Origin of the sequence: Paraburkholderia sp. SG-MS1 (assembly GCF_012275575.1) — a bacterium.
Classification (GTDB): domain Bacteria; phylum Pseudomonadota; class Gammaproteobacteria; order Burkholderiales; family Burkholderiaceae; genus Paraburkholderia.
On record NZ_NPIH01000029.1, the window covers coordinates 1 to 57671 of the forward strand.

Sequence of the window (57671 nt, forward strand, 5' to 3'; positions counted from 1 at the left end):
GTCCCGTCCCACGCGCCTGCTGCAAAACATACTCGATAAAAGTCGCGGCAGCGCGCGTGTGATGCCGGTTCGGCATATAGAGCATGTACATGTGCGTGCCGAAGATGCTCAGGCGCCACTCGTCCAGCGCGGTCACCACGTCGCCGCGTTTCAGATCGTCCTGCACCACATAGTCGGGCACGAGTCCCACGCCCAGACCCGCGAGCACCGCCTGACGCAGGAACAAAAAGTTCTCGGAGATGATAGCCGGCTCCAGCAGCACCTCATGCCGCTCGTCGCGCAGATAGGCGGCGACGCGCAATTGCCGGCCAACCACGGCCGCTGTGATGAGCGGCGCAGTGCGCAGATCGTCCAGCTTCGCGGGCATACCGTGCGTTTGCGCAAACGCCGGCGACGCGCACGCGACATAGCTCACCGGCCCCATGTCGCGCGCGACCAGATTTTGGGGCGGCTCGGACATGACCCGCACCGCGATATCGACTTCGTCGCGCATCAGGTCCTCGACGCGGTTCTCGAACATCACGTCGAGCACGATGCCCGGATAAAGCCGCTTGAACGCGATCAGCCAGTCGGACATCACGAGCTGACCGTAGCCGCTCGGCACGCTGAGCCGCACGCGCCCCTGCAGGCTCTGCCCGAGCGTTGCGACCGACTCGCGCGCGGCGAGCAGCGCGTTCTGAATCGTGCGGCCATGTTCGTACAGCTGTAGCCCGATTTCAGTCGGCTCGACCCGGCGCGTGGTGCGTCTGACGAGTTGCAGCCCGATCGAGCGCTCCAGTTGATTCAGGTGATAACTCACGTTCGCGCGGCTCATTTTGAGCCGGCGCGCGGCTTCGCTGAGGTTGCCGGCATCGAGAATGTCCACCAGCAAGGTCAGGGCGTTGACGTCCATGGCGGCGCCTTTGTCAAAGATATTTTGACAGTCTGTCAACCGGGCATGTGATTGTCAATGAACCTTGACCGCTCCACAATCGGGACAATGCGCTAGACCCGGCATGCCTCGAATGCCTCGCTCACAGTCAGGAGACGACATCATGACCCTCGACCCTTCAGCCGACGCCGCCCTCGTTACGCACGAATTGCGCGGCAAGGTGCTGCTCGTGACCATCGACCACGCGCCGGTCAACGCGCTGTCTGCCGACGTGCGGCGCGGCCTGCTCGCCGCGATCGAAGCCGCCGACGCCGACGCGTCCATTGAAGCCGTGTTGATTGTCGGCGCGGGGCGCAACTTCATCGCCGGAGCGGATATTCGCGAGTTCGGCAAGCCGCCGGTGCCGCCGGCACTGCCGGACGTGTGCAACCGCATCGAAGCGTGCACGAAGCCGGTCGTCGCCGCGATTCATGGCGCGGCGCTCGGCGGCGGACTCGAAGTGGCGCTCGCCGCGCACTACCGGATCGCGGTGGACGGCGCGAAGCTCGGCCTGCCCGAAGTCCAGCTCGGCCTGCTGCCGGGCGCGGGCGGCACGCAGCGCACACCGCGCCTGATCGGCGCAGCCGCCGCGCTCGATCTGATCCTCAGCGGCCGGCATACCGACGCGAAGGAAGCGCTCGCCATGGGGCTCGTCGACCGGGTTGGCCGCAGCGGCGACATCCTCGCCGAAGGGCTCGCGTACACGCACGAACTACTGGCCGCACGCGCCTCGGTGCGCCGCACGCGCGACGCCGCCGCACTCGCCGATCGCGCCGCGAGCCTCGCCACCGTCGCCACGGCGCGCGCGGAAACCGCGAAGAAGTCGCGCGGCCTGTTCTCGCCGCTGAAGATCGTCGAGGCAGTCGAGGCCGCGATCGAACAGCCTTTCGACGACGGACTGCGGCTCGAACGCAAACTGTTCCTGCAATGTATCGACAGCCCGCAGCGCGCCGGCCTGATTCACGCATTCTTTGCCGAGCGCGAAGTGCTGAAGGCGCCCGAGACGCGCGACGCGAAAGCGCGCGCGCTCGATGCGATCGGCGTGGTGGGCGGCGGCACGATGGGCGCGGGCATCGCGGTCGCGGTGCTCGACGCCGGTCTGCCGGTGACGATGATCGAACGCGATGATGCGTCGCTCGCACGCGGTCGTGCGCACATCGAAAAAGTCTACGACGGCCTGATCGCCAGGGGCCGTCTGAGCGCGGAGAAGAAAGCCGACATCATGACCCGCTGGAGCGGCAGCACGTCATACGACGCCCTCGCCGCGGCCGACCTCGTGATCGAAGCCGTGTTTGAAGACCCCGCCGTGAAGCAGGCCGTATTTGCTGAACTCGACCGCGTGTGCAAAGCGGGCGCGGTGCTCGCGACCAACACGTCGTATCTCGACATCGACGCGCTCGCGGCCAGCATCTCGCGTCCCGCGGACGTCATCGGCCTGCACTTCTTCTCGCCCGCCAACATCATGAAGCTGCTGGAAGTGGTGGTGCCGAAGCCGGTCAGCGCCGACGTGGTCGCCACGGCGTTCGAGCTCGCGAAGAAGCTGCGCAAGACGCCGGTGCGCGCGGGGGTGTGCGATGGCTTCATCGGCAACCGCTTGCTCGCCGTGTATCGCAGCGCCGCCGACGCGATGATGGAAGACGGCGCGTCGCCGTATCAGATCGACGCCGCGGTGCGCGCGTTCGGCTTTCCGATGGGCCCGTTTCAGGTGGTCGACCTCGCGGGCGGCGACATCGGCTGGGCCACGCGCAAGCGGCGCGCGGCCACTCGCAACCCCGCCGCGCGCTACGTGCAGATCGCCGACCGCCTGTGCGAGCGCGGCTGGTTCGGTCAGAAGACCGGGCGTGGCTTTTATCTGTATTCCGAAGGATCGCGCAGCGGCACGCCCGATCCGGAAGTCGAAGCGATCATCGACGCCGAGCGCGTGCGCGCCGGCATCACGCCGCGCACCTTCTCCGACGAGGAGATCGTGCGCCGCTACATGGCCGCGATGATCAACGAAGGCGCCAACGTCGTACACGAAGGCATCGCGCTGCGGCCTCTGGATGTCGACGTGACCTTGCTGTACGGCTACGGTTTTCCGCGCTATCGCGGTGGTCCGATGAAATACGCGGACATGGTCGGCCTGCCGACAATTCTCGCCGACATCCGCGAGTTTGCTAAAGAAGACCCGCTGTTCTGGCGAGCATCACCGCTTCTGATCGACCTCGTGCAACGCGGCGCCGATTTCGCGAGCCTGAATCAGCCGGCCTGAGCCGGCCTGTCATTCGATGCCGGCGGGCCGATGCCATACTCGTCGCGCCGGCCCGCTCACTCTCTACGGAACAACCCACCATGGACCTGAACTTCACCCCTGAAGAAGAAGCTTTCCGCGCCGAAGTGCAGGCCTTCCTGCGCGACCGTCTTCCGCAACGCCTCGCCGACAAGGTGCACGGCGGGCGCCGCCTCACGCGCGACGACATGGCCGAATGGCACGCGATCCTGCATGCACAAGGCTGGCTGGCCAATCACTGGCCGAAGGAATACGGCGGCCCCGGCTGGAACGCAGTGCAGAAGTTCATCTTCGAAAACGAATGCGCGCTGGCCGGCGCGCCGCGCGTGGTGCCGTTCGGCGTCAATATGCTCGGACCGGTGCTGATCAGATACGGCAGCCTAGCGCAGAAGCAACACTGGCTGCCGCGCATTCTCGATGGCTCCGACTGGTGGTGCCAAGGCTACTCGGAGCCGGGCGCGGGCTCGGATCTCGCGTCGGTGAAGACCACGGCGGTACGCGGCACGGACGCGCAAGGCGAGCACTACATCGTCAACGGCCAAAAGACGTGGACCACGCTCGGCCATTACGCGACCATGATTTTTTGCCTCGTGCGCACAGCAACCGACGTGCGCAAACAGGAGGGCATCAGCTTCCTGCTGATCGACATGAACACGCCGGGCGTCGAAGTGCGCCCGATCATCACGCTCGACGGCGAGCACGAAGTCAACGAAGTGTTTTTCACCGACGTGCGCGTGCCCGTTTCAAACCTCGTCGGTGAAGAGAACAAGGGCTGGACTTACGCGAAGTATCTGCTCACCTACGAGCGCACGAATATCGCGGGCGTCGGCTTCTCGGTGGCCGCATTCAACCGGCTGCGCACGATTGCCGCGAAGCAGCTGCGCAACGGCAAACCTCTGGCGCGAGATCCCGCGTTCGCGGCGCGCATGGCGCGCGTCGAGATCGATCTGGAGAACATGAAGACCACCAACCTGCGCGTAATCGCGGCGGTGGCGGGCGGCGGCGTGCCCGGCGCCGAAAGTTCGATGCTGAAGATTCGCGGCACCGAGATCCGTCAGGAAATCTCGTCGCTCACGCGTCGCGCGATGGGCGCGTACGCACAGCCGTTCGTCGAGGAAGCGCTGCATGACGGGTTCGACGGCGTGCCGGTCGGCCCCGACGAAGCTGCGAGCGCCGCTTCGCTTTACTTCAACAATCGCAAGCTGTCGATTTTCGGCGGTTCGAATGAAATCCAGAAGAACATCATTTCCAAAATGATCCTGGGACTGTAAGAGGCGCACGTCATGAACTTCCAGCACACCGAAGACCGCCGCATGCTGGCGGATACGTTGAACCGTTTCGTCAGCGAACAATACGGCTTTGAGACGCGCGATCGGATCGCGCGCTCGGCGCAAGGTTTCAGCACGGCGCTGTGGGGCCGCTTTGCGGAACTCGGCATGATCGGCGCGCTGTTCGATGAAGCGAACGGCGGTTACGGCGGCGGCGGCTTCGACATCGCCGTCGTGTTCGAGAGCCTCGGCCGGGGCCTCGTGGTCGAGCCGTTTCTCGATACGCTGATCGTCGGCCGGGCCGTCGCGAAGAGCGGCAACGATGCGCAGAAAGGCTTGCTCGGCGAGTTGATCGACGGCTCGCGGATCGTCGCGCTGGCGCACGGCGAACCGGATTCTCACTACGAGTTGGCCCGTGTGACGACGCGCGCGCAGCGCGGCGGCGATGGCCCCGGCGCCTGGCGATTGAGCGGCGCAAAAGCCGTAGTGCAGCATGGCGAGCACGCTTCCGTGTTTCTCGTATCGGCACGCACGAGCGCTGCCGACGATGCGGAAGACGGCATCACGCTCTTTCTGGTGCCGCGCGACGCGGCAGGCGTCAGCGTGCGCGGCTATCGCAAGATCGATGGCGGGCGCGCGGCGGAAGTCATGTTCGACGACGTCACGCTCGGCGACGATGCGGTCCTCGGCGTGGCCGGTGAAGGCTTCGCGACGCTCGAATACGCGATCGGCTGCGGCGTGCTCGCGTTGTGCTCGGAAGCGGTCGGCGCAATGGATGTCGCGAAGGACCACACGCTCGACTACCTGCGCACGCGCAAGCAGTTCGGCGTGCCGATCGGCAGCTTCCAGGCGTTGCAGCATCGGATGGCCGATCTGTTGCTCGAAATTGAACAGGCGCGCTCGGCGGTGATCAATGCGGCCGCCGCACTTGATGGCGAGCGCCGGGTGCGTGAGCGTGCGCTATCGGCGGCGAAGTACAGCATCGGCTGGATCGGCGCGCTAGTCGCCGAGGAATGCATTCAGCTTCATGGCGGCATCGGTATGACGTGGGAACTGCCGCTCGCTCACTATGCGAAACGCCTTGTGATGATCGATCATCAGCTTGGGGATGAGGATCATCATCTTGAACGGTTTGTCGCGCTGGGGGCGGGGTGAGGGTCGTGTTCGTGTGAGGGATGCGTCAGGGGCCGCGGCATCCGCGGCTTTTTTCTAACGACGCATACAAAAGGCCTCACAAGCAGTGCTTGAGAGGCCTTGATTTCTTTGGTCGGGGCGAGAGGATTTGAACCTCGTCAAAGCCCCGCCAAATAAGGCTCTGGCGCTGCTACACAGACCCATGTGGATGCGGGTTGTGGGGCAATGCGCTAGCCTAACAGAGGTTCACTAGTAAGGCGATTCGTTATGGGCGCGAATCGCGTCGTCCTCGCGAAAATCCTGCCTGAAGACGCCTTTACAGGAATAGCAACGCAGCCACGCGTTGCCGCGTTCGGTTCGGTCCACCAATCCGGCGTCCCGGCACCGACCGTTTTAGCGATCCGCGTCACCTTGCGCACGCAGTGAATGGGCGCGCTCCTCGCTTTATGCCTGCCAGGAATGACTGTTATCGACGGCGCCTGCCTTCTTCGAAGAGACGCCGACCTTCATCATTTGCTCACCGTCAACCAACAGGAGCAACACGATGAGCACCTTTCAAACCTACACGATCGATAACGCACCGGCCGCATCGAAAGCCAGCCTCGAAGACACGAAGCGCGCCTTTGGCTTCGTCCCCAACCTGCAGGCTCATATGGCGGAATCGCCCGCTTTGCTGGCCGGTTACTCGGCACTTTGGGACCTGTTTTCGAAGAGCACGCTGACGCCGCACGAACAGCAGGTCGTCTACCTGACTTCGAACTTCGAGAACAACTGCCACTACTGCATGGCTGGTCACAGCACGCTGGCCAAGATGATCAAGATGGACGCAGGCGTGATCGCTGCGCTGCGCGCTGGCACGCCGCTGCCGGATGCAAAGCTCGAAGCGCTGCATCGCTTTACGACGCTCGTCGTGCGTGAACGGGGCTTCGTTCCGGACGCCGACGTCGACGCGTTCCTTGCCGCTGGCTACACCCGTCAGAACGTCCTCGAAGTGATTCTCGGCGTGGCGACCAAGGTGATGAGCAACTACACCAACCATATCGTCCACACCGAACTCGACGGCTTCATGGCCGGTAACGAGTGGGCCAAGCCGGTCGCGGTCGCTGCATAAGCCATCTTTGGGCGCTCTCGTGGCTCCCGTCTATTCTCATACCGATACTCACCGAGGCACTGCAATGTCGACGTTCGACCGTTACAACGACGCCTACTCCAACGCCAGACTGACACGCACGCCGGACGGCGTGCTCGAAGTCCGGTTCCATACCGACGGCGCGAAGCTCGTCTTCAACGGCCATACTCATGAACAGTTCACCGATATGTTCCACCAGATTGGCGAAGACCCGGATAACCGGGTGGTCATCCTGACCGGCAGTGGCGACGCGTTCATGGACGCGATGTCGCCGGAAGGTTTTGATTTCTTCACGCCGCGTGGATACGACAAGATCTTTCGGGAGGGGCGCAAGATCCTGATGAACATCCTGGACATCGAAGTGCCGATGATTGCAGCACTGAACGGTCCGGTACTGCTGCATTCCGAATACGTTCTGCTGTGCGACATCGTGGTGGCCACGCCCGAGACGGTGTTCCAGGACATGCCGCACGCCGCATTCGGCATCGCTCCCAACGATGGCGTTCATTTGCTCTGGCCGGAAATGATCGGCAGCATCCGCGGCCGGTACTTCGTGCTCACACAGCAAAGGCTCGATGCCGCCGAGGCGAAGTCGCTGGGTGTCGTCAATGAGATCGTTCCGGCGGATCAGCTGCTGGGTCGTGCGCATGCCATCGCGGCGACCATTGCGAAACAGCCACCGCTCACCACCAAATACACCCGCATCGGCCTGACTCAGCGGCTGCGTCGCGTGATCGACGAAGGCATTGGTTACGGTCTGGCGCTCGAAGGTATTACCGCTGCCGAAGTGGCGCACGTGGCCGCAGCGCAAAACGCGGCCTGAATTAACTGACTCTTCTATTCCATATTCCCTTTCTCAACGGAGAACACTCATGTCACTGCAGGATAAACTCGACGCATTCCGGGCCGACTTCAAAGCTGGCAAGCCGCCATTCAACGCACCGCCGGAAATTCACCCGGTGATGGAGCGCGCGACTGCCGAACTGATTGCAAGCGGGCAGGCTGGCCGCGCGATCAAGGCCGGCGATCGCGCGCCGCACTTCAACCTGAAAGATCAGGATGGCAACGCGGTCTCTTCCGCGGCGCTGCTCGTTAAAGGCCCGCTGGTGGTGACCTTCTATCGCGGCGTTTGGTGCCCATACTGCAATATCGAATTGCAGGCGATCAACGAAGTGCTGCCGCAGATTCAGGCCTACGGCGCGAACGTCGTGGCGATCTCGCCGCAGACGCCGGTCAATAGCCGAAAATCTGTGCGCACCAACGAACTCGGCTTCCCGGTGCTGAGCGACGTGAACGGTCAGACAGGTGCCGACTTCGGACTGCGCTTCGCGTTGCCCGACTACCTGGTCGACCTGTACAAGAATCTGAAGAACGATCTGCCGGCGTTCAACAACGACCCTAGCTGGACCTTGCCGATGCCGGCGCGCTACGTCATCGGACAGGATGGGATCGTGCTGTATTCCGAGGTCAATCCCGATTACACGCGCCGCCCCGATCCGTCGGACATGTTGCCTGTTCTGGAAAAGGCTACGGCGAAAGCCTGAGCTTCGCCGGTCACCATGCCGCGCCCGACAACCCGGTGCGGCTTTCCAATTTTCAGAGAACTTTCGATGACACAGCGTACATTCCTCGTCACCGGCGCGACCAAAGGCATCGGCCTCGCGCTGACGGAACGGTTAATCGCCGACGGCCATCATGTCGTCGGCCTCGCGCGCGACGCAAGCGATTTCCCAGGTGAACTGGTCCGCGTCGATCTGGCCGACCGCGCCGCAACGGGCGCGGTACTTGAAGATCTGGTCCGCCGTCATTCGTTTGACGGCGTGGTCAACAATGTTGCACTGGTGCGGCCGCAAGCTCTCGGTGAAGTCGTGCTCGACGATCTCGACGATGTCCTCGCGCTGAATCTTCATCCGGCGGTGCAGATCGTGCAGGCGCTGCTTGCCGGTATGCGGGCACGCGGCTGGGGGCGGATCGTCAACATTTCCAGCCTGACGATTCTCGGCATGACACAGCGCACGGCCTATGCCGCAGCCAAGGCGGCGCTCGTGAGTTTCGCGCGCTCATGGGCGCTGGAGTTGGCCGGCACGGGCATTACGGTCAATGCTGTCGCGCCCGGTCCGACTGAGACCGTGCTGTTTCGGGCGAACAATCCGCCGGGAAGCGACGGTGAGAAGCGCTATCTGTCCGCAGTACCTATGGGTCGCTTCGGCCAGCCTCACGAAATTGCCGCGACGATTGAATTTCTGCTTTCTGACGCGGCCGGTTTCATGACCGGTCAGACGCTTTACGTCGACGGCGGAGCGTCAATCGGCAAGCTCGCTTTCTGAGAGCGTGCCGCCGATGCCGATGCCGGTGCCGGCGCCGCTGCCAGCGGCACCGAGTATCTCTTCCACGAAAGCGACGAAAGCGCGCGCCTTCGCGCTCACCAGGCGTCCAGCCGGGAAAACCGCCCATAGGTCGATCGAGGGTAACTCCCAGTCGGTCAGTACTGATTGAACCGAACCGTCAGCGAGTTCGGGAGAAAACATCCATTCCGACGCGATCGCAAGGCCCAGGCCACCGAGTACCGTCGTACGCATCCCCTCGGCGGCACTCACGCTAACGCGCCCGGACACCACCACGGCCACTTCCTTGCCGTGCTGGCTGAATGCCCACGACTCACCGCCGCCCCGCAACGAATACACGATCACCTGATGCTGGCTGAGGTCCGCAGGCGTCTTCGGCACGCCCGCTTCGGCGAGATACGCGGGCGTACCGACAACCAGCCGCCGGCTTTGCGCAATACGTCGTGCGGTCATGGTCGAATCGTCGAGCGAACCCATACGCAGCGCCACGTCGACACCCTTTTCGAGCAGATCGATGGTGCGATCGTCCAGCACGATATCGATCTGCAGGTTAGGGTGCCGATCAAGAAACGTCCTGAGCGCCGGCAGGATATGCAGACGCGCGAAGGTCACCGCGGCACTGATGCGCAACACGCCGGATAGCCCGGTAGACGCATCGCGCGCGACATGCTCTGCAAGATCCACTTCTTCGATGGCGCGTCTCGCGTGCTCGTAGAACCGCTGACCGGCATCGGTTGGTGTCAGGCCGCGTGTGGAGCGCAGCAGCAGCCGCACGCCGAGGCGCTCCTCGAGTTGTGCGATCGACTTCGATACCGCCGGTTGCCCGAGTTTGAGCCGCTTGGCCGCCGCCGAGAACGAGCCCGCTTCCACCACACTGACATAGGTTTCCATTGCTGCCATCCGGTCCATGCTGATGCTTCTCCTTGACGGACGGTGAAGTCCATATCGTCGATGGGATGTTTTCAGGCGGGAGTCTATCGCGACAGAATCCAAATGATGAAATGGCGGCTGTCGGATCGGTCTTTGCCGTTCGGGTCGCAAGCTTGATCGGCGGAAACAAAACCGCCCCGCCGCACGTGATCCTGCGGCGGGCCGGTGACGATGATCGCTTCCGTTTCAGGTAACCGCGGCCGTGCGGTGGAATGCGTAGTCGGTGTAGCCGCGTGAATCGCCCCCATAGAACGTCGACCGGTCGTAATGGGCTAGCGGTGCGCCGACGTGCAATCGTTCGGGCAGATCCGGATTGGAGATGAACAGGCGCCCGAATGCGACGAGATCGGCGTCGCCTGCTTCGATGATTCGATGCGCGCTCTCGGCGGTAAAGCCGCCCGCCGCGATGATCGTACCTTTGAACACGCGTCGCAGGTCTTTCGCCGAAATCGCCGAGGCCGCAGCGTCGATGTCATCGTTGCCGCGCACGCGCGGCTCGACAACATGCAGATACGCCAGGCCATAACCATTTAAGCGACGCGCGACGTAGCTGAACGTGGCATGCGGATCGCTATCGGACATCGTGCCGTACGAACTGCCAGGCGAAAGACGAACTGCGATCTGACTGGCAGGCCATACCGAACCGATTGCATCGAGCACCTCGAACAGGAAGCGCGCGCGGTTCTCGAGCGAACCGCCGTATGCATCCGTACGGTGATTCGATCCATCCTGCAGAAACTGATCGGGCAGATAGCCATTGGCGGCATGCAACTCGACACCATCGAAACCAGCTTGTTTCGCAAGCGCCGCAGCGTGACGGAATTCTTCGATCACACCGGGAATCTCTTCGATTGCAAGAGCACGCGGGAGCACCTGTTCGACTTCGATAACCTGGCCGTTCTGGCCATGAATTGCCGAGTGTTCATAGGCGCGCACGGCAGAAGGCGCGACCGGCATCTCTCCGCCGATGTTGGCGGGGTGCGCCTGTCGTCCCGCATGCCACAGTTGCAGGAAAATACGCCCGCCTTTTGCGTGGACCGCGTCGGTGACGCGTCGCCAGCCGAACGCCTGTGCCTCCGTGTATAGACCCGGTGCGCCCACATAGGCGAAGCCGAGTGGAGACACCGAGGTCGCGTCGGAAATCAGCAAACCGCCCGACGACGCGCGCTGCGCGTAATAGTCGACCATCAGATCGCCGGGAACGTTGTGTGCGTTGGTGCGCATCCTTGTCAGCGGCGCCATGACGACGCGGTGACTGATTGCATAAGGACCGACGTGGGTCTGGGTAAAGAGTGAGTTCATTGCGCGTTACCTGAGAAAGAGGAGAGACACCTCAGGATCTTCAGGGCAAGCGCGAATCTGTAGAAGACAGCGCTGGGCGATAGCTGTCATTCCCGGGTGGAATAGTCGGTGAGTGGAAGCGTCGAGTTTAATCAGGCCATTCCTCGCAGGAATAGCGCTTATCGCTCCGGCCGGACTTCACTGGAGATCGAACGTCGCGCAAAGTTACTCGCACGCCAAACCGACATCTCTCTCAAAGGATCACACGCCATGTATCACGTTTATGCATTCGCTACGCCCAATTCCGTCAAGGTGCCCATCGCACTCGAAGAACTCGGCATCGACTACACGCTGCATGCAGTCAACGTTCGAAAGGGTGAGCAGAAGAGCGATGTATTTCTCGCATTGAATGCTAACGGAAAGGTCCCGGTGCTGACTACAGACGACCGCGAATTCACGTTGACCGAGTCTGCGGCCATCCTGCTTTATCTCGCCGAAAAGCATGGTCAGCTACTTTCGCAGGACCCCGTGCATCGCGCTCGGACATTTGAACAGCTGTTTGTGCATGCTTCGGGGCTGAGTCCCGCGTTCGGACAAGCCGGTTATTTCCTTAAATTTGCACCGGAGGTCATGCCGCATGCGATCGAACGATTCTCTGGCGAAGCGAACCGTCAGCTGAAACTGCTCGACGCTATCCTGAGCGCGCAGCCGTTCGTCGCGGGCGATGAATACTCCGTCGCGGATATCGCGCACTTTGGGTGGATCTGGAGGCGTGCCTTTGCGAATCTGACGCTGGACGACACACCCAATGTTCAACGCTGGTACGACGCGGTACTTGCGCGGCCGGCAGTAGCGAGGGCAATCGGGAAGCTCGAACTGCTAGCAAGCGAGAACAGTTGAGTGGACAGGTCGCCGCCCCACCTCATGGCTACGAGAGTGCAATAAGGCAGGATGCGAGCAGTGCGACGCGCGATATCTAGCAAGCGTATTGGCCGGCCGGGAAATGTGTGCCGGTCAACTGTTCGCTCACCGTCCATAAGTGAAGGGCCAGTTCCGGGTCGACCGCCCAGGAGCGCACGCCGCCTTTGTCGCTTTCAGACATTGCCAGAGGCGCGATATCGCAGTCCTCGCAATAAACTCCGCCCATGCCGTCGAGCTGATGGCTGACGGCGCACCACACGAGCGTTGCGGCACCCTGCTCTACGGTCTTGAAGCCGGCCTGCTCGGTCGATAGGAGATTACCCTCGGCGTCGGCCGCACCGACACGGCGATAGTCTTCGATATCCAGATGACGTGAGAGCGGCGTGAAGATCGAGCCGGGGTGGAGACTGAATGCGCGAATGTTCTCCGCTTTACCCAACCGGTCCACGCCGACGGCAAACAGCGCATTGGCCGTTTTCGACTGGCCGTATGCGATCCACTTGTCGTAGGGGCGGCGTTCGAAGTTGGGATCGTCGAAATCGACGGCAGACAAACGATGCCCCAGCGACGATACCGAGACCACGCGGGCTCCGTTTGCACGAAGCAAAGCAGGCCACAAACGGGCTGTCAACTGGAAATGGCCCAGATGGTTCGTCGAGAACTGCGATTCATAACCACGGCTATCGCGCCGTAGTGGCGCAGCCATGATTCCCGCACTGTTCAACAGCATATGCAGAGGTCTCCCTGACGCGAGAAAGCCTTCTGCGAATGCGTCGATAGACGCGGCGTCCATCAGGTCAAGCTCGGCAAGCTCGATCCGTTTAATGCCGCGTACAGCCGCTGCCGCTCGCGCGACATCGCGCGCGGGCACGACCACTGACGCCCCTGCACCTGCGAGAACCCGGGCAGCCTCGAGACCGAGGCCCGAATAGCCGCCAGTAATGACGGCTGTCATGCCTGACAGATCGTGTGCGCCGAGCACTGCTGCAGCCGTTGTCGTTGCGTTGAAACCCGTGCGAAGCGGTATCTGGTTACTGGTCATCTTGTGATCCCTTGTCAATTGCTGTTCGCCTGCTGGCCTAACCAGACCGCAGCCCTTTGACGTATTCTCAGAGATCGAACCCAGACGTGGAATACACTGGCATCCGGTTTTCTATCGCGATCGTCCAATTCGACATATGGATCCTTTATCTGACGTCCTCGCGCTTTCGAGTATGCGCGGTGCCCATTTCGCTGGCCTGAAGACCGGTGGTCAGTGGGCGATATCCTTTCCTCCACCGGAAGGCATGAAGTTCAACGCGATCGTGGAGGGTGCCTGTTTCCTTTCGGTCGACGGCGTCGCCGACCCTCTGCATCTGCGGGCCGGTGATTGCTTCCTGTTGACTCAACCCCTCCGATTTGCACTTGCCAGCGATCTCACCCTCGAACGGGCCGACGCAGCCGATGTGTTCCGGACCGCCACAGCAGGCGTGGCACGATACGGCGCCGATGAGGACGTGTTCCTGATCGGCGGCGCCTTCTCATTCACGGATGAAGTGAAGCGGTTACTCGAAATACTGCCGCCTGTCGTCGTTATCAATGGCACATCTGACTCGGCTTCGGTATTGCAATGGGCATTGCAACGCCTCGCTCATGAACTCACGTGTCCGATGTCAGGGTCGTCCCTGATGGCTCGAAACCTCGGGCATATGATGCTGATTCAAGTGCTTCGACTTCATGCCGCCACCGCCCGGGACAGCGCAGTCGGATGGTTGTTCGCGCTAACTGATTCACGAATCAATGCTGTCATTGAAGCGATTCATGCTGAGCCTGCATGTCGATGGACCGTGGCCGAACTGGCCGCGCTCGCAGTTGTCTCGCGTTCGACTTTTGCCTACCATTTCCGCAAGAAAGTCGGTCACAGTCCGCTCGACTACGTGACGCGTTGGCGCATACACCTCGCCTGCAGAGAGTTGCGCATGCGTGACGGAACGATATCTTCGATTGCGCAGACGCTCGGTTACGACTCGGACAGTGCGTTCAGTAGCGCCTTCAAACGGGTGATGACGTTCTCGCCAAAGGAATATCGTGCGCGACAGCGCGGACTGGCGGATGCGAATCCCTTTGACTGACGACAGGGCTGCCGGATCAACCAAATTTTCGCTTGAGTCGACGACCGCTGTTGCCAGAAGAGGAGACGTACGATAAAGATTCGCAACATTGACAGGAATGTCGGGTCATGGCCGCAGGACGTCTCATTGACTTGGCATGCAACCCCTGAACGTCGTCGGGTTGCGATCGGCCACACGCGACTCTTGTCAGCCACTCGACTCGGTTGAGTCGAATGGCCGGTGTTCGCGAACGAACCGTTATTGCGCATCGAGGCAGGCGGCCTTCTGCCCCCGTCCTCGCTTCCTTGCCGTGCATCGCATGCCGTCGAGCTACGTCAGGTGTACCCAGACATGAACAATTGACAATCACGGTCACGCTTGTCGGGGGTTACGTACTCGTATAGCCCCTCGTCGGTGAGCCATCCACCTTGGATCAGCAACTGGTCCGCGATCGGACATTCCACGCCTTGGAGTGCCGCCGAGTAACGGTCGTAGTCCTCGTTGTCGGTGTCTCCTCTTTTAAGAGCTCGTGCGAAATCGAGCCAATCATTTTGCAAATCGTTTTCAACGAGAAGCGAACCTCCGGCACGGATAATTTTTCTCCTGGCGGCCGTTGTCTCCGAGATCCAAACTTTCGCCGACGCCATGGATAGGGACTTCACTAGCCAGTCTTCGGGCGGCGAACGGTCTTTGCTGTCAACAACAAGCTGGACAAGGCGATCCCGCAGGGTCGAGAGGACTAGAGTGGGAGTCGTCCATCACATCAGAGCCATGAAAGGCGGCGTCACAAGAACCACATAGTCTTCACTGGCGGTCGACGTTCCGGGTACATAGTGGAAATCCTGGGATGCCGTTTTAGCCCGCTATTACCACTCTGATCCGCCTGGTCCATACACTTGGTGAGTGTTAGTCAAAAACAAGAAGCAAGACCGGAGGCAATCCCATGATTTCAGCTTGTTTCGCCAAGGGCAACCGGTCGCAATGGCCCGCCGCCCACGACGCACGCGTGCGGATAACGCAAGGATGAAGCAACGACACGCTCTCACCACCGTGTTTTCCGGCGCCCTTCGGATTTGTATGGTCGGCTTGGCCGTGGCGGTCGCGACGTCTGCACATGCGACAAGCGATGCGACGACTGACATCACCGCTGGACAGAACCGATTTACGACATGCGCGTCGTGCCACGGCACCGATGGACGGCAGCCTGCGAGTCCCCGCTACCCGAAGATCGGCGGCCAGAACGCCGCCTATGTAGACGCGGCGCTGAAAGCGTATCGGGACGGCCGGCGTACGGGCACTGAAGCGTCGCCCATGGCAGCGATGGCGAAGCCGCTACCTGCGGCTCAACACGCGTGTGATAGACGTCATTCGCGATTTCGCCCGTGCCGGCACTGCCACGGTGCGCAGTTGCTGAGCGCCGCTGGCGTCATCGCCGACAAGCGGATCTCCGCCTATCCCGCGTGCGCGCCCGAGGTTCGCCTCGCTCAAGCCGAGTATGTCGAGCTCGACTGGACCGAAGCAGTCACCGACGGTCAGTTCGTGACAGCTCCGCATGGCCGGCTCATAGCGAGTGGCTCAAACAATTCCTCGCACTGCTCGGTGCACGCATTTCCCTCTGATACGTGGAGACTACAGGCATGGCAAAACTGATTCACACAATGATCCGCGTGCGTGACCTGGAACGCTCGCTTGCATTCTATGAAAGTGCGTTCGGCCTGACGACCGGCCACCGGCTCGATTTCGACGATTTCTCGCTCGTATATCTGCGCAACACTGAGAGCGAAACCGAAATCGAGCTCACCTGGAACAAGGGGCGTCAAGAGCCCTACACGCACGGCGATGGCTATGGCCACGTCGCTGTCGTGGTGGACGACGCGGGCAAAGAGCGGGCTCGGCTGACTGCGCAGGGCCTGAGCCCGAACGATCTCCGCGAGTTTCACGCGGCGGATGGGAGTCTGCTCGCGCGATATTTCTTCATCCTCGATCCCGATGGTTACAAGATCGAAGTCCTCGAACGGCACGGTCACTACCAATAAGGCCGCCACATAACAGGCAACTCAGCTCGCCACGTGCGGGTTCGCGGTATCGCAGTACATGAGACGTCACCCCCAATTCAGCATGAGTAGACATGAAGGAGACGAAACAATGAAAACAGCGACGATTCCGCTCGCAAGCGGGTCTACGGAGCGTTCGATAGAGACCGTGCAACGCATCAAGCTGACTCGCCGCGAGTTGCTGAAGGGAACCGGTGTGCTGTTCGGCACCCTGGCCGTGTCCTCCGTTCTGGCAACGCTCGCGCCGAGCCGGGCATGGGCTCTCGAAATGACGGGCCTGGATGCGCATCAGGGACAGGTTCTGCTCGTTCTGGTCAAGCGTATCTATCCGCATCAGTCCCTGGACGACGCGGTCTACGCCCTCGTCATCAAAGATCTCGACAAGAAGGCGACCGCCGACGAGGGCCTGCGCTCCACGCTTGCCAAAGGCATCCAGCAACTCGATGCCCGCGCCGACGGCGACTGGTCCAAGCGAGCAATAGCGGAACAGAACAAGGACGTGGCCGCCCTTGCGGGCTCCCCGTTCTTCGAGGTGGTGCGTTCCACCGCGGTGGTATCGCTGTACAGCAATCCCCTTGCGTATGCCCACTTTGGCTACGGAGGAAGCGAGGGAGACGGTGGATATCTCCACAAGGGCTTCAATAACCTGTCCTGGTTGCCCGATCCGCCGGCGCCGCTGAGCGGCCCCATTCCGTCCGACAACTGATCCCAGGCAAAAAAAGGCAAATCATGGCAGAGACGCAAACGCAGTCAGGAGCGCAAAGCGCCAGGTTCTCGCTCAACGACGATCACGTCGTCGTGATTATCGGGTCGGGCGCCGGCGGCGGCACGCTCGCCAACGAGCTCGCCCAGAAAGGTATCGACGTCGTCGTGCTCGAGGCGGGCAAGCTGCACACTCAAGGAGACTTCATCGCAGATGAATGGGCATCATTCCAGCAACTCGCGTGGCTCGACAAGCGAACGACATCCGGAACATGGCGTGTCGCCAAGGACTTCCCGAGTCTACCCGCGTGGATCTGCAAGACGGTAGGCGGAACCTCCGTGCACTGGGCTGGCGCGAGTCTGCGTATCCAGCCACACGAGTTCAGGGCCCGCACGACCTATGGCGCGCTCGACAACGCACAACTGCTCGACTGGCCGCTCACTCGCGACGAACTCGACCCCTACTACGATCGCGCCGAGAAGAAAATGGGGGTCACTCGCACTAACGGTTTGCCGGGACTGCCCGGCAACAACAACTTCAAGGTGCTATACGCAGGCGCTACCAAGATCGGCTACAAGGAATGCAACACCGGTCGCATGGCGATCAATAGTGTCGCGCGCGATGACCGCACGCATTGCTTCCAGCGCGGTCTCTGCTTCCAGGGTTGCCGGTTTGGTGCCAAATGGTCCACGCTCTATACCGAACTGCCTCACGCGCAAGCTACCGGGCACATGGAGTTGCGCACCGAAGCGCACGTCGCACGCATCGAACACGATGCACACGGCCGGGTGAACGCCGTGCTCTACTACGACGCGGCAGGCAAGCTACAGCGGCAGAACGCGCGTATTGTCGCCGTGGCGGGCAACTCGATCGAGACGCCGCGGTTGCTATTGAATTCTCATTCCGGAAAATTCGCGAAGGGACTCGCGAACTCGTCGGATCAGGTGGGACGCAACTACATGCGTCACACGACGGGATCGGTCTACGCGTCATTCGACGAGAAGGTCGAAATGTTCAAAGGTACGACGATGGCCGGCATCGTCGAAGACGAAGCACGTCATGATCCGAAGCGGGGCTTTGTCGGCGGCTACCACCTCGAGACGATCTCGCTCGGCCTGCCGTTCTACGCGGCATTCCTCAATCCGGGCGCCTGGGGACCGGAGTTCACTCAAGCCATGGACCAGTACTCGCACACGGCCGGTCTTTGGATCGTCGGCGAAGACATGCCGCGCGCGACCAATCGCGTGACGTTGAACAGCACTCAGAAGGATCAGCACGGATTGCCGGTCGCCGACGTGCACTACGACGACCACCCGAATGACGAGGCCATGCGCGAGCACGCATTTAGGCAGAGCGAATCGCTGTACAAGGCAGTCGGCGCAACCAGGGTTCACCGCGTCCCACCGTACCCGTCGACACACAATCTGGGCACCGCCCGGATGAGCGCCCGACCGGAGGACGGTGTAGTCAATCGCCACGGTCAGGCACACGACATTCCGAACCTCTTCGTATCGGACGGGAGCCAATTCACAACGGGGGCCGCGGAAAACCCGACGCTCACAATCGTGACGCTTGCGATTCGCCAGGCGGACTACATCGCCGAGCAGATGCAAAAGCGGGCAATCTGAGCACGGACCGCCAGCTGGTTCGGGCGCGGACGGTGGACGCTGGAAGCTATTTGAGGGAAGATCCAGGCGTCACTGTCGTCCGCGTCGCTACCCTTAGTTCTTAACAGAGAGTCCAAGGAGGAACCATGTGTCAAGTATTGGTCAGCGCGGATCCGATGCTCTACGAATCGCGCACGCGATCGCTACGCATCCGCGGGGTCGTAACCACGGTGCGTATGGAGAATCTGTTTTGGGACGTGCTGCATGAGATTGCGCAGCGGGAGAAAATGACGACCAGCCAGTTCGCAGTCAAGCTCTATGAAGAGCTGCTTGACCTGCGCGGCGAGCCTCCAGCGAATTTCACGTCGTTTCTGAGGGTTTGTTGTCTGCGCTACCTGTCGCGCGACATTGTGCTCGAGGACACCGCAAGCCAGGACACGCACCGGACCTTTCGCCCGAAGATCGTACATGGTGTCTGAACGCGCATTGGTTCGCCTGCTACGTCGATTGTTGGGGTTCGACAGGTGCTGACCGATCCAGTTGCGACTCGATGTTCTGAGCGACTGCTAGCGGGCTTTTTGCTTGCCGGGGGGCGCCGATCATTATCGCAAGCAGCAACTATCCGTATAAGGACGCCGGCGCCTTGGGTTGCAATTGAGATCCGGCAAGGCTCCGCCTCGTCGCTGATTGATGCCGCGGGAACGGATCGGTCGACTGCGTCCTTTTGCGCCTCCCGGCTGCCAACTTCATCTCCAAAGCTCACCCGTACACCGTGACGGTCCTGTAACGGCGGCAAGCCGCTCCAAGCTTTAACCTTCGCCCCTAGCGTACGGGCCTCCGTTCCAGTTCCAGTAATCTGTAGATCTCCAACTTGCGATATAAGGTGCTGCGCGACACGCCCAACGAACGCGCTGCTTGTGCGAGATTGCCTTTCGCACCCTGTACCGCTTGCACGATCGCGGCGCGTTCGGTCTCCTCCAGACTGACCGAAGGTGCGTCGACCACGCTCACTACTTTGTCGGGAATCTCCGCTTCGTCAAGCATTTCTGGTAATTCGTTTAGCGCAACAGTGTCATCGTCGGACGTAAGCAAAAGATTTTCAACGACATTGCGCAACTCGCGAACGTTGCCCGGCCACGAATAAGCGCGCAGGACCGTCAGCACGTCGTCGGGGAACCGCCTGGTTTGAGTTCCATGCCGTTGTGCCAAGCTGCGATTGAAATGATCGACGAGTAACTCGACATCTCCTTCGCGTTCGCGCAGCGCAGGAATCCGTACCCGCGTGACGCTGACCCGGTAGTACAGATCACGTCGAAAGCGTCCACATTCGACTTCTTCGCGAAGGTTGCGGTTGGTCATCGCGACCAGTCGAACGTCGACTCGTGTGGGTTGGGTATCGCCCAACCGGTAAATGACGCCTTCTTCGAGAACGCGTAGGAGAACAGGCTGCAGTTCAAGCGGCAATTCGCCGATCTCATCGAGACATAAGGTGCCGTTGTGCGCCAGCTCGAAGCGCCCCGGGCGCCCTTCGGAGGTCGCGCCGGTATAGGCCCCGCGCACATGTCCGAACAGTTCGGAAGCAATCAGTTCTTTTGACGCCGCCCCGCAGTTGTATGCGACGAACGGACCGTTCGCGCCCTCTTCGCCATGAATAGCCCGCGCGAACAGTTCTTTGCCGACGCCGGTTTCTCCCTCGATCAGCACGGGCACACGCCGTCGCGCCAGTTGCTGACTGCGACCGACGGCGGTGCGCATCGCGACGCTACAGCCCAGAATTTGCGAGAAGCAGTTGCGCTGCGGGTCAGCTTCCGTGCGGATCGGCTCCTGATTCGCGACCCGGCGAGCCGTGCCATGGGTTGCCGATCGCGACGGCACGATCAGCATCGCCCCGATCGTGCCACCTTCGACGACTACCGGATTGAACCACTCCGGGCGCAATCCTCGCGGAAGCCGCGCCGCCCATTCCTCGACAGCACGATCTTCGTCCATCCCCGGAAAGCGCTCTCCCAGGCCGACCGGTAGCGCGACTCGCGCTGTCGTGTGAACCAGTCTGCCTCGCCGGTCGATGGCGATCAGGCCGGCAGCATCAGATGACGAAAGACGTTGAAGGCAAAACGCCAACAGACGCATATGATCCCGCGCCACCTGCTCGGCAAGCACCATTTCGATCTGCCGGGCCGCCGTGACCGCCAGAGTCAGATTGTTGATCTGATAGGTGGACGGCGGCCCCGATATGTCCAGCACACCAATGATATTAGACGTGCCAGGCTCGCAGATCGGCGCAGCCGCGCAACTCCAGGTCTTGATGCCTTCGCAGAAGTGTTCGGAACCGTGAATGTAGGTCGGTTGTCCGGTCGCGAGCGCCGTGCCGATGCCGTTTGTTCCAGCAGTCGATTCACGCCAATCCCCGCCGGTCGTCAGATGAATTTTTTCGCCGGCATCGAGCGTGTGCAGATCGCCCGCTACTTTGAGAATGACGCCGTCGGCGTTTGTCAGCAGCAGAATGGAATGCGACTCGGTGAATAGATCAGCGGTTGCTGAGAAGAGGCGATCGGAAGCGGAGATGAGTTCCCGATGCCTCCAACGCAATGCGCCGACGGCATCGCCATACACCGCAAAGGGCGCAGCGCCGGCAGTGGGATTGACGCCGGCTTGCAGGCTACGCTTCCAGGATGCAAGCAATGCCGAGGGCACCGCCGTTGTCATCTCGCCCGCGAGAAATCGTTCCCAGCCGAGCATCGTGTCATTGTCGGAGTGAGAGACATTCGCGAGCTCGACCTGAGTCCGCGCGATCACGCTGCGCATGACAGCAAAGTCATCGCGACCCGAGATACCAGAAAGGTGCCTCGCCACTTGTCTCCTCCGTATGGGAACGCGATTGGCTGACTCCAGACTTGTCGCTCAGCCTTCGCGGTTTGCCCTTGGATTCGCTGCGGGTGAGCCAGCATTGCCTGACCCTGCAATGCCGCAACAGCGCTTCATTAGTATAACTCCCCGTTCCTTATAGTTTGGCTGGGGAAAACACCTTGATCGGCGAATCAGTTACGCCGACGATGCGCTTACAGGGGACGCTAACTGCGCATGCACCCTGCTTGCCGCAGTCAAGTCCGGCGCGGCACGCCTACCTGTTTGAGCACCAGACCGTTGATGTGTTGCCATGCAGCAGACAGCTGCAAACCTGGTTCGCGTGGACCACGAGAATGATCGCCCCGGTCGCGCAAATCGCGCAGCCAGCCATCTTCCTCAATACGCTTATCAAGCGTAATGGCGTGCTGCGGCGTGACGTGATTGACGGGGGCGTCGCTATCACAGGCACACCTCGTGGCGGCCGATCGCAAATCACTTGCGCCCGAGCCGCTCAGCACCTGCGCCGAGCGCCGGCCCTGCGGTCGGATCGAGCGTGTCGGGCTTCTTGGCAATCAGCGTCTGCGTCGTCAGGATCAGTCCGGCCACGGACGCCGCATTACGCACTGCGCTGTAGCTCACTTTCACTGGATCGATCACGCCGCGCGCCAGCAGATCAGTGCATTCGCCGGTGCGCGCGTCAAGACCGATGCTGCCGTCCGACTTGGCGATCTGCGAGACGATCGCCGCACCGTCGAGTCCGCAGTTGGTCGCGATATGGAACAACGGGGCCGCCAGCGCGCGCTGCAACAACTTCGCACCCTGCTGTGCGCCCCCACGCATCCGCGCGATCATGCCTTCAAGTTCGATCGACACGCGAAGCAGCGCGGTGCCGCCGCCCGGCACAACTCCCTCCGCGATGGCTGCACGGGCCGCGTTGATCGCATCCTCGATGAGATGCACGCGACGCTTCTGCTCGACCGGCGTGGCGCCTCCGGCGAGAATCAGCGCAGTGCCGCCCGACAGTTTTGCGAGCCGTACCTGGTACTTGTCGCGCTCAACGTTCTCCGGCGCCATGTCGTATTGACGTGCGACCTGCTGCCGGCGCGCGGCAATCGCCGTCGCGTCCCCGCCACCTGCCGTGACGATCGTCTGGTTCGAGGAGATACGCACCTGGCGTGCGCTACCGAGGTCGCGCAACGCAACCGCTTCAAGTTTGCCGCCCAGATCGCGCGCGATAACGCGGCCACCAGTGACGATCGCGATGTCCTCGAGCATCGCCTTGCGCCAATGACCATACTCGGGCGGATGAATTGCGGCGACGGCAGGACCGCCCGCATCGCGGCTCGCGAGCAGTGTGACGACGCACGCCGGCGCCACCTCCTCCGCGATGATCAGCAGAGGGCGTTTGTTCTGTCCGGCTAATGAAAGGAGCGCTGCGACCTCGTCCTGACTTTGCAGTCGCTGATCGGTCATCAGGATCAGCGGGTTGTCCAGCACGGCCTGCATCCGTTCGAGATCCGTGACCATGTGATGCGAGAGATAACCGCGATCGAACGCCATACCGTCGACGACTTCCAGTCGCGTCTCGACCGTCGTGCCGTATTCGACGTCGACAATGCCATCCGCGCCAACCCGTTCCAGCGCCTCCGCTACCAGCCCACCTGTGAATTCGTCGTTCGCTGCAACGACCGCAACCGCACGTACCTCATCGGGACCACGCAACGGCGTGGCCGCCCGTTTAAGCGCCGCAATGGTCTCTTCGACAGCCAACTCGAGTCCATGCACCAGCTCGACCGGGTTGACGTCCTGACCGAGACAGGCCAGCCCGTCCTGGACCAGTGCATCGGCCAGCACGGTGGCAGTGGTCGTGCCGTCGCCGGCGACCTCGTTGGTTTGCTTCGAGACTTCACGAACTACCTGCGCGCCGATGTTCTCGAACAGGTCTTCGAGTTCGATCTCGTTTGCGATGCTCACACCATCGCGCGAAATGATCGGCGACCCGATCGGGCGATCGATGATTGCGTTCATCCCTTTGGGGCCCAGCGTGCCGCGCACGGCTTTCGCGAGCTTTGCAACACCGCGACCAAGGGCCGCGCGCGCTTCGTCGTCGTGCAACATGATGTTCGGCATTGTCATCCTCCTATGTGTTCTATTTTTCCAACCGTCTGCTCTAACCTGCGCCTGCATTACGCGCTGCGATCTCCTGATAGGTGTGCCTCGTGACGAAATGGATCGGGTGCTCGTCGTCCGCATGGGCCGGCGGACCGGCGTCGGTTCCATAGCGCGCCGCAAGCAAACCGCGACACAACGCGCCATTGAATTCCGCATTGACGCCGACGCGTCGCAGCGCGCGTAGATAGGCGTCAAGCGTCGAAGGATCAAGTACCGCCGCAGCGCTATCGACGAATGCAACCTGCAGCTTCTGTGATTCATCGGGACTTGCGCCAACCACGAAACGCCGCTCGATATAACGGTCGATCAGACCCTTCGTATGGGCATCGTCAACTGCGAGCAATGAGAGTTCGTCGACGCTCCATTTCACCAGCTCATATGCATCGTGTCCTCGCGCCAGCAGATTCGTCAGCAGCGCTTCCTGTCTGCGCTGAAACGCCTTGAGCAGAAACGTGCGTCGCAATTCAGCGAGATCGTCACTGGCGGCATCGCCGAAGCTCTGCTGGAAGCTCAGCCCTTTTGCCACCCCCGAATTGATTTCCGCTGCGTACATGTGCTCGTCGAGTTCGACAGTGACGCCCGTGACCCAAGGCAATGACGCAGCAGCCGCTCTCATGTCGTCGGCCATCAGAAATGCAAAGTTGGCGGCGCACCAGTAGGTCGGCAAACGGAATGCGATCTTCACGCCGCCTGCCGCGTCCGCAGCAACCGACGTTACGAAACCCAACGCGGTCACCGACTCGTCCAGCTCAGGATCTACGACCACCGCCAGGCGCATCCAGATCTGAGCAGCGCGCTCGTCGGCGGAGCCAGGCGCTACGGCGCTCATACGCTGAGCGCGGGCGTCTGCCGCGTCTCTTTGAGCAGTGTCTTCTGGGCCTCGATATCGATGTCGTAAAGACGCGCCGCGTTGAGGCCAAGAATTTTTTTCTTTGCCGTCAACGATAGCTGCACGCCAGTTTCCTTGCTCACTGACTCGGGCAGTTCGAATGCCATGAATTTTTCGATCAGCCACTTCGGCGACCAGATCGCATAGTCGCTGCCGTACAGGATCTTGTCTTCGCCAATCCAGAACAACAATTCGGAAATCACATGCGCGAAGTACTCCGGCCGACTGTGAATGAACGGCAGCACTACCGCGAGACCGCCATAGACATTGGTTTCCTGCGTCGCAATCCAGCAGAAATCATCGAGACGCGGCAAGCCGCAATGCTCGACGATGAAATTCAGATTCTGGAAGCTGGTCGCAACGTCATCGACATCCCCGACATCGAACGCGTCGCGATTGAGCGGCAAAATGGTCGGCCCCTTGTGGACGTGGATGTTTTTGATGCCCAACTGCTCGCAGCGTTCGAGAAACCGGTACACGCCCGGCTCCGACAGTTTGTACCCCTTGCTGTCCCCGCGCCATTCGGCCGTATATAGCTTTACCCCCTTGATCTTATACAGCTCGGACAATTCGGTGAGCCGGTCAAGCCCCGCTTCGCCATCGCGAGGATCGAATGCGCCATTGACGATAAACCGGTGTGGGTACTTCTTCTTGACCACGTAGTTCGCTTCAGTCGTATTGAAGCCATTCTTGTAAAAGTCGGTCAGGTAGGTCGGCTGGCAGATCGCCATGTCGTCGCAGCCGCTGACGAACAAATCGTCGTACATGACCTCTTCGCCGTACTTGTCAAACTTCTCCTTCGGCCATAGGTACTCTTTGGGACTCAGATTCGTGTGATACGCATAGAAGCAGTCGATAAACTGTTGGCCGTGCACGTTCTTCAGGTTTTCCTTGCTGCCGTCCCAAAGATGGACGTGCCCGTCGATGACAAAGATGTCCTCGCCGTCAGGGGTTCTAAACATGACAGTCGTCTCCGTGAGTTATCGCAAACCGGCTCACTCACGCGAAGCCGGTGCGTGTTGCGGGTTTGTACCGTTGCTTGACGTTTATCCGGCGCTTACTCGTAAGCCATTGCGTCATCCATATTGCCAAATAGCGCAACGGTTTCATCGTCGATCATCACCATGCGACCGTAATGCGTCGACGTGGAAATCTCGAACAGATGCGGCGTCATCTCGCGCCCCAGCGCTTCGCTGATCTCACCCATCTTGAATTCGATTTTTCCCTGACCGTCGATTCGGATCATCGCCGGCAGGTAAGTGACGGTGATGCCGGGTTTAGTCGCCATCAGTTCGGCGATTGCACGCGCTTCGACGCTGTCGTTCATTGTGACGCCGCACTGGTGCGAGATAGTTTGCTCGAAGCGCAGATCCTGGATCGGTTTGAAGATATTGTCGGTATGCACAGACATGGCTGACTCCTGTTCGCGATTGATTCGAACGGTGGACGAATTTACACTTCGACGGCAAGCGGGAAATGAATGCCGATTTCCTTCGCAATCATCTCGGCGCGTTCGACCGAACTGCTCAAGCAGTCGCTAAACTGCGATACCTTGACGTGGGGCAGCGACCAGATCGGCTGCAGGTGCTTTGCCGCCTGCGCAGCGAGCTTACCGTGCGTTTCAAGCCATCCCGTGAACAGCGCACGATTCGCTTCACCATGGTTTGGATCGTTCGCGAGCATATGGAAGAGTTCGACAGCATTCGCAAGATTGCGCTCGTAGTCGCCTTCGGCGGCGGACACCACTGTCGGCGTCAGGAAATCATTCTGCGCGGCCGCGTCCTGCATGATGAAGCCGCTACGAAATAGTGTTGCAACCAGCGGCTCAAACACGACGTTGACCGCGAAATACTTCTCCAGATAATCGTCCGCCCCCCCGATAGCCTCGATAGCGCGCCGCGTGTCCTGCCAGATCGGATCCGTAAGCCAGTGCTGTTTTCCGGCATCGAGATCGAGACCCGGCAAATCAATCGCAATCTCACCCAGGTGCAGCGTCAGATCCTGTGAGAAACGCAGCTTGTATGAGGCGTTCGTAAGAATCGCGCTGTTGATCATCTGCGTGTAACCGTAGCGCTGCGCGTGCATGGTCGCAGTCCCGAGACCAAACTCCGCGTGCTTGTAAGCACCCAGATGCTGTTCGAGAACCTTGACCCACGTCTTGTCGAGACGCTTCGTTGCTCCTGAGCGCCGCGCGTTTGCAGTCGCGCTGGTGATCATCCCCACGATCGTCGATTGACGCTGGTAATGCGTGCGCTCCCACTCTTCGTCAACGGCTCGAAACTGATGCCAGTCCGTACATTTCGCCGCCGTCCACGTTTCCGAGTAGGTCGGCGTGCCGTCCGCAAATGCCAGTATCCAGTCTTGCAGCAGATAGCGTTTTGGGTCGGGCTGGACATCCACCGTCATGTCTTCGTAATGGCTTGCCTTACGCCCTTTCGGCTCGAAATAGTTGTACTTCCGGCTGTCCCAGCCGATAAACTGCGCAGCGCCCGCAGCGCCCGACTTGATCAAGACTTCCCGCTCTGCCAACGTACTCATGTCGTGTCTCCTTGATTGCGTGGATCCGTTTATCCGATTGCCGGTGCACGTTTTTCCCGCCACCGCTGCGATCAGCGAACTGCCTGCGTAAACTTGTCGAAGAAGAGCCGCTCCGGTTCGACGCCGGCCATCTGCAAGGCCGGAATCACCGCATCGATCATCGCGGTCGGGCCGCATGCGTAGGCATCGATATCTCCCACAAGCGACTCGTCCCGCAGCACGCGACTCACGACGTCGTGGATAAAACCCGTCTCGCCGGTCCACGCGTCTTCGGGTTGTGCATGCGACAGCGCTGGAATGAAGCGGAAATCAGGCAACCGGTCGGCAAACTCCGCGAACTTGTCGAGATAGAACAGATCACGGCGCGTGCGCGCACCGTAAAAGAAGCGCACTGGCCGCCGTTCGCCACTCCGAACGTGATCGTTCAAAATCGACCATAACGGCGACATGCCGGACCCACCGCCCACCAGCACCAATGGACCGGGTTCGTCTTCGCGCCTGAAACAGGTGCCGTATGGCCCCTTGGCGACGAGGCGGTCGCCCGGCTTCAGCCCTTCATCCAGTTGCGACGAGAACGCGCCGTTTGGGTATTTCTTGATAATGAATTGAAGCCGCCTTTCTCCATCCGGTGCATTCGCCATCGAAAAAGAACGCGTGATGCCCGCAGCCGGAATCGTCAGATCGACATACTGTCCCGCCCAGAATCGCAAGGGACGCGAAAGCTGAACCTCGAGCAGGCGGATGTCGTGCGTGAGATGCGTAATAGCCGTGAGCGTCGCATCGTATTCGCTGACCGGGATCGACCTGCGCATCAGGTCTTCATCGTAATTCAGCAACTCGACGGTCAGATCGCTATAAGCGAGCGTCCGGCACAGAAGAATATGACCGGACTCGCGCTCGTAGTCGGGCAGCGCGAACGTCGAATACTTCTTCATCTCCACGTCGCCCTCCAGCAACAACGACTTGCAACTACTACACTGCCCTTCCTTGCATCCATGCATCACGGCGATGCCCTGGCGGAACGCCGCATCGAGGACCGTCTCGCCTTCCGCGACCGACATATCCACACCGACCGGCTCGAAGCGGACCGTGTGGAGCACGGGCTCCTTGTCGGCTGCCTGTACCGGCGGGCTCTCCTCTTTATCCATTACTTTCATCCCGTCCTCCGTCCATATTGCGGCTCTGGAGCGGACTGCTCCGCTCCGGACGCTCCATATCGTCAGTTCAGCGGTTTGATCTTGAATCCCGCTCGATACTCGGCAATGTGCTTTTCGCGTTGCTCGGGTGTCATGTCGCGCAGGAGCACGATAGGACTCTGGATCACGTGGCCGCGCACGTGGTCGAGCGTCCACATGTCACGGTTGTCGAACCGCAGATGAGGTTGCGGGACCAGCGTCTTGCCGTCGCTGCGCACGAAGCCCAGATCCTTGATGCAGTCAGCCAGATCCCAGCCGTGATAGCACTCTTCCCATTGGCGTCGGCCACTGAATCGCCCCATCGCCGGCGTCGGCCGACCTTCGTATTCCGGTGCGAAGGCCACCTTGTGCGTCCAGCGACATAGCTCGGAACAGTATGTATAGAGCTTGCCGTCGACCTCATCCACGACGAAGTCCTCACGGATCAGACACGGCACGAGACAACTCCAGCAACGATGCGGGTATACGTAGCCGTTTTCCTGATCGAACAGCATGTTCGTCTCGCCCGGCACGCTCTTTCGTGCATACCATTTCCAGAAGTCGCCGAACTCCGCATACCAGCCCGGATACTTGTGTTCGAACCATTCGAAGTCCTTTTCTGTCTGGGCTTCAATGCGCCAGAAATTCACCGGCCAGCCAACCGAGAAGAACTGCGCAACCTTGTGCACATAATTCTTCTTGACAATGCGATCCCACGCCGCGCCGACGTCGTCATGATGAATCTTGATGCCGTACTTTTCGAGCGGCAACATGTAGGTGCGGTAGTAGTCTTCGTAGATCCAGCGATGCCACAACTCCGCGTACGATTCCTTTTTCTTGTCACGATCCGTTGTTCCGTATTCGATGAACGTACCGATCGCCGCATCAACAATCGCATGGTTTTGCCAGAATGCGTAGCGCAGGTCGCGCTCCAGCAAAAGATGGTTGTCGGGGTCGTTGATGATCGACATGACCAGCGAGTGCCCGTTTCCGATATGACGGCTCTCGTCGGACTGCACCGAGAGAAACACGGTCGGCAACGCATAATCGCCGTTACGTGCCGCTTCTGACGGCATCGCGACGAACAGCGTATTCGTGAACGCCGTCTCTGCGACGACCTGGAGGAAGACGTTGGCGGCCGTCACTGCGTCGCCGGTCAGGAAGCCTTCGGCGAACTGGCGTCCAATGGTCGTTGCATAGCACTTGCCGAAAGCCGCTTCGGTGATGTCAAAGCCGGCCGGATCGATATAGTTCTCCATGTACCACTTCTTCAGATTCATTTGAATCGTCGAGTGCCTGAATTCGTCAACCATCTGCATCGTGAAGCCGGTGCGTAATTCCTCGCCGGGGGCGAGACGGCCGAGCATCGCCATCGAACGCGCCGCTGAGATTTCCGGGAACGGGATGATCGCGAGGAACAACTTCATCCACTCGACCCAACGCGGCTCGACATTGCGAAACATGTCGCCACGCAAAGCGGCATCAAGCGCGCCGTAGACGCGATTGTCCTTTTCCTCCTGCATCGGAAAATACGAGCGCAACACCTGCTTCATCGGGTCGCGCGGTGCCTTGCTGATCTTGTAGTCGGTCGGGAAGGTCATTGCTTCCTGAACATAACTGGGCGTCCAGCCGAGATCGGCGACGCGGCGCGCGGCCTCGCCGATACTGATTCCACGCTGGGACGTGATCTTGTTTAGCGTTAATCCGTCAGACATCGAGCTCTCCTTGTTCGGTTTCACTGTGACCGTCGAATGACGGCAGCTTGAACACACTCGCAGTCGACCTGTCCGTCGAAGTTTTGGAAAACTTATCAAGTTGGACTCGTTCAGGTTGACCTCAAACTTTAGAGCGACAACCGTGCCAGTTAACTTGCCCATGGAGACAAGTAAGCCTGGCCGCCGCTATCCCCGAACCACGCCCTTGTGGTGTTGCAATGCTGTCTTGTTCTGCGACGCTCCAGCAATCGCACACGTCCTGATTTGGGCCACTTCAGCGACCCGCGATCGCGCCACCATCCGCATTCACCAGCGTGCCGGCCTGCCCGTCGCCGCGCTGTGGTCCCTGCGCGATGAAGCGTGCCGCCAGAATCAGCGACCCCATCGCGAAGTCGGCTCCGTAGGCTGCGATCATCTGATCGGCAAGCGCGCCAACTTTCTCGATGAACTGTTCCTTGCTCACGCTCGTGTTCTGGGTCATCGTCGTCTCCTGATTTGCGCCGCGCGGCCACAATGGCTTCAGCGCGTGTTTTCAATCCGGAATAGCGCGTGCGGCAAATACACCAGCGCCATTTCGCCCGACTCGGTGCCAAACGCCAGGCGTCCGCCATCGGGCGACCATGCGAGCGCCACGACAGGTGCGCCACCACGGCCTTTGACGAAAAGAACGTCAGTGCCGCCGGGCTGACACAGCAGTACCGCGCCATCGTGATAGCCGACAGCGATCATCGTGAGCGTGGGGTGGCACACGACGCAGGTCACCGGCGACTTGCTCGTGCCGCCGCAGTGCTGCGGCGGTGCACCGCGAGGCGGGTCGAAGCGCCAGCACACGGGTCGTTCGCCACCACTCGTCACCAGCAGATGTCCGTCCGCCGAAAACGACAGCGCGCGCGGTTGCAGTGGATAGTCGGCCATTTCGATATCGTCGCCGTCCGGCAGTCTCCAGCCGTGCAATGCGTTCTCCTGCATGCCGGTCACGACATAACGTCCATCGGGACTCCACGCGACCACACGATGAAAGCCGGGCCACGCCAGTAGTCTCGAGGCACCGGTTGCGGCAGACCAGATCGTGACGCCGCCCTGATGCGCGATCGCGAGCCGCTCGCCGGTCGTGTCGAAGGCGAGGCAGCCGGCGGGCGCTGGCAAGCTCAGTTCGTGCGACTGCTTGCCGGAAATACAGACGCGGCGACCGCTCGCATAGGCACGCCAACCCGAGCGCGACGCCGCAACCGCGTCGATCCAATTTCCGGGCAATGCGGCCAGCAGGTTGCTATTGCCGTCGATGTCCAGATGAACAAGTCGTCCATCGTCGCCGGCACTCAGGAAGCCGCCGGCTGGATCGCTCGCGAGGCTTAGACAGACGCCGTCATGCACGGCGAAGCGCGCAACGGGCGGAGGTGGGGCTTGCGGGTGAATCAGTTCGATACCGCGTGTCGCGTGAGGTTTGAGCTGCGGCCCACCTTCCCACCTGCCGGCGGCAAAGGCGAGAGTGCCGTCGCCGAGCGCGAACGCCGCATAGTCGCTGTTGGCATTCCAGACAACTTCAAGCACCGGCGCCTGCGCCACCCAGCGGGCGCCAAGTAGATCGACCAGTGGAGCGGTTGCGTTCATGCGTCGATCTCGCAATGTTTGACGCTCTCGCGTAACTCGTCTGCGTCGAGTCCGCGGCCGATGAAAACCAGCCTGCTGTCACGCAACTCGTCGCCGCGCCACGGGCGGTCGAAGTCGGCGTCGACACTCATGTGCACGCCCTGAAATACGAAGCGCCGCTCGGACCCGGCGATGTCGATGATGCCTTTGGCTCGCAGCAGATCCTGCCCGTGTTCGGTCACGAGTTGCTGGAGCCATGACATGAAACGCGTACGGTCCAACGGTCGCTCGATATGCAGCGAGACGCTGCCGATGCCGTGACTATGCCGGCCGGTCATCGCGGCGGGTCGTGCCGGGACGCGCACACGGCGATAGTGAACGAGCCCCTCGCGTCGATCGGTCAGCTCGACCGCAACGGCGGCGTGCGGGGTCAACGCAAGCGTGAGCGTCTGCCGATCGAGCAACGTCGCCAGCGGTACATCGCAATACGAGGTACGGACAATCGCGGCGACCGGGTTGATATCATGCACCACGGCCTCGATCGCATCGAGAGCGTCGGCGTCGACCAGGTCCACTTTGTTCAACAGGATCGTGTCAGCCTGCGCCAATTGCACGGCAGCTTCGATGCTGGTGCGCAGCGCGGTCTCCTGATAGCGCGCATCGGAGACGCAGATTACGCTATTGATCTGGGCTCGCTGGCGCACAAGATCGTCGATCAAGAAAGTCTGCACGACCGGCGCGGGATCGGCCAGCCCCGACATCTCGATCAGGATGCCGTCGAACCCGTCCTTGCGGCGGATCAGTCCCGACACGACCCGGATCAGATCCCCACGCACCTTGCAGCAGAGACAGCCATTATTCAGCTCGATGACTTCATCTTCAGCGCCGACGACCAGCGCGCCATCTATACCGAGCTCGCCGTATTCGTTGACAATCACCGCATAGCGACACCCATGCTGCTCACGTAGCACGCGATTGAGCAAGGTGGTTTTACCCGCCCCAAGGAAGCCCGTCAGGACCGTCACGGGAATGCGCTTCATCGTGGATTCCTGTCGCGTGCTGCAAGCGTTATCGCGTTGAGCGCATTGAGTGCCTCTTCGAGCCGCGTGCGTTGCGCTTCGGTCGCGCGCAGCGCTCGTTGGGCTTCGTCGAAACGCTCCCGCAATTGCGCGATGTGCCGCGCACGCTCGGGCGTGTCATTTTCGCCACTGGCCCGCGAGTCGGCCAGCGCGCCTGCCAGTTCGATTTCCGCGCCGGCGAGACGACTTTCGCCGCGCAGGTGATCGGAGTTCAACTGCGTCAGCGCAACGACCAGTTGCACGTGTTCGGATAGCGGCGTGACGATTGGATGGGACGGCATGCGGCTCTCCGTTCACAGATCGCTACGGATGACGGTTTATCTCGACAGCGAACGACTCAGGGAATCAGAACAGCACGCCCCTTGATCTTGCCGTGATGCAAATCCTTCAAAGCCTGATTTGCGTCGCTCAGCCGGTATTCCTTCGTCGCCAGATGCACAAGGCCGCGGTCGGCCAGCGCCATGAGTTCGACCAGTTCAGGATAGGTGCCGACCAGATTGCCGACGATCGTTTTTTCGCTGGTTATCATGTCGATCGTTGGAATTTCGATCTTTCCGCCATAGCCGACGATGTAATAGAAGCCCGCGCTACGCGTCATAGCAAGGCCCTTAGCGATCGCATCGCCTTCTCCAACGAAGTCGATTACCGCTTCCGCGCCGTTGCCGCGGGTCAGTTCGAGTACGCGCTCGACTTCATCGCCACTCGCTTGCACCGTGTGATGCGCGCCACACTCTTTCGCGAGTTGGAGTGCCGCCTCAGAACGATCCACGACGATCATTTCCGCCGCGCAGAGCGCGTTCAAAACCTGAATTCCAATATGACCGAGGCCACCCGCGCCAATAACCACGGCGAACTGGCCTGGTAATAGATGGCGCGAAGCCTTTTTTGCCGCTCTGTATGCGGTGAGTCCAGCATCGGTGTAAGGCGCGACATCTTTCGGCGCGAGCGATGCGGGCAACTTTATCAGCGAGCGCTCACCGGTGGACAGGTACTCTGCATATCCGCCATTCGCGTTAATGCCCGGAAAACGGCTCTCGGACGCGTGCATGTCGTCGCCGCGCCGGCACGCAAGGCAATGGCCGCTGGTGACGAGCGGATGACAGATTACGGGATCACCTACCTTGACGCTTTGGACGGCCCGTCCTACCGCTTCGACCCACCCGGCGTTTTCGTGCCCCATGATATATGGCAACGTCACGTCGACCTTGCTGCGCCAGATGCCTTCGACGACGTGCAAGTCCGTTCGACAAACGCCGGCTCCGCCGACTCTCACGATCACATCGTTTGGCCCCTGAATATCGGGCGTCGCGACTTCTTCGTAGCGAACCAGTTGTTCGCGAGACAACGACTCATCGTATTCGTGCAAGACGGCAGCTTTCACAGTTTGTCTCCTGAATTGTCTTTTAATGTGCTTGCGTTGGGCTAAGCAAAGAGCACGCCAATCTTGTCAATAGACTGCTCAGTCTGGCAGACGCCGTGCCCGCGCCATTTCCACGGCGGCCCATGAATTTAGACTGGACCTGCTGCAGCGCCTACATGTCGCAAAATCGGACGCCCCGCGAGGATGAGCAATATCCTGAACGTCCCAATACGAGACACCATGCACCAACTACCACCCTTTATAGGGTATTGACCCGCGTTGTTCGCTGATGGAAATAGCAAGCGCAGCGACGTAAGCGATGTCTGGTAACCGTGACCTCGTGTCACGTCGCCTGGCTTACCTAAAAACTGGCAGCCGAAAGCTGCAATCTAACTATCGACCTTGCCGGGTTCGACAATCCATCCCAGCCACGACGCGACATAAACGCGATCTGCGATCTACGTGGCAGGACACCGGCTCGTCGTCGATAGCGGCCCTGTCGTTTCATCGTCCGTTACTCAACCCCTGTTGCACTGGCGTAGCCGAGCCAACTTCCCTGATTGGATTGATTCGACTGGTCTGCCGCAATTCCGTCACCGCACTCCCGGCACTCGCCGGCATGAGCCGCAAGAGCAGCGGAAACCGGACAAACTTAGTTCGCCCGCAACTATCCAGGAGGTGCTGTGAAGAAGCCGCGAGCATCGCTCGAAATCGCCTTCTCAAGCGAAATAGCGCCGCTCTATCAACTATGGCGCGCGCGGCGAACCAGGCAATTCCGGGAGATTCTGGTCTGTCGCATGCGCTCGCGCTGCTCAACAACTCCCCAATCGCTTTGCGACAGAATGAGCTGGCGACGCTGCTGGCGATCGGAAACTCCTCCAGGGTGAGACTTGTATGCGCAGCGCAGATGGCGTATGCGTCGTGTCGGTCTCGCCGCTCGGTCATCGACTATCCGGTATTGATTTCGACGATCCCAATCTTGGGCGACGACCCTACGACAAGTGGAAAGCCTATGGCCAGTCGAAACCGTTCCGGGACTACCGGTTCCGCTCATCTACGAGGGATTTGCACGACCGCCGACCTTCCGGAGTCAACGCACTGCGGTCCTTGGGACCGAAGCCAAGTAGGTGTCCGGTGTAAAACGTCTTTCGATCGTTAAGTTCATCTAGCCCCGATACGCCGTTCAACATTGGGGAGCATGTGTCACCCCTGATCAAGGGCAGCGGAACCGGGAGCTAATGCCAGACCTGGACCAATTAACCCAAAGCGCTTCACTGAAACGTGACGGACCTGACGGGACGGTGGTCTGGAAGCCGGGCGAAATATTCAAGAGCAACGACAGGTATTCCCCGACCTAACCGCTAATTTGATCCGCCCCGCCCACCTCGTTGATGAAGGCGAGCAGTCAACTGCACGGGAGGGACTGAACGTGCAGCCACTCCGCGAGCGGTCATTGATTCCCGACAGGGCGTAGGTCCGCAGTGGGTCGAAAGTGTGAGTTCGCTGACGTAGTGAAGCCGCGGCTCAATTTTTCAAACTGAGTCGCAGTCCGCAGTGCGGGCCGCCCTGATCGCGGACCCTGTCTGCATAGCGTTCGTTCGCGCGAAGCCTGTCGGCACATTCCATCACCTACGCGCTGTCAGTATTGCGGGTGATGTTCCGGTGGCTGATCGAGCAGCGCTATGTGCTGGCCAACCCGTTCGCCGGCATCCGGCTGCACGGCGCCAGCGCGGCTGAACCGTTCAACGCGGCCCGCAGTCTCACCAGCCATGAATGGCGGCGTGTCCGTAGCCGACACTGCCTGCTTCAAACCTTAGCTTGACGAACAGCGCTAAAACGAAATCAGAATTGCATATCCGGTGGCAACCGCCCGGGATCCAACCCGCACTCGCTCAACGCTTCGAGCACCCGCTTTTTCGAATCGCCCTGAGCATGGTATTTCTTCGCCCAGTTCTGCAAGAACTGATAAAACTTCCCGTCCCCATCACGACGTGTCACGCCATCGGCCGGAATCGCGCTCAACGGCCGCGGCACGACCATATTGGCCAGATTCTGGTTAGCCTGCATCGCGGCCAAACCCGCAATCGCCGTCGTCAATGTCACATCGGATTTATCGGACTGGACATCGAGAATCGCATCGTTTGAATTCTTGAGCGAGCGAATCTGCGCATGCGGCACATATTTCCTGGCGGCCTGCTCCGAAGTCGTCCCCATTGCGACGGCTACACGAGTTGAGGGCTTGTCGAGGCTTGCCCATGTCGGGTCGATATTGAAACCTTTACGCCCAACCGCAACATCAGGCAGAGTCCAGAGCGGGCCAAACATATAAACGGCCTGTTTGCGCTGCGGTGTCTCGGCAAGTCCGATGAACATGTCGATCTTTCCTGACTGCACGTCAAGAATGGACGTACCCCAACTCGTCGTGACCCAGTCGATTTTCAGTTTTTTGCCCATAGCTTGACCAAGCGCGTCGACCGCATCGCGGCTGATCGCGACAGGAAAGCCCTTCCAATCCGTGCTACCGGGCTGCTGCCAGTAATAGCATTGTCTTGCGGGAATAACACCGACTCTCACTGTTCCGCGATCGCTGACGTCCTGCCACGTCGAGTCTGCTGCATGCGCGGAGGCAATCGCGCCGAGCGCCATCGACATGACCAGAATGCAATGACGCGCAACCCTCACAGCTTGCGATGAGAAAAACATACTTCGTACCTCTAGTTGGAACGATTGCTCGTTAGAGACTGCGGACTTCATGCAGCAGCCAGTGCCCGAAAATGGCTGAGAAACGCCTTTGTCCGCTCCTCGCCTGGATGGCCAATCACTTCAGCAGGCGTGCCTTCTTCGACGATGCGGCCTGAATCCATGAATGACACGCGATCGGCGACATCCCGCGCAAAGCGCATTTCGTGCGTGACGATCACCATCGTTGCGCCTTCGCGTGCCAGCGCTTTCATGACGGACAGCACTTCCTGAACGAGTTCAGGGTCGAGCGCCGACGTCGCTTCGTCGAACAGAATCACCTTCGGTTGCATGGCTAGCGCCCGCGCAATCGCGACACGCTGTTGCTGCCCTCCCGACAGCTGAGAGGGCAGTTGGCCCGCACGTTCGACCATGCCGACTTTGGCGAGCATCGTCAGTGCAAATTCACGCGCCTGCGCAAGCGGAGTGTTTTTGACGAAGCGCGGCCCCGACATGACGTTCTCAAGCGCTGTCATGTGTGGAAACAGGTCGAATTGCTGAAACACCATGCCAACGCCTGCGCGAAACCGCTCAAGGACTTTCGCTCGCGGCAGCTTCGTACGCGGACCGAACTGGATGCTGTCATCGCCGACACGCACCGTGCCACCGTCTGGATGTTCGAGCAGGTTGATACTGCGCAACAAGGTTGATTTGCCACATCCACTCGGCCCGATCAACACGCGTACTTCACCTTGCATCACATCGAGCGAGACACGATGCAGGGCCGTGAAATTGCCATAACGCTTTTCGATGCCAGTGAGCTGGATCATCGGCGATACTGGTTCAGGCTGCGCCACGGGTTTGTCAGATACAAAGGAAGTCATCGCTGCACCTTCATTTCGAGTCTCTTGCTCAACATCGTGACCGGAAAAAGAATCACGAGGTAGACGATTGCGACGAACGTGTAGACCTCCAGTGGCCGGTATGTCTGCGACGTCATCTCGTAACCGGTGTACATCAGATCGGGAACCGCCACCACGTAAAGCAAGGACGTATTCTTCAGTTGCAATACACACTGATTGACAAAGGGCGGAACCATCCGGCGCATGGCTTGAGGAAGAATGACGTGTCGCATCAACCGCAGATGACTCATCCCAAGCGCTCTCGCCGCGTTCCATTGCCCGCGTTCAATCGAAATGATGCCGGCGCGAAAAATCTCGGAGCAGAACGCGCCCATGTACAGCGTAAGACCCAGACCGGCCGCAACCCAGGACGAGAGACTGAAGCCGGTCAGAATCGGCAGCGCATAGTAAAACCAGATGATCTGCACCATGGAGGGCGTGCACCGGAAAAATTGCACATAACCGGCAGCGGGCGCGCGAAGCCACCAGCGCCGCGAGAGCAGCAATGAACCGCACACGACACCGATCGCCATGCCCACCACGATGGTGCCCGCCGCGTAACCCAATGTGATAGCCAAAGCATGGAGCCATGCAGCTGGATCCATCACGACCTTCCAGTCAAATTGATAGTGCATACCGCCCCCTTGCCAACAACACTACAGAACCAGAAATTCGCGCGGGAATTTCGTGATGAACTCGATGCCGTCACGCGTAACAACAACGGTATCGCTATACCCCAGACCATTAGCCGCCATGATCATGTGAAACACCATCCCTTCCTCGAGTTCGAAATCGCATGACGGTGTGAACTCGCGAATGAACTCACCTGGACTCGGCCGGAAGTTCAGACCTAGCCCGTAACCAAGACGGTTGGTGTAGGCGTGACGCTGCTTCAAACCAGCTTCGAGCATGGGCGCACGCATGGCGGCATCGATCGCAATTGCGGACGCACCAGCCTTCATCATGCCGAGGCCGATATCCTGTGCCGCGAGAATCGTGTTTGCAGTGCGCCATTGGTCGTCAGTGGGCTCGCCGAGCACACCGGTGCGCAGAATGCGTGTCCAGTAGTGGTTCTTGATGCCGTGAAATTCGTAGTGGAGCGCATCGCCCCGGCGCAACACGCGGTCGGTCCACGGGCCATGTCCTTCGAGCGTGCGTTCACCTGTCGTCAGCACGCCATCCACGGGAAGATCGCTACCGGCCTTCAGGCGGGCAAAAGCCATAGCGGCCGCCACATCGCGTTCGGTCACGCCTTCTCTGGTCGCTTCGATCGCACCCTGAAGCGCGGCTTCGACGATACGTGCCGATGCACGCATGCAGTCGAGTTCGAGTGGCGATTTGCGAATGCGCAGCAGATCGATCAACCGTTCTTCGTCAAGCAGCGTCGCCGAAGGCAAAGCGGCTTTCAAGCGATCGTAGCGGTCGGCAGTGAGATACCAGGCCTGTTTATCGAGCGCGATGCGCGCCTTCGACAAGCCTCGGCTCTCCACAGCGCGGCGCGTTGCTTCGATCGGGTCTTCGTGATCCCAGTAGGTCTGGATATCTTCGACCCAGGTGGTCACCCGGGCGGCTTTTTCCTCGAGGTAGCGAATTACGAGGAATGGCTCGCCTTCGAGCGGCAGACCGAAGGCGGCATACGCAAAGTGAGCCGGCGTATAGAAACCCGAAGTCCAGTTGATCGCTTCCTGACCGAACAGCAGCAGCATGTCCATGCCGCGACTGCTCATTTCCGCGCGCACCCGTGCAATCCGCTCGTCGTATTCTTCTTTTGGAAAATTCATGATATCTGTCGTCGCCTGATGCAGGGAGGTTTCCTACCCTGCCATAGTTAAAAGCCTAAAAGAACCTGTCAATGGGTTGGCTTACCCATGCACTCACTACGGTCAAGCTACGGCCACTTTGTCGCGGAAAAAGCGCGAAATATGAAATGGCTCGATTGGTGTGGAAGATTTGCCCGTATCGATGAGTTCAGCCATGACGTCGCCAACCCCCGGTCCGAGCTGGAAGCCTTCACCGCAAAAACCAAACGCGTAGAACAGACCCGGGACACGGCTACTCGGACCCATGATCGGCGTTTCGTCCGGGAGATAGCTCTCTATCCCGCTCCAAACCCGAATGATGTTGAGAGGGCGCGTCATCGGAACAAGCGCCTTTAGCTGTCTGACCTGATTCAGCGTGTGTTCGGGAATCACATAGGCACGGCGCAAATCGGCGTACGCCGGCCCGCGCGGGCCACCGCCGATCACGATATTGCCGCGCTCTACCTGGCGCACGTAAATGCCCTGCATGGGGTCGCTGGTCGAGATACCGATTGCCGGACCGATCCGGTACGGAACAGGTTCCGTGACCGACATCTGAGGGCCGCGCGGAATCAGATCCACGCTTTCGCCAAAGCCCGAGGAAAAAGCATTGGCCCAGGCGCCTGCAGTGACGAGCACGACTGGCGCACGAAACGTCCCTTTGCTGCCGGCGCTGATGACAAAATCCTCGCCCACTTTCTCGATCGTCTCGACTTCCACATTCTCGTAAACATGCGCGCCGGCCCGCGTTGCCGCGCGGCCGAACGCAGGTGCGGTCAGCCGTGGATTGGCGTGCCCGTCGAGCGGTGCAAACGCCGCACCAATTGGACGATCAGACAGGAAGGTGAAGCGCGAACGCAACTGATCGCGCGGCACCATCTTCATATTCAGGCCATAAGGCGCAGAGTCTTTGGTGTATTTCTCGAGGATCTGGAGACGCTCCTCGTTGAACGCGACGATCACGCGCCCCGTTGGCAAAAATTCGCAACTCTCACCAAGTAGCTCGGGCAAGCGTTCCCAGATTGCACGGGAACGATTGACAAGCGGAAGTTGATATAGCGCGCGATTGGAGCCACGCACATTACCAAAATTGACTCCGCTCGCCTGCTGGCCGACCAGTCCGCGCTCCAGCAAAATCACCGAGCGATTGCGCTGCCGCAGAAAGAATGCCGCAGACGCGCCCATCAGACCGCCACCCACAATCACAACATCAGCTGCGCGTTCCATCAGACCTTATCCTCCGTCGACTCTGCGTCAATCGGCAACGGCTTGATCGGCGCCTGCGCTCTCAGGCGGCCCGCTTGCTCAAGCGGCACACCGAGTGTGGCCGATACCAGTTCCGCGCTCGCGAGACCGCAATAGCGTCCCTGACAACGCCCCATCCCCACTCGTGTGAGAGCTTTGGCGCGGTTGACCTCCGGTGCGCCCAGCTCCTTGACCGCACGGCGTAATTCGCCTGCCGTAATCGACTCGCAACGACATAGCAGCGTATGGTCGGGCAGTTTCTCAAGCTGCCTGACTGGCAGTGGAAATGCGTGAGCGATACCAATGGCAAAACGCCTTTGTGTACGCTGTGCACGCTGAAGGTCTGCAACGCGCGCGGCCGGGATGGTATGGCCGAGGTCCTTGAGCGCGGCGTGTGCCGCCAGTTCGCCGCTGATCTCGGCGGCATCGGCACCCAACGTACGTGCACCATCACCCGCGACATAAACACCACGCACGCTGGTACGACCGTCTTCATCGACCTCTGGCAGCCACTGGCGCGTCGGGTTGTCAAACGCGAAGCGGCAGCGCGCAAGATCGGCTAACTGAACTTCAGAGCGTAGGTGGTAGCCCAACCCGACAGCGTCGCAGGTGAACTGTTCGCGCTTGCCGTCCGCAAGTTCCACCGTGACACCCCTGACCGCGTGCTTGCCTTCGACACGCAAAGGGGTAACGCCGGCTTCGAGGCGCACACCGGCGCGTCGCAACGCCATCATGTAACGCATGCCTTTTAGCAACGTGCCGGGACGCGAGACGAGTTCGGGCAGCGCCTTGATCCGCGTCGACAACGGCGTCGTATCGAGCACGGCAGCGACGTGCGCACCGGCCTTGACATACTGATGAGCCACCAGATAAAGGAGTGGCCCCGTGCCGACGAAAACCACGCGGGAGCCGATCGAACACGCCTGTGCCTTGAGCGCGATTTGCGAGGCGCCAAGACTGTAGACGCCCGGCAGGGTCCATCCATCCAGAGGAAGCAGTCGGTCCGTCGCGCCCACCGCGATGATGAGCGAATCGAACTGGACCGATTCGGCGCGCTGTCCGCACATGGTGTGCAGAACGCCATCGTAGACATTCCAGACAAGCGTATCCGGTCGATAGTCGATTTTCCCGACCAGCGCGTCGAACGCGCTATGCACAGCCACGGCCTTGTCGGCCTCCGCACCGTAGAGCGTCGCCGCAGACCGCTGGAAACCGGCAGGTTGACGTCGATAGATCTGACCACCGCTACGCGACGCTTCGTCGATCACCACCGGGCGCAATCCTGCGGCCACCAGCGCGGCAGCAGCACGCACGCCCGCCGGCCCCGCCCCTACCACGACAACTCGTGAGCTCTCGCTCATAGCGCCTCCGGCCAACGCGTCAGCACTTCCATATCGTCTTGCGCCACTGTCGTGCAAGCACGCACACGGCGACCGTCGCCCAACGTCACCCAGCAGTCCTGGCATGCGCCCATGAGGCAGAAACCTGCCCGAGGTCCGTCACCGAACTCCGACTGCCGGAGCGCGCGGCCATTGACCCGCAAAGCGACCAGCAACGTATCGCCTTCGAGCGCAGTGATGCGATTTCCATCTACGGTCAGATTGACCGGAGCGCGTTGCCGTTCATCCAGACGGACAAAACCACTCATGACCGAATCCCCTGAAATATCCCCATTACCATTTCCAGCGCTCCCGCGTTCGACTACTGCATCACTGCCATACGAAGCTCCGTCATCGCCTCGATGGCGAACGCCGGGCCTTCCCGTCCAATGCCGCTCTGCTTCACGCCGCCGTACGGCTGATGATCCACGCGATAGTTGGACGTGCCGTTTATTACCACTCCTCCAACTTTCAACTGACGCACGCAGTCGAGAGCCGCATGGATCGATCTGGTGAATACACCAGCTTGCAAGCCATAAACCGAATCGTTTACTGATTCGATGGCCGCCTCGAGATTCGCGACTCGCTCGACCGTCACGATCGGTCCAAAGACTTCCTCGCACACGATCGGCAGACGCTTATCCACATCGATCAGAACGGCGGGTGTCAACATCGCGCCGTCACGTTCACCACCGGTCAGGAGCGTCGCGCCCGCGTTGACTGCATCGCGAATCCATCCAGCAAGACGTTCGCTCGTCGCCTCGTCGATCAGCGGACCCACTTGCGTATCCGGCAAGGCGGGATCGCCTACCTTGAGTGCGCGAACCTGATCGATGAACTTCTTGATAAACATCGGATAGACGGCATCGACCACATGGATACGCTGAACACCAATACAACTCTGACCAGCATGACCGAACGCGTGCACGGCAAGTTCGTTCGCCGCGAGATCCAGATCCGCGTCCTCGCAAACGATGTTGCCTGCGTTTCCGCCGAGCTCGAATTGCACGCGTTTCAACCCCGCCTGCCGGACGATGTTGAACGCGGCCTGTTTGCTGCCGGTAAATGAAATCAGATTGACACGCGGATCATTCACCAGCCGTTCACCGACTTCCCGTCCACCATGCACAAGATTCAGCGCACCGGCGGGCAGGCCGATTTCCTCGAAGGCCTCGAAGAGCACCGTCGCGCAGGACGCGGCGCGTGGATCTGGTTTGGCAATGACAGCATTGCCAGCGGCTAGCGCCGGTCCAACCTTGTGCGCCAGCAGGTTCAGCGGCGCGTTGAACGGCGTGATTGCGGCGACCACACCCATCGGCACACGCACGTAGAATCCGAAGCGTCCTTCACCCCGTTCGCTTGCATCCATCGGCAGAACGCTGCCCGCCATGCGCGTCGCTTCGTCGGCAGAAAATCGCAGAGTCTCGATGGAACGGGCAATCTCGCTATGGCATAGCATGAGCGGCTTGCCCGATTCGGCGACCAGCATGGCGGCAAGCTCATCGCGCCGCGCGGCAAGAGCGTCGGCGGCCAGTCGCAGCCAACTCGCACGCTGATGCGCAGGAGCGGCTTCCATCGCGCTCGCGCCGACATGAGCGGCCTGCAAGGCCGTCTCGACATCGTCCGGGCTGGATAGATGCGTGATCGAAAATGGCATCTGGCGGAAAACATCTTTCTGTTCGTGAACAGAAGCGCTCTCCCGCCACATGCCTGCCATGTACTGTCGGTTATTTCGCATGGTTTGCATGGGCGGCTACGTCGGCCACCAGTCGTGCACGTTCAGTGTCGTCAAAGAAAACTCGCGGCAAACGGGTCAGGAATTCGACACCGTTTTCTGTCACCGCTACCGTATCGCCAATGCCGACGCCCTCGGCCATCACCAGCATCAGGAAGACCATGCCGGGTGCGAGCTTGAAGTTGGCATCCGGCGTGAATTCGAGAATCATCTCGCCAGGCGTGGGCCGGAAGTTCATACCCAGGCAATAACCAATCCGGCGACGATAGGTTTCGCGGTCCTGCACACCAGCCGCAAGAATCGGCTCACGACATGCTGAGTCCACCTCGCGCGCGTCCATGCCCGGCTTCATGAGTGCAATCGCTGCATCCTGCGAGCGGATCAACAGATCCGCCAGTTCACGCTGACGCGCTGAAGCCGTGCCCAGCACACCACTACGCAGCGAACGCGCCCAGTAATGCGAGCGAATGCCATGGAATTCATAGTAGAACGGCTCACCCGCACGAATCACGCGATCGGTCCACGGCCCATGCCCTTGCAGCGTGCGGGGACCCGTCGTGAGCACACCGTCGATCGGCAGATCGCTGCCCGCCAGGATGCGTGCGGATGCCATCGCGGAGGCGATCTGGCGCTCGCTCGTATCCGGCTCTGTCGTGCAAATGGCTGCCTGCATCGCGGAATCGACGGAACGACCCGCCACGCGCAGAAGTGCGAGCTCGGCCGGCGACTTGATGATCCGCAGCTTTTCCATCATCCGGCCTTCGCCGACAAACGTTGCGTCAGGCAATGCGGCAGAAAGTCGTTCGAAGCGCTCGAGCGTCAGATACCACGAATGTTTGTCGATCCCGATACGGGATTTGTCGAAACCGGCGTCGACCACGGCGCGCCGGGTGAATTCGATGGGATCTTCGTGATCGTTATAGATGTATCGCGATTCGACCCACGTAGTCGCGTCGGCCGCCTGCTCTTCCATCTTCCGCAAAATCAGGAACGGCTCGCCTTCACGTGGCAAACCGAGACAGATATAGGCGAAATGGCCATGTGTATAGAAACCCGACAGCCAGCACACGGCCTCTTGACCGTAGAGCATGAGCAGATCGAGGTTGTCGCGCGCCATCTGCTCGCGCGTCGCGGCAACACGGTTCTTATATTCGTCGATTTCGAAATACATGAGAGACAGGATCCTATGAAGGTTAGCCGACGGGGGCTCACAGCACCGCAAACTGAACTTTGAAGCGTATCGTTCAATATTTTATACACTTTAAACATCCAAAATTCGAGGTGTCAAGCGTGTTTCCCGAATGTTCTGATCATGGTGTAATACGACAACGCCCGTTATGTGCGGCGCCTGTGTAGAATATCGGGCAGCGGCGATCGTCCGCGCGCCAACCGGCAGTACCAGGCGGCGTTCGTACACAATATTGAAAGTCGATTGAATTTGAACACTCATGCCAAACACCACTGTGGCGACGGAGCCGAAAGACTCCCGCGGCAATCCGGCGCGCCCGAATGTCGGAGCAACATTGCAAGCCTTCAGGAAAGCACAAGGCTTATCCGTCAATGGACTGGCCCTGAAGGCCGGCGTGTCGGCCGGCATGATCAGCCAGATTGAACGGGATCGCGCCAATCCCTCGCTCAAGATCCTCGACAAATTGCGGATCGCGCTCGACGTACCGTTAAGTGCTTTCCTCGAGGGAGCCTCTCCGGCGCAGAGCAAGCCTGCCAGCCGCGCGCCTGCGCCACGGGATGAGCACGCCATTCGACGCCTTGCCGACCGTCCGAAGTTCAACGTCGGAGCCGCACCGCTTTACAAGGAATTGCTCTCGCCGTCGGGTTCCGAGGGGATGCAGTTCATGATCATCCGCATGCCTCCTCACGCGAGCAATGAAGAGGTGGTGGTTGCACCAGGCCAGAAAGGCGGGCTTGTGATGGAAGGGGAACTCTCTCTGTCGATCGAAGGGCGCAAATCCGTGCTCTATCCGGGAGACAGTTTTCAGTTCGAAGGCAATTGCGCTCACGGCATCTACAACGAGACGGATCACGACACCGTCGTGCTATGGATCATGACGTCATTCCGCCCGATCCACATGTAAAGCGGCGCACGATCCGTTCACGCGTCAGCCCGGTACAACTGCCGACGCCAAGCAACGCGAGGTCGCGATCGACCTCGGTTGCCAGCAGATCGATCGCATGACGCACGCCGCAGGCTCCGGCCGTGGCGAGCGCATAGTTGAACGGACGACCGACCAGCACCATCCGAGCGCCAAGACAGAGCGCTTTGAGCACATCAGTACCGCGTCGGAATCCGCCGTCTATGAGCACCGGGAAGCCATCGAGCGCATCCACGACCGTCTCGAGTTGCCGGAGCGCCGAAACTGCGGAATCAAGCCGGCGACCACCATGGTTTGAAAGCACGATCGCATCCGCCCCGCCTTCCCGTGCAAGCACTGCGTCTTGCGGGCCAAGAATCCCTTTTACGACGAGCGGTCCACTCCAGCGAGAACGCACATGGTGGACGTCGCGCCAGGTCAACGCATCCCTGGCTGCGAAGCGGAGTCGCGTCTTGCGGGAAACCAGCGGTATCCTCGGAAACACCTGATCATTGCCTTCAGGAGAGCAGCGAGGCTCGGCGAAAGAATTTTCGAAACACGGCATGCCTTGCGCGGCCAATGTCCGCAATAATGTGCCAAGTAACCAGCGAGGATGGGTCATTCCGTCGGCAATGAGCGTGGGGCTCCACTCGAGTGGCGCAGAAAAGCCGCCACGCCGCATGTTCTCCGGACTTGCGGCGACAGGCATATCGACCGTCAACACCAGAACACGGAAACCGGCTTCCTCGACTCTTGCCAGATAGCGGTCCACCCGCGCGGAATCGACCGGCAGATAAGCTTGAAACCACGTGCGCGGCGCGGCATTCGCGACAGTTTCCATCGGTATGAGAGACGCACCACTCATGACCGAGACAATGCCCGCCTCTGCAGCAGATTGCGCAAGGATCACATCACCGCGAAAAGCGCTCAACGCTGCCAGCCCCATGGGAGCGATCCCGAATGGCTGAGCATAGCGCTCGCCGAATAGCTCGACTGACGAATCCCGGTGTGACACATCTTGCAGCACTCGGGGCAACAGCAGATGGTCCTTGATCGACGCCCGGTTATCAGCAGCAGAGTGGCGTCGCTCGACGGCCTCGCAAAGATAGGTGTAGATGGCGCGAGGAAGAAGTCGCGCAGCGTGTGCTTCAAAGTCGTCGAGGCATAGTACGTTTCGTAGACGCTTCGGCACAGAAACGGTCACGCGCTGACTCATCGCCAGAATGTCGTTCGACGTTCGATAAGCCTCATGCATCGCGATACCAATAGACTCATCGCGAGGAACAAGCCACCGACCAGCGTAAGCGGTTCCATGTAGCGGAAATTATCAGCACCGATCTGCGAGGCCACCTGCATCATCTCGCGCACAGTAATGGCTGCGAGAATCGGCGTGTCCTTGAACATGTACACGAGCAGGCTTCCGGCAATAGGAACGAAGATCGGGCCCATTTGTGGGAACACGACGTAACGAAGGGTTTGCCAGCCAGTCAGGCCGAGCGCAGATCCCGCAGACCACTGACTGCGTGTTACGGAGAAAAGCGCCGCGCGATAAGCGTCTGACAGATAGCAACTGTAGTGCAATCCCAATGCAAATATGCCTGTTTCGTACGGTCCGAGCCTGACACCCCATTCCGGCAACATGTAGAAAAGGAAAAATATCTGCACCAGTAAAGGCGTGCTGCGAACCACGTCGACACACCGTCGCAGCGGCTCGCTGACCCATGTCGGTGCAAGAAGAAGAATCGCGAGGAGCACCGCGCCGCCGATCAGCGCCACACCAAAAGATAGAATCGTAACGGACAGCGTGATCCATGCGCCTTTCAATAGCTGCGGCATGATCTGCCACGCGAAATGCCAGTCGAATTTCATTGTCGGTATCCCGCTTTGCCACCGACCCGCACGCGTCTTTCAAGCCATCCGGTCGCACCGAGAATGAGTTGCGCAGTGAAGTAATACACGGCTAGCACGTAAGCAAAAACAGCAAGGCTAACGCCGAGATTAGCACTCAACGCATTGGACACGAACGAAAGCTCTGGAACCGTCACGAGCGCCGTTACCGAAGTACTCTTGAGTATGAGAATCAGCAGATTGCCGAGTGGCGGCAAGAATGTCGGCATGGCCTGGGGAAGTTCGACGCTCAGGAAAGACTGAAAGCGCGTCAGCCCGAGCGCCTGCGCGGCTTGCTGCTGGCCTCTGGGAATGGCCAACAAACCGGCCCGAATCGTTTCAGCACCATACGCGCCGAAACACAACGCCAACCCCAATACAGCAGCCTGCACCGCTGACACAGTCACGCCGAAGAACGGCAGCACGAAGAAAATCCAGAACAACTGGACAACTAGCGAAATACCGCGAAACGCCTCGCCATAAACCAATGCAATACGCCGGATAACCTGATTCGATGCGACGCTGGCGATGCCTGCCACAAACGAAATGACCAGTGCGAGCAAGGTAGCCAGCGTGAAGATTTCCCAGGTCGTCGCTGTCGCGGCAATCAATACGCCGCGCTGTGCCCAGAGTTCATTCATCGGCGTTGCAATCAGGGCTGACCATTGCACAGCGCGGCGACATCGACATCAGTCGAAGGCACCACATCTGCAGGCACGTGGTATTTAGCCAGCAGTTTTACATAGTCGGGAGATTGAATAATTGCCTTCAGACGAGAGTTGAACTCGGCCTCGAAAGCTAGATCGTTCTTGGGGAATCCAAAGCCTGCGTAGTACACGAAAGGTTTGCCATTCTGCATCGGCGGTTTAAGCGGCGTGATCAGTTGCAACCCGTCATCGTTCGCGACAGCTGCCGCTGCACCCAACGCCGATAACAGACCTACATCGATACGGTTACTCTTCACGGCGGCGGTCAGCGACACGCGATCCGTGAAGTTCGCAATCTGACTCGTATCGCCCCCTGCGACGGCAAACGCCTTGTCTTCCTGGCCGCCAGTCAGCTTACCGAACCGCAATGCATGATCACGCGCAAGCGCTTCCATTGTATTGGCGTGGATGCTGTTGTTGCCTTTACGCACAAACGCGCCAGCTCCGATCATGAAGTCGGGTGTACTGAAGTCGGCGACCCGGCAACGTTCCGGGCGAATGTATATACCATCCGAAGCGATATCGAAACGTCCAGCCTGAATGCCTGGAATCAGGGCTCCGAATGTGGTTGACGTGACTTCCACCTTCGCTCCCATGTCGTGCAGAATGCGCTCGACGAGTTCGACTTCAATACCGATCACTTTGCCATCGGGGCCGCTGTAGCCAAATGGAGAATCGTTAGCGACCGCCTGACGGATCGGCTCGCCACGTTTGATGCGTTCACTGATCGTTTCTGCGTGCGCCGTAGCTCCGGCCATTACAATGCCGAATATCGCCAGGGTGGCTGCGGGTCGCAGATACTTGCGAAGTTTGCGAAACAATGCTGGGGGCGTTGCTGCGCCGAAAAGACTGGAGTGCATGCCTGTGGACATAATCGGTCTGTGCATAAAAATTAATTGGATCGGACGAGGAAGACTAGGCGGACGTCGATGTTCCGTGTGGGCGAACCACCGCGAAATTCGAACCGAAATAGAGAAGTGGTTGTCCGGATTCGCCGCGCACGCGAACGTCACGCACCCGGCCAATGCAGATCGTGTGACTGTCTGCTTCGATCGCCTGCTCCAGTTCGCAATCGAAACTCACGATTGCCTGCGTGAGGATCGGCGCACCCGTTATGCCGGTTTCCCAATCCACACCCGCAAAACGTGACCGTCGGTCGCTCGACATGAACTGGCGAGCCAGTTCTACATCGTGCTCGCCCAGCAAATTGACGCAAAAGCAACCGGCATTGATGATCCTTTCATGCGTCGAAGAAGATCGATTCACGCAAATGAGCAAACTCGGAGCAGGCTCGGCCGATACAGAACTGACGGCCGTAACGAGCAATCCATGCGGCTCGCTGTCGTGATGTGTCGTCACTGCGCATACGCCGGCGGCCAACTGCCTCATACCGGATTTGAACAACATTGGATCGACTTGCATCTGTAGCGTTGCAGGCGCAATTCGTGGTGCCTGCTGCGATAACGCGTTCGTATTCATGCCCAGTACCACCGTGCCGCATTCCAGGCGTTCGACCGCACATTGACGTTAGGCTGGAAGCCCTTCAGGTTCGACTTGGTGCCTTCGAGTTGCACGATCTGAAAGAGCGGCAACATCACCAGTTGATCACGCATGATTTCCTGCACTTTCCAGTAATCGGCCTTGCGCTGACTCTGCTCGGAGCTATGCACACCGTCTTCGACAAGGTGGTCCACCATCTGATTCTGGAATTGATAAATGTTCGATCCCACGCCGCCTTTCGCGGGAATCGCACCGCTACCGAATCGATGGCGCACGTCAGGATCAGAGGCGACCGTGCAATCGGTATAGGTAAGAAAGCTGTCGAACTGCGACTGCTGCCAGAACTTGCCCCACATCACGGCGCCCGGCATGTTGTTGATCGACAGCGACACGCCGATCTTCGCCCAGCTTTGCGCGAGATACTGTTGCGTTTGCTCCCGCGTCTGATTGCCCGTTGGGGTCGAGTTGGCAAAGGCCAGGCGTACGCCATTTTTCACGCGAATACCGTCCGCACCACGCTTCCAGCCTGCATCGTCCAGCAGACGATTGGCCTTGTCAGGAGAAAATTCGTGTTTGGGCAGGTTAGGGTCATAAGCCCAGTTTCCTACCGGCAGATACGATTCGACTGGCTTGGGAAGACCGAGATAGAAGGCGTCGATGATCGACTGCTTGTCCATTCCCATATACAACGCATGCCGCACCGCTTTCTCGGCCAACGCTGGATGCCCAACATTGAGCGTAACGTTCTCGATACCGGCAGCGGGGATTACATGAATCGTGCGCCCCGGTAGCGACTTCGCTTCCTGATAGTGATCGGGGGTAATTCCAAGCGTACCCAGATAATCGATCTGCCCTGCGCGGAACTGGGTATAAAGAACTGACAGATCTGGAATGTACTTGAAGATCAATCTTTCCAGGTACGGCGCGCCGCCGTAATAGGCAGGATTAGCGGAAACGATCACGTAATCGCCTGCGCGACGCTCCTGCCATCGAAACGGTCCAGTGCCGACAGGCGCGCTGTTGAAAGGCGCCGTGTTGGGATCGCTGCTTTTGCCAAGCACGTGCTTGGGCACCATGAACGTCCACGACAGTATCGACAGATATGGCGCGAACGGCTTGCTCATTCTCCAACTGATCTCATGATCATTGACGACACGAATGTCGGTGACGAGTTCATGCCCGTCGCGACTCGGTGCGCGAAACTTCGGATCTGACAACAGTTCAATGGTGTACTTCACATCAGCGGCAGTAAACGGTGTGCCGTCGTGCCATTTCACGTCATCGCGCAAACGGACACGATACGTCAAACCATCTGCGGACAGACCACCATTCTCGACCGTCGGCACTTCACGGGCAAGCTTCGGAATCAAGCCGCCCGCCGGATCGATGCCCCAGAGAGGATCGAAGAGATTCCACCAGACGCCCTGATCGACCGATAGACCTAGCATCAACGGATTGAATACAGTCGGCTCATTTGTAATGCCGATCACGACCTGACCTGTCGGTCGTGCAGGTGGCGCAGCAAATGCCGGATTCGCGCCTAATAAGGCAGGCGCGGCCGTCGCGGCAAGCAGCCTTCCTGCGGCCTTGATCACGGCGCGGCGCTTCGGGTTCTTGATTGCAGCCATGTTGGTCTCGTTCACGTTGGAGGCATAGAGTTACGAGTTTCTAAATCGTCAGACCACGATGAGGTCTGCGGGGCATTTCGACAGCACTTCGGCATGATCGTCATGAATCAGCACGCAGTCGATCAGACGCGCGCCCAGCCGCTCCGCGTGAATGAAAACCGGTGGCTCAACGGACAGCACCATGCCCGCGGCCAGCACATCCTGACTTTGATCGAACAGGTTGACCGATTCACCCCAAGACGGCGGAAACCCTGGCGCAATGCCATAACCCGTGGTGTGCAGGTTGTAGGGTTCGAGTTCCGCATCGCGTAGCACGCCCACTGCGGCGCGATGCACGTCTTCGGCGAGTGCCCCGTGGCGCATGGTGGAAATTGCAGCCTGGCAGGCGTCGAAAGTTGCCTGATGTACCGACCTCGCCCGCTCGGATGGCTCATCGATACTGAAATGGCGTGCGATCGTGGAGCAATAGCGACGATACTGACCGCCGAATTCGATATGCATGAAATCGCCGCGTTGCAGAACGCGGTCGGTTGGCAAACCATGCGCATAGCAGGTTCGTTCTCCCGACACGAAATTCATAGGACTCGCTGGGCTGTCACCGCCCGCTGCCATCATTGCGCGATGTGCTTCAGCAGCAACCTCGCGTTCGGTCAAGCCCGCCTTCAGAATGGAGCGAATCGATTGAATGCCGACATCGGCGATCCGTGCCGCTTCGCGGATGTACTCGATTTCGGCTGGCGATTTCACATATTTGAGCCGCTCGACCAGCATCGTCTCGTCGCTCACCGTGGCGTCGGCCAGCACATCCTTGAGCTTCAGGTAGTTGTGAACGCTCAGGTAGTAAGCGGGCATCTCGATACCGATGCGAGCCTTCAGCAGACCCTTTTCGGCCATGATGCGACGGAAGACTTCAATGGGATCCTCGTAGCGCCTACCGCCCCAGCCACGAACGTCTTCGGCCAGGCTCAGGTCGAGCATTTCGGCAACGTCGCCCAATCTCAACATGAGCGTGAGCGGTTTTTCCTCCAAGGTGAAGATCAGGCACTGGAACACCTGATACGCCTTCGCGGCCGCACCAACGAGATAATTGATGTTGATCGGCGAAATGACAATCAGCGCATCGAGCGACTTCCGTTGCATCGCGGCACGCACCCGGCTTTGCCGGTCAGCAAACTCCGCAGGTTCGAAAAACAGCTTGGACATAGCGAATCGGTGAGTTGAATGGGTTGAAGAAGGCGCGATGCTCAATACCGCACCCCCAGGACACATAGTGGTCCGGTGAAGCTCAGGCTGCGGGGTGTTTCGGGCGAGCAATCCCCAGACTGTCGCGTAACGTGGTGCCTTCGTATTCCTTGCGGAACAAACCACGACGCTGCAACTCGGGCACGACGAGATCGACGAAATCATCGACTCCCCCCGGAGTGTCGGGTGGCTGAACATTGAAGCCATCCGCCGCGCCGCCGAAGAACCACTCCTCCATCCGATCCACGATCTGCTCCGGTGTGCCGGCCATCGAGATATGCCAGTCCTCTCCCACCGCCAGAATGCGGTACATGTCGCGAATGGTGAGCTTTTCGTCGCGGGCCCGTTCGATCAACATCTTGCTGAAGTCGCTCTTGTTCCAGTTAGACGAAAGCGTTTCGACATCGAGCGGCATCGGATCGTTGATGTCATACGCCGACAGATCGCCGAAAAATGGTTTGAGCATCGCAAGCCCGACTTCAGGAAGGACAAGATCCTGCGCCTTTTCCATCTTTGCGCGCGCCTCTGCTTCGGTTCGCCCAACGTAAGCCATGATGCCCGGCAGCACCTTGACGTCGTCAGCAGATCGGCCGTTGGCAACCGCCCGTTCCTTGACAGCCCGGTAATAGGCCGCTGCGAGATGCAGTTGTGGCTGACCTGCGTAAGCAATGCTGGCGTAGCGGCCCGCCAGCTCTTTTGCCGAATCCGAGTCACCTGCCGTAATCAGCACGGGTTGACCTTGCGGCGAACGCGGCACATCGAGCGGACCGCGAACCGAAAAATGCTTGCCCGTGTGTTTGAGTACATGAAGCTTCGAGCGGTCGACATAGATGCCTCGCTCCTTATCAACCGGGAATGCGTCGTCTTCCCAGCTGTCCCAGAGCCCTTTGGCGACTTCGATGAATTCGAACGCTCGCTCATAACGTGTCGCCGTGTCAGCGGGCGCAGACAAGCCGAAATTGCGTGCTTCTTCCATATTGTAAGAAGTCACGATGTTCCAGCCGGCGCGACCGCCGCTGATCTGGTCGAGCGTCGCGAAAGCGCGCGCCGCCGTATAAGGGTGCGCGTAAGTCGTCGAGATCGTCGAGACCAGACCGATGTTCGATGTCGAGACCGCAATGGCTGCAAGAATCTGCAAAGGATCATTCTTGACGACAGTATGACCACGCGTCTTTGAACGGTCTTCGTCTTCGATGTAATGCGAACCCAGCACATCCGCCATGAAGACGAGATCGAACTTGCCGCGTTCCGCCGCCCGTGCCACATCGATAAAGCGACGGACGTTCATCATGCTGTCAGCGGGTACTTCTGGAAGCCTCCAGGCCGCTACGTGATAGCCATGTCGCCAGATCGACATGCCGAGTTTCATTTGTCGCCCATTCATTTTCCGCTTCCTTATACCGAATTGCCTAACGCGCCCGTTACGAAACACGTTGTTCTCGCATCAATTCCACTCGCAACAATCAACCGGCGAATTCGCCTTCGAATGCAATCTGTTCCAGTGCCTGGCGCCCGCTCGGCAATTCGCGCACGCGTAGCCCATCGGGCAGCGAGGCGGGGTCGCCAATACCGCCTATTGCGATTGCGACCAGAACTTCGCAATCGTGCGGTACGCGTAGCAGGTGGACCGCTCTCTCGCGTGAAATGCCTGCCATGACATGCGTATGCAATCCCTGGCGAGTGGCCTCGAGTGCGAGCATCGAGCAGGCCGCTCCCGCATCGAATGCATAACTTGGCGAGAGAACAGGTGATTGGCCGGGCTTTGTCGTCATCGTTCGTTTCGCCGCGACAACGACCAACGCTCCGGCATGCTGCGCCCAGTCCCGATTGAAGGGATCGAGGACACTCAGCAGCTTTTCCCAGTCGTTGCCTTCGCGTACCGCGTAAATGAATCGCCAGGGTTGCGAGTTGTAGCAGGACGGAGCCCAGCGAGCCGCTTCGAACAGATGCATCAATTGCGCCGGGGTAATCGCACGTCGGTCGAAAGCTCGCGGCGACCAGCGCGCGAGAATGGCGTCGTCTATCGGAAAACTGGATTCACGGGTCATACCTCGCCCTCCTGAGCGAACGTTCTTTTTGCGGTAGATATCTGTTCTGTCGCGGGTTGCAGTTCGAGATCGTCCCGAATACATGCCTTGAAATGAAGTGGCGACACGACCCGCAGTTGAGGTGTCTCGATTGCGCAAGCCGGCAGCGCATACCGGCAGCGCGTACGGAACGCACAGCCTGACGGCGGATTGCGCGGACTCGGCACTTCTCCAGTCAATACAATCCGCTCACGGCGCGTCGCCCCGTCTACTTCGGGAATTGCCGAAAGCAGTGCTTCGGTGTACGGGTGCCGTGGCTGGCCGAACAGCGCCGCTGTGGGCGCGATCTCGACGAGTCGACCGAGGTACATCACCGCGACGCGATCAGACAGATGTCCGACGACCGCAAGGTCGTGCGATATGAAGAGGATCGAGAGCCCCAGCTTCTGCTTCAGACTTGCGAGCAGATTGATGACCTGTGCCTGGATTGAAACGTCGAGCGCCGACACCGGTTCGTCAGCCACCAGCAGCTTTGGGCGCGTCATCAGGGCACGTGCAATCACGACGCGCTGCCTTTGCCCGCCGGAGAATTCATGCGGATACCGGTGCGCATGCTCTGGTCGAAGTCCGACAACACGCAGAGCCTCGGCAACACGCGCATCCCGCTCTTCGCGCGTCAGCTTCAGGCGATGAATCTTGAGCGGTGCCAGCAAAGTTTCCTGTACGCTTTTTCGTGGATTCAGCGAAGCATAAGGGTCCTGGAAAATGAGTTGCATCCGCTCGCGCACGGCACGAAGGGCGCGTCTCGGCAGCGATGTAATGTCCTGGCCGTCGAAACGTATCGCACCGCTGCTTGCGGATGTCAGGCGTAGGACCGTCTGGCCGATGGTCGACTTGCCCGAGCCCGATTCGCCAACGAGTCCGAGCACCTCACCATCGAACACTTCGAACGTCACGCCATCGACGGCTTTGACATATTGCCGTCCGCGTGAAAAGAAGCGCCCATCTGTCGCATACCATTTTTTCAGATCCTGCACTTCGAGTAAGGGAGTGCTTTTCATGACATGGGGCCTTGCCGTGAAGGTGCTTCGATCTCGCGCCACCGGACACAGCGCACCTTGTGGGCGGTCCCGCAGCTTTCGATAGCGGGTATGGCGAGGTCGCAGCGGCTAGCCTGATGAAACTCGCAACGCGGTGCGAACGCGCATCCTGGTGGAGGAGAAAGAGGATCGGGCACGTTCCCCGCGATCGCCGGCAACGCACTCATGCCACCGGACCCGACAGCGGCAAGGCTCGGCATGGATTTAAGTAGACCCGACGTGTACGGCATACGCGGATTGCCAAAGAGCGTCGCTGTTGGCGCTTCTTCGGTGACGCGACCGCTATACATCACCATCACGCGATCGGCAATCTCGCCGACTACGCCAAGATTGTGCGTAATGAACACCATTGCCATCGTGGACTGCTCCTGGATACGCCGAAGCAGTTCGATGATTTGAGCCTGCACAGTGACGTCGAGCGCGGTGGTCGGTTCGTCTGCGATCAACAGCAACGGCTCGCAGGAAATCGCCATCGCGATCATCGCGCGCTGGCGCATACCGCCAGACATCTGATGGGGATAGTCGTTCAGGCGTCGAACCGGGTCGGCGATGCCAACAAGACTTAGCAGTTCCGCCGCTCGGGTCCGTGCTGCGCGGCGGCCAATATTGTTATGACAGAGGATCGCCTCGACGATCTGCGCGCCGATGGTCTTCACCGGGTTGAATGAGGTCATGGGCTCCTGAAAGATCATCGCCGCCTCACCGCCCCTTACACCGCGCAATTCACGCTCCGGCATCGCGAGCAGATTGGCTGCGCGACCATTCCGTCTCCGTAGCCACACTTCGCCTTGAACCTCGCAGCGTCTTGCGTCGGGCAGCAACCCGAGAATACCGAGGCTGGTCACACTCTTCCCTGAACCCGACTCACCGACGAGAGCGAGCGTCTCTCCCCGCGCGACACTGAACGAGACGTCCTGCACCGCGGGCACGCTCGTATGCTGCCGACGGAATGACACTCGCAGATTGCGGACGGATAGCACTTCATCGGCATGCATCACAGAATTGCTATGTTCCATAAGCGCGCTCATGATTGGCCTCGCTTTGGATCAAGCGCTTCTCTGAGACCATCCCCCAGAAAATTGAAGCTCGTGACGGCAAGCGCAATCATGACGCCCGGAATGATTGCCAGCCACGGCGCAGTCGTCAACGACGTCTGTGCGTTGTTCAGCATGTTCCCCCAACTGGGTGTCGGCGGCTGAATACCATAGCCAAGAAAGCTGATGTACGACTCAGCAAGGATAGCGTGCGCCACTGTCAAAGTAGCGGACACGACGATTGGTGCCATCGCGTTCGGCAGCAACTCTCCAAACATGATGCGAGTATCCGACGCACCGAGTGCCTCGGCGGCCACTGCGAAATCGCGACTACGTAACGAGCGAATCTGGGCCTCGACAACGCGCGCTACTTCCATCCACGATGTACTGGCGACCAGCACGATGATCGATGTCACGCCCGGTTTCACGAACGCCGACAGCGTCAACAACAGGAAGATCGTTGGGAAACACAGCATGGCGTCGACGAAACGCATGAGTAACACGCCGATCACGCCACGATAAAAACCGGCGACAGTACCGATTACGACACCCGCCACCATACTCATACCCATTGCCGCTATGCCCACCGCCAGCGAAATGCGGCCTGCCATCAGCATGCGCGCCAACGTGTCACGACCCAGATCGTCCGTGCCAAGCCAATGCGGCCCCGAGAATGGAGCGGCAAACCGGTTCCGAAGATCAATGAATGTA

53 protein-coding genes and 2 pseudogenes (1 of these 55 running past the window's edge) are annotated in these 57671 nt (G+C 59.9%); 16 read left to right on the forward strand and 39 right to left on the reverse strand.

Annotation, left to right across the window (positions count from 1 at the left end):
- Nucleotides 1–892 (reverse strand): LysR family transcriptional regulator (locus CIC12_RS02180; RefSeq protein ID WP_168661736.1); only part of this gene is annotated, 892 nt, incomplete at its 3' end.
- Between the two features lie 142 nt (nt 893–1034).
- Between CIC12_RS02180 and CIC12_RS02185 the strand changes: the two genes are divergently transcribed.
- From CIC12_RS02185 to CIC12_RS02215, 7 genes are all read left to right on the forward strand, one after another.
- On the forward strand, nt 1035–3161 hold the full coding sequence (locus CIC12_RS02185) for a 3-hydroxyacyl-CoA dehydrogenase NAD-binding domain-containing protein (RefSeq protein ID WP_168661738.1): 2127 nt from the start codon (nt 1035–1037) through the stop codon (nt 3159–3161).
- 80 nt (nt 3162–3241) lie between these two features.
- The gene (locus CIC12_RS02190) at nt 3242–4450 is read left to right on the forward strand and encodes an acyl-CoA dehydrogenase family protein (RefSeq protein WP_168661740.1); all 1209 of its coding nucleotides are present in this window, start codon (nt 3242–3244) and stop codon (nt 4448–4450) included.
- A 12-nt stretch (nt 4451–4462) separates the two neighbouring features.
- Nucleotides 4463–5602, forward strand: a complete 1140-nt coding sequence (locus CIC12_RS02195; protein WP_168661742.1) for an acyl-CoA dehydrogenase family protein — start codon at nt 4463–4465, stop codon at nt 5600–5602.
- Between the two features lie 523 nt (nt 5603–6125).
- Nucleotides 6126–6692: a carboxymuconolactone decarboxylase family protein gene (locus CIC12_RS02200; protein WP_168661744.1), complete on the forward strand. Its 567-nt coding sequence runs from the start codon at nt 6126–6128 to the stop codon at nt 6690–6692.
- Between the two features lie 64 nt (nt 6693–6756).
- Nucleotides 6757–7533 (forward strand): enoyl-CoA hydratase/isomerase family protein, encoded by a 777-nt coding sequence (locus CIC12_RS02205; protein ID WP_168661746.1) that lies wholly within the window; start codon nt 6757–6759, stop codon nt 7531–7533.
- Nucleotides 7534–7582: 49 nt separating this feature from the next.
- The gene (locus CIC12_RS02210; protein ID WP_168661748.1) at nt 7583–8254 is read left to right on the forward strand and encodes a peroxiredoxin-like family protein; all 672 of its coding nucleotides are present in this window, start codon (nt 7583–7585) and stop codon (nt 8252–8254) included.
- A 66-nt stretch (nt 8255–8320) separates the two neighbouring features.
- Nucleotides 8321–9037 carry an SDR family oxidoreductase gene (locus CIC12_RS02215; protein ID WP_168661750.1) on the forward strand — a complete coding sequence of 239 codons (717 nt, stop codon included), beginning with the start codon at nt 8321–8323 and terminating at the stop codon, nt 9035–9037.
- Here CIC12_RS02215 and CIC12_RS02220 read toward each other — a convergent pair.
- Both CIC12_RS02220 and CIC12_RS02225 read right to left on the reverse strand, forming a co-directional pair.
- The gene (locus CIC12_RS02220) at nt 9014–9964 is read right to left on the reverse strand and encodes a LysR family transcriptional regulator (protein ID WP_168661752.1); all 951 of its coding nucleotides are present in this window, start codon (nt 9962–9964) and stop codon (nt 9014–9016) included. The two genes, CIC12_RS02215 and CIC12_RS02220, sit on opposite strands and share 24 nt — an antisense overlap.
- A gap of 207 nt (nt 9965–10171) precedes the next feature.
- Nucleotides 10172–11287 carry an alkene reductase gene (locus tag CIC12_RS02225; RefSeq protein WP_168661754.1) on the reverse strand — a complete coding sequence of 372 codons (1116 nt, stop codon included), beginning with the start codon at nt 11285–11287 and terminating at the stop codon, nt 10172–10174.
- A 249-nt stretch (nt 11288–11536) separates the two neighbouring features.
- Here CIC12_RS02225 and CIC12_RS02230 point away from each other — a divergent pair, with 249 nt between their 5' ends.
- Nucleotides 11537–12166, forward strand: coding sequence for a glutathione S-transferase family protein (locus CIC12_RS02230; RefSeq protein ID WP_168661756.1), 630 nt, complete (start codon nt 11537–11539; stop codon nt 12164–12166).
- Nucleotides 12167–12242: 76 nt separating this feature from the next.
- Here CIC12_RS02230 and CIC12_RS02235 read toward each other — a convergent pair whose 3' ends face one another.
- Nucleotides 12243–13229, reverse strand: a complete 987-nt coding sequence (locus tag CIC12_RS02235) for an oxidoreductase (protein ID WP_168661758.1) — start codon at nt 13227–13229, stop codon at nt 12243–12245.
- Between the two features lie 136 nt (nt 13230–13365).
- On the opposite strand from CIC12_RS02235, the gene CIC12_RS02240 reads away from it, so the two are divergent.
- Nucleotides 13366–14298, forward strand: coding sequence for an AraC family transcriptional regulator (locus tag CIC12_RS02240; RefSeq protein ID WP_168661760.1), 933 nt, complete (start codon nt 13366–13368; stop codon nt 14296–14298).
- Between the two features lie 314 nt (nt 14299–14612).
- Here CIC12_RS02240 and CIC12_RS02245 read toward each other — a convergent pair whose 3' ends face one another.
- Nucleotides 14613–14939 (reverse strand): hypothetical protein, encoded by a 327-nt coding sequence (locus CIC12_RS02245; protein ID WP_238812316.1) that lies wholly within the window; start codon nt 14937–14939, stop codon nt 14613–14615.
- A 415-nt stretch (nt 14940–15354) separates the two neighbouring features.
- Here CIC12_RS02245 and CIC12_RS33745 point away from each other — a divergent pair.
- The 6 genes and pseudogenes from CIC12_RS33745 to CIC12_RS02275 all read left to right on the forward strand — a co-directional run.
- A pseudogene (locus CIC12_RS33745) lies at nt 15355–15543 on the forward strand (c-type cytochrome); the annotation flags it as partial.
- 67 nt (nt 15544–15610) lie between these two features.
- A pseudogene (locus CIC12_RS02255) lies at nt 15611–15896 on the forward strand (DJ-1/PfpI family protein); the annotation flags it as partial.
- 18 nt (nt 15897–15914) lie between these two features.
- Nucleotides 15915–16313 carry a VOC family protein gene (locus CIC12_RS02260; RefSeq protein ID WP_168661764.1) on the forward strand — a complete coding sequence of 133 codons (399 nt, stop codon included), beginning with the start codon at nt 15915–15917 and terminating at the stop codon, nt 16311–16313.
- A gap of 109 nt (nt 16314–16422) precedes the next feature.
- Entirely contained in the window at nt 16423–17037 is a 615-nt protein-coding gene (locus CIC12_RS02265; RefSeq protein WP_168661766.1) for a twin-arginine translocation signal domain-containing protein, read from the forward strand.
- A gap of 23 nt (nt 17038–17060) precedes the next feature.
- The gene (locus CIC12_RS02270) at nt 17061–18662 is read left to right on the forward strand and encodes a GMC family oxidoreductase (RefSeq protein ID WP_168661768.1); all 1602 of its coding nucleotides are present in this window, start codon (nt 17061–17063) and stop codon (nt 18660–18662) included.
- Between the two features lie 125 nt (nt 18663–18787).
- Nucleotides 18788–19120 (forward strand): ribbon-helix-helix domain-containing protein, encoded by a 333-nt coding sequence (locus tag CIC12_RS02275; RefSeq protein ID WP_168661770.1) that lies wholly within the window; start codon nt 18788–18790, stop codon nt 19118–19120.
- A 343-nt stretch (nt 19121–19463) separates the two neighbouring features.
- Here CIC12_RS02275 and CIC12_RS02280 read toward each other — a convergent pair whose 3' ends face one another.
- The 22 genes from CIC12_RS02280 to CIC12_RS02385 all read right to left on the reverse strand — a co-directional run bounded on the left by CIC12_RS02280 (nt 19464) and on the right by CIC12_RS02385 (nt 44916).
- Entirely contained in the window at nt 19464–21494 is a 2031-nt protein-coding gene (locus CIC12_RS02280; RefSeq protein WP_342030500.1) for a sigma-54-dependent Fis family transcriptional regulator, read from the reverse strand.
- Nucleotides 21495–21980: 486 nt separating this feature from the next.
- Complete coding sequence (groEL, locus tag CIC12_RS02285; protein ID WP_168661773.1) at nt 21981–23618, reverse strand: molecular chaperone GroEL; 1638 nt, start codon at nt 23616–23618, stop codon at nt 21981–21983.
- A 40-nt stretch (nt 23619–23658) separates the two neighbouring features.
- Nucleotides 23659–24489, reverse strand: a complete 831-nt coding sequence (locus CIC12_RS02290; RefSeq protein WP_168661775.1) for an iron-sulfur cluster assembly protein — start codon at nt 24487–24489, stop codon at nt 23659–23661.
- The gene (locus tag CIC12_RS02295) at nt 24486–25511 is read right to left on the reverse strand and encodes an amidohydrolase family protein (protein ID WP_168661777.1); all 1026 of its coding nucleotides are present in this window, start codon (nt 25509–25511) and stop codon (nt 24486–24488) included. Before CIC12_RS02295 ends, CIC12_RS02290 begins: the two co-directional genes overlap by 4 nt.
- Before the next feature lie 95 nt (nt 25512–25606).
- Complete coding sequence (locus tag CIC12_RS02300) at nt 25607–25960, reverse strand: MmoB/DmpM family protein (RefSeq protein WP_168661778.1); 354 nt, start codon at nt 25958–25960, stop codon at nt 25607–25609.
- A 41-nt stretch (nt 25961–26001) separates the two neighbouring features.
- Nucleotides 26002–27087, reverse strand: a complete 1086-nt coding sequence (locus CIC12_RS02305) for an aromatic/alkene monooxygenase hydroxylase subunit beta (RefSeq protein ID WP_168661866.1) — start codon at nt 27085–27087, stop codon at nt 26002–26004.
- A 71-nt stretch (nt 27088–27158) separates the two neighbouring features.
- A complete protein-coding gene (locus CIC12_RS02310) occupies nt 27159–28244 on the reverse strand; it encodes an FAD-binding oxidoreductase (RefSeq protein WP_446727908.1) in 1086 nt (361 codons plus the stop codon).
- A gap of 62 nt (nt 28245–28306) precedes the next feature.
- Nucleotides 28307–29977 carry an aromatic/alkene/methane monooxygenase hydroxylase/oxygenase subunit alpha gene (locus CIC12_RS02315; protein WP_168661780.1) on the reverse strand — a complete coding sequence of 557 codons (1671 nt, stop codon included), beginning with the start codon at nt 29975–29977 and terminating at the stop codon, nt 28307–28309.
- A gap of 274 nt (nt 29978–30251) precedes the next feature.
- Complete coding sequence (locus CIC12_RS02320) at nt 30252–30458, reverse strand: hypothetical protein (protein ID WP_168661782.1); 207 nt, start codon at nt 30456–30458, stop codon at nt 30252–30254.
- Nucleotides 30459–30496: 38 nt separating this feature from the next.
- On the reverse strand, nt 30497–31588 hold the full coding sequence (locus CIC12_RS02325; protein WP_168661784.1) for a WD40 repeat domain-containing protein: 1092 nt from the start codon (nt 31586–31588) through the stop codon (nt 30497–30499).
- Complete coding sequence (locus CIC12_RS02330; RefSeq protein ID WP_168661786.1) at nt 31585–32607, reverse strand: CobW family GTP-binding protein; 1023 nt, start codon at nt 32605–32607, stop codon at nt 31585–31587. Before CIC12_RS02330 ends, CIC12_RS02325 begins: the two co-directional genes overlap by 4 nt.
- Nucleotides 32604–32927, reverse strand: coding sequence for a hypothetical protein (locus tag CIC12_RS02335; RefSeq protein ID WP_168661789.1), 324 nt, complete (start codon nt 32925–32927; stop codon nt 32604–32606). Before CIC12_RS02335 ends, CIC12_RS02330 begins: the two co-directional genes overlap by 4 nt.
- A 56-nt stretch (nt 32928–32983) precedes the next feature.
- Nucleotides 32984–34027, reverse strand: coding sequence for an alcohol dehydrogenase catalytic domain-containing protein (locus tag CIC12_RS02340; protein ID WP_168661791.1), 1044 nt, complete (start codon nt 34025–34027; stop codon nt 32984–32986).
- 1821 nt (nt 34028–35848) lie between these two features.
- Entirely contained in the window at nt 35849–36658 is an 810-nt protein-coding gene (locus tag CIC12_RS02345) for a transporter substrate-binding domain-containing protein (protein ID WP_168661793.1), read from the reverse strand.
- A 98-nt stretch (nt 36659–36756) separates the two neighbouring features.
- Entirely contained in the window at nt 36757–37515 is a 759-nt protein-coding gene (locus tag CIC12_RS02350; RefSeq protein WP_168661796.1) for an amino acid ABC transporter ATP-binding protein, read from the reverse strand.
- Nucleotides 37516–37565: 50 nt separating this feature from the next.
- Nucleotides 37566–38222 (reverse strand): amino acid ABC transporter permease, encoded by a 657-nt coding sequence (locus CIC12_RS02355; RefSeq protein WP_168661798.1) that lies wholly within the window; start codon nt 38220–38222, stop codon nt 37566–37568.
- Nucleotides 38223–38243: 21 nt separating this feature from the next.
- Nucleotides 38244–39368 carry a M24 family metallopeptidase gene (locus CIC12_RS02360; protein WP_168661801.1) on the reverse strand — a complete coding sequence of 375 codons (1125 nt, stop codon included), beginning with the start codon at nt 39366–39368 and terminating at the stop codon, nt 38244–38246.
- Nucleotides 39369–39470: 102 nt separating this feature from the next.
- On the reverse strand, nt 39471–40613 hold the full coding sequence (locus CIC12_RS02365; protein ID WP_168661803.1) for an NAD(P)/FAD-dependent oxidoreductase: 1143 nt from the start codon (nt 40611–40613) through the stop codon (nt 39471–39473).
- Nucleotides 40613–41992 carry an FAD/NAD(P)-dependent oxidoreductase gene (locus CIC12_RS02370; protein WP_168661805.1) on the reverse strand — a complete coding sequence of 460 codons (1380 nt, stop codon included), beginning with the start codon at nt 41990–41992 and terminating at the stop codon, nt 40613–40615. The genes CIC12_RS02365 and CIC12_RS02370 overlap by 1 nt, the downstream gene beginning before the upstream one ends.
- Nucleotides 41989–42279: a (2Fe-2S)-binding protein gene (locus CIC12_RS02375; protein WP_168661807.1), complete on the reverse strand. Its 291-nt coding sequence runs from the start codon at nt 42277–42279 to the stop codon at nt 41989–41991. The genes CIC12_RS02370 and CIC12_RS02375 overlap by 4 nt, the downstream gene beginning before the upstream one ends.
- A 53-nt stretch (nt 42280–42332) precedes the next feature.
- Nucleotides 42333–43667, reverse strand: a complete 1335-nt coding sequence (locus CIC12_RS02380; protein ID WP_168661809.1) for an aldehyde dehydrogenase family protein — start codon at nt 43665–43667, stop codon at nt 42333–42335.
- A 70-nt stretch (nt 43668–43737) separates the two neighbouring features.
- Nucleotides 43738–44916 (reverse strand): M24 family metallopeptidase, encoded by a 1179-nt coding sequence (locus tag CIC12_RS02385; RefSeq protein ID WP_168661811.1) that lies wholly within the window; start codon nt 44914–44916, stop codon nt 43738–43740.
- A 277-nt stretch (nt 44917–45193) separates the two neighbouring features.
- On the opposite strand from CIC12_RS02385, the gene CIC12_RS02390 reads away from it, so the two are divergent.
- Nucleotides 45194–45838: a helix-turn-helix domain-containing protein gene (locus tag CIC12_RS02390; RefSeq protein WP_168661813.1), complete on the forward strand. Its 645-nt coding sequence runs from the start codon at nt 45194–45196 to the stop codon at nt 45836–45838.
- On the opposite strand, the gene CIC12_RS02395 is transcribed toward CIC12_RS02390, so the two are convergent.
- The 12 genes from CIC12_RS02395 to CIC12_RS02450 form a co-directional block, all read right to left on the reverse strand.
- Nucleotides 45807–47090 carry an alpha-hydroxy acid oxidase gene (locus CIC12_RS02395; RefSeq protein WP_174771870.1) on the reverse strand — a complete coding sequence of 428 codons (1284 nt, stop codon included), beginning with the start codon at nt 47088–47090 and terminating at the stop codon, nt 45807–45809. The two genes, CIC12_RS02390 and CIC12_RS02395, sit on opposite strands and share 32 nt — an antisense overlap.
- A complete protein-coding gene (ehuD, locus tag CIC12_RS02400; RefSeq protein WP_168661815.1) occupies nt 47048–47704 on the reverse strand; it encodes an ectoine/hydroxyectoine ABC transporter permease subunit EhuD in 657 nt (218 codons plus the stop codon). Before ehuD ends, CIC12_RS02395 begins: the two co-directional genes overlap by 43 nt.
- Entirely contained in the window at nt 47701–48363 is a 663-nt protein-coding gene (locus CIC12_RS02405; RefSeq protein WP_168661817.1) for an amino acid ABC transporter permease, read from the reverse strand. Before CIC12_RS02405 ends, ehuD begins: the two co-directional genes overlap by 4 nt.
- An 11-nt stretch (nt 48364–48374) precedes the next feature.
- Complete coding sequence (locus CIC12_RS02410; protein WP_238812318.1) at nt 48375–49301, reverse strand: transporter substrate-binding domain-containing protein; 927 nt, start codon at nt 49299–49301, stop codon at nt 48375–48377.
- Between the two features lie 43 nt (nt 49302–49344).
- Nucleotides 49345–49908, reverse strand: a complete 564-nt coding sequence (locus tag CIC12_RS02415) for a flavin reductase family protein (protein WP_202984857.1) — start codon at nt 49906–49908, stop codon at nt 49345–49347.
- A complete protein-coding gene (locus CIC12_RS02420; RefSeq protein ID WP_168661821.1) occupies nt 49905–51557 on the reverse strand; it encodes a peptide ABC transporter substrate-binding protein in 1653 nt (550 codons plus the stop codon). The genes CIC12_RS02415 and CIC12_RS02420 overlap by 4 nt, the downstream gene beginning before the upstream one ends.
- 48 nt (nt 51558–51605) lie before the next feature.
- Complete coding sequence (locus CIC12_RS02425; RefSeq protein ID WP_168661823.1) at nt 51606–52805, reverse strand: M24 family metallopeptidase; 1200 nt, start codon at nt 52803–52805, stop codon at nt 51606–51608.
- A 37-nt stretch (nt 52806–52842) separates the two neighbouring features.
- Nucleotides 52843–54168, reverse strand: a complete 1326-nt coding sequence (locus CIC12_RS02430; RefSeq protein WP_238812320.1) for an LLM class flavin-dependent oxidoreductase — start codon at nt 54166–54168, stop codon at nt 52843–52845.
- A 94-nt stretch (nt 54169–54262) separates the two neighbouring features.
- Nucleotides 54263–54931, reverse strand: coding sequence for a nitroreductase family protein (locus CIC12_RS02435; RefSeq protein WP_446727913.1), 669 nt, complete (start codon nt 54929–54931; stop codon nt 54263–54265).
- The gene (locus CIC12_RS02440) at nt 54844–55887 is read right to left on the reverse strand and encodes an ABC transporter ATP-binding protein (protein ID WP_168661828.1); all 1044 of its coding nucleotides are present in this window, start codon (nt 55885–55887) and stop codon (nt 54844–54846) included. Before CIC12_RS02440 ends, CIC12_RS02435 begins: the two co-directional genes overlap by 88 nt.
- Nucleotides 55884–56942 (reverse strand): ABC transporter ATP-binding protein, encoded by a 1059-nt coding sequence (locus tag CIC12_RS02445; RefSeq protein WP_238812323.1) that lies wholly within the window; start codon nt 56940–56942, stop codon nt 55884–55886. The genes CIC12_RS02440 and CIC12_RS02445 overlap by 4 nt, the downstream gene beginning before the upstream one ends.
- Before the next feature lie 8 nt (nt 56943–56950).
- On the reverse strand, nt 56951–57671 hold the 3' portion of the coding sequence (locus tag CIC12_RS02450) for an ABC transporter permease (protein WP_168661830.1). The gene runs 179 nt beyond the window's last position; only the last 721 of its 900 coding nucleotides appear in the window; its start codon lies beyond the right edge, outside the window — the gene reads right to left on this strand; it ends in the stop codon at nt 56951–56953.

What these genes read in the sequence shown, in the direction of transcription:
- CIC12_RS02185 (WP_168661738.1), top strand. Translation starts at nt 1,035, where the DNA reads ATGACCCTCGACCCTTCAGCCGACGCCGCCCTCGTTACGCACGAATTG.
- CIC12_RS02190 (WP_168661740.1), top strand. Translation starts at nt 3,242, where the DNA reads ATGGACCTGAACTTCACCCCTGAAGAAGAAGCTTTCCGCGCCGAAGTG.
- CIC12_RS02195 (WP_168661742.1), top strand. Translation starts at nt 4,463, where the DNA reads ATGAACTTCCAGCACACCGAAGACCGCCGCATGCTGGCGGATACGTTG.
- CIC12_RS02200 (WP_168661744.1), top strand. Translation starts at nt 6,126, where the DNA reads ATGAGCACCTTTCAAACCTACACGATCGATAACGCACCGGCCGCATCG.
- CIC12_RS02205 (WP_168661746.1), top strand. Translation starts at nt 6,757, where the DNA reads ATGTCGACGTTCGACCGTTACAACGACGCCTACTCCAACGCCAGACTG.
- CIC12_RS02210 (WP_168661748.1), top strand. Translation starts at nt 7,583, where the DNA reads ATGTCACTGCAGGATAAACTCGACGCATTCCGGGCCGACTTCAAAGCT.
- CIC12_RS02215 (WP_168661750.1), top strand. Translation starts at nt 8,321, where the DNA reads ATGACACAGCGTACATTCCTCGTCACCGGCGCGACCAAAGGCATCGGC.
- CIC12_RS02220 (WP_168661752.1), bottom strand. Translation starts at nt 9,964, where the DNA reads ATGGACCGGATGGCAGCAATGGAAACCTATGTCAGTGTGGTGGAAGCG.
- CIC12_RS02225 (WP_168661754.1), bottom strand. Translation starts at nt 11,287, where the DNA reads ATGAACTCACTCTTTACCCAGACCCACGTCGGTCCTTATGCAATCAGT.
- CIC12_RS02230 (WP_168661756.1), top strand. Translation starts at nt 11,537, where the DNA reads ATGTATCACGTTTATGCATTCGCTACGCCCAATTCCGTCAAGGTGCCC.
- CIC12_RS02235 (WP_168661758.1), bottom strand. Translation starts at nt 13,229, where the DNA reads ATGACCAGTAACCAGATACCGCTTCGCACGGGTTTCAACGCAACGACA.
- CIC12_RS02240 (WP_168661760.1), top strand. Translation starts at nt 13,366, where the DNA reads ATGGATCCTTTATCTGACGTCCTCGCGCTTTCGAGTATGCGCGGTGCC.
- CIC12_RS02260 (WP_168661764.1), top strand. Translation starts at nt 15,915, where the DNA reads ATGGCAAAACTGATTCACACAATGATCCGCGTGCGTGACCTGGAACGC.
- CIC12_RS02265 (WP_168661766.1), top strand. Translation starts at nt 16,423, where the DNA reads ATGAAAACAGCGACGATTCCGCTCGCAAGCGGGTCTACGGAGCGTTCG.
- CIC12_RS02270 (WP_168661768.1), top strand. Translation starts at nt 17,061, where the DNA reads ATGGCAGAGACGCAAACGCAGTCAGGAGCGCAAAGCGCCAGGTTCTCG.
- CIC12_RS02275 (WP_168661770.1), top strand. Translation starts at nt 18,788, where the DNA reads ATGTGTCAAGTATTGGTCAGCGCGGATCCGATGCTCTACGAATCGCGC.
- groEL (WP_168661773.1), bottom strand. Translation starts at nt 23,618, where the DNA reads ATGCCGAACATCATGTTGCACGACGACGAAGCGCGCGCGGCCCTTGGT.
- CIC12_RS02290 (WP_168661775.1), bottom strand. Translation starts at nt 24,489, where the DNA reads ATGAGCGCCGTAGCGCCTGGCTCCGCCGACGAGCGCGCTGCTCAGATC.
- CIC12_RS02295 (WP_168661777.1), bottom strand. Translation starts at nt 25,511, where the DNA reads ATGTTTAGAACCCCTGACGGCGAGGACATCTTTGTCATCGACGGGCAC.
- CIC12_RS02300 (WP_168661778.1), bottom strand. Translation starts at nt 25,960, where the DNA reads ATGTCTGTGCATACCGACAATATCTTCAAACCGATCCAGGATCTGCGC.
- CIC12_RS02305 (WP_168661866.1), bottom strand. Translation starts at nt 27,087, where the DNA reads ATGAGTACGTTGGCAGAGCGGGAAGTCTTGATCAAGTCGGGCGCTGCG.
- CIC12_RS02310 (WP_446727908.1), bottom strand. Translation starts at nt 28,244, where the DNA reads ATGAAAGTAATGGATAAAGAGGAGAGCCCGCCGGTACAGGCAGCCGAC.
- CIC12_RS02315 (WP_168661780.1), bottom strand. Translation starts at nt 29,977, where the DNA reads ATGTCTGACGGATTAACGCTAAACAAGATCACGTCCCAGCGTGGAATC.
- CIC12_RS02320 (WP_168661782.1), bottom strand. Translation starts at nt 30,458, where the DNA reads ATGACCCAGAACACGAGCGTGAGCAAGGAACAGTTCATCGAGAAAGTT.
- CIC12_RS02325 (WP_168661784.1), bottom strand. Translation starts at nt 31,588, where the DNA reads ATGAACGCAACCGCTCCACTGGTCGATCTACTTGGCGCCCGCTGGGTG.
- CIC12_RS02330 (WP_168661786.1), bottom strand. Translation starts at nt 32,607, where the DNA reads ATGAAGCGCATTCCCGTGACGGTCCTGACGGGCTTCCTTGGGGCGGGT.
- CIC12_RS02335 (WP_168661789.1), bottom strand. Translation starts at nt 32,927, where the DNA reads ATGCCGTCCCATCCAATCGTCACGCCGCTATCCGAACACGTGCAACTG.
- CIC12_RS02345 (WP_168661793.1), bottom strand. Translation starts at nt 36,658, where the DNA reads ATGTCGATGGCGCTCGGCGCGATTGCCTCCGCGCATGCAGCAGACTCG.
- CIC12_RS02350 (WP_168661796.1), bottom strand. Translation starts at nt 37,515, where the DNA reads ATGATCCAGCTCACTGGCATCGAAAAGCGTTATGGCAATTTCACGGCC.
- CIC12_RS02355 (WP_168661798.1), bottom strand. Translation starts at nt 38,222, where the DNA reads ATGCACTATCAATTTGACTGGAAGGTCGTGATGGATCCAGCTGCATGG.
- CIC12_RS02360 (WP_168661801.1), bottom strand. Translation starts at nt 39,368, where the DNA reads ATGAATTTTCCAAAAGAAGAATACGACGAGCGGATTGCACGGGTGCGC.
- CIC12_RS02365 (WP_168661803.1), bottom strand. Translation starts at nt 40,613, where the DNA reads ATGGAACGCGCAGCTGATGTTGTGATTGTGGGTGGCGGTCTGATGGGC.
- CIC12_RS02370 (WP_168661805.1), bottom strand. Translation starts at nt 41,992, where the DNA reads ATGAGCGAGAGCTCACGAGTTGTCGTGGTAGGGGCGGGGCCGGCGGGC.
- CIC12_RS02375 (WP_168661807.1), bottom strand. Translation starts at nt 42,279, where the DNA reads ATGAGTGGTTTTGTCCGTCTGGATGAACGGCAACGCGCTCCGGTCAAT.
- CIC12_RS02380 (WP_168661809.1), bottom strand. Translation starts at nt 43,667, where the DNA reads ATGCCATTTTCGATCACGCATCTATCCAGCCCGGACGATGTCGAGACG.
- CIC12_RS02385 (WP_168661811.1), bottom strand. Translation starts at nt 44,916, where the DNA reads ATGTATTTCGAAATCGACGAATATAAGAACCGTGTTGCCGCGACGCGC.
- CIC12_RS02390 (WP_168661813.1), top strand. Translation starts at nt 45,194, where the DNA reads ATGCCAAACACCACTGTGGCGACGGAGCCGAAAGACTCCCGCGGCAAT.
- CIC12_RS02395 (WP_174771870.1), bottom strand. Translation starts at nt 47,090, where the DNA reads ATGCATGAGGCTTATCGAACGTCGAACGACATTCTGGCGATGAGTCAG.
- ehuD (WP_168661815.1), bottom strand. Translation starts at nt 47,704, where the DNA reads ATGAAATTCGACTGGCATTTCGCGTGGCAGATCATGCCGCAGCTATTG.
- CIC12_RS02405 (WP_168661817.1), bottom strand. Translation starts at nt 48,363, where the DNA reads ATGAATGAACTCTGGGCACAGCGCGGCGTATTGATTGCCGCGACAGCG.
- CIC12_RS02410 (WP_238812318.1), bottom strand. Translation starts at nt 49,301, where the DNA reads ATGTCCACAGGCATGCACTCCAGTCTTTTCGGCGCAGCAACGCCCCCA.
- CIC12_RS02415 (WP_202984857.1), bottom strand. Translation starts at nt 49,908, where the DNA reads ATGAATACGAACGCGTTATCGCAGCAGGCACCACGAATTGCGCCTGCA.
- CIC12_RS02420 (WP_168661821.1), bottom strand. Translation starts at nt 51,557, where the DNA reads ATGGCTGCAATCAAGAACCCGAAGCGCCGCGCCGTGATCAAGGCCGCA.
- CIC12_RS02430 (WP_238812320.1), bottom strand. Translation starts at nt 54,168, where the DNA reads ATGAAACTCGGCATGTCGATCTGGCGACATGGCTATCACGTAGCGGCC.
- CIC12_RS02435 (WP_446727913.1), bottom strand. Translation starts at nt 54,931, where the DNA reads ATGTATTCGGGACGATCTCGAACTGCAACCCGCGACAGAACAGATATC.
- CIC12_RS02440 (WP_168661828.1), bottom strand. Translation starts at nt 55,887, where the DNA reads ATGAAAAGCACTCCCTTACTCGAAGTGCAGGATCTGAAAAAATGGTAT.
- CIC12_RS02445 (WP_238812323.1), bottom strand. Translation starts at nt 56,942, where the DNA reads ATGGAACATAGCAATTCTGTGATGCATGCCGATGAAGTGCTATCCGTC.